52 protein-coding genes and 1 pseudogene (2 of these 53 only partly in view) are annotated in these 57,671 nt (G+C 55.9%); 41 read left to right on the forward strand and 12 right to left on the reverse strand.

Annotation, left to right across the window (positions count from 1 at the left end):
• The 4 genes from ABID47_RS21010 to ABID47_RS21025 all read left to right on the forward strand — a co-directional run.
• A protein-coding gene (locus ABID47_RS21010) for an MDR family MFS transporter (RefSeq protein ID WP_354499582.1) crosses the window boundary here: on the forward strand, nt 1-1,430 show its 3' portion. It extends 112 nt beyond the left edge of the window; the window shows 1,430 of its 1,542 coding nt (coding positions 113-1,542); its start codon lies off the left edge, out of view; it ends in the stop codon at nt 1,428-1,430.
• Between the two features lie 157 nt (nt 1,431-1,587).
• Complete coding sequence (locus tag ABID47_RS21015) at nt 1,588-2,601, forward strand: S66 family peptidase (RefSeq protein ID WP_354499584.1); 1,014 nt, start codon at nt 1,588-1,590, stop codon at nt 2,599-2,601.
• A gap of 178 nt (nt 2,602-2,779) precedes the next feature.
• Nucleotides 2,780-3,490 carry an ABC transporter ATP-binding protein gene (locus ABID47_RS21020; protein WP_145138155.1) on the forward strand — a complete coding sequence of 237 codons (711 nt, stop codon included), beginning with the start codon at nt 2,780-2,782 and terminating at the stop codon, nt 3,488-3,490.
• Between the two features lie 95 nt (nt 3,491-3,585).
• Nucleotides 3,586-4,851 carry an ABC transporter permease gene (locus ABID47_RS21025; protein WP_354499586.1) on the forward strand — a complete coding sequence of 422 codons (1,266 nt, stop codon included), beginning with the start codon at nt 3,586-3,588 and terminating at the stop codon, nt 4,849-4,851.
• A gap of 128 nt (nt 4,852-4,979) precedes the next feature.
• Here the strand turns inward: ABID47_RS21025 and ABID47_RS21030 are convergent, their stop codons facing one another.
• A complete protein-coding gene (locus tag ABID47_RS21030; RefSeq protein ID WP_354499588.1) occupies nt 4,980-6,059 on the reverse strand; it encodes an NAD(P)H-dependent flavin oxidoreductase in 1,080 nt (359 codons plus the stop codon).
• Nucleotides 6,060-6,083: 24 nt separating this feature from the next.
• On the reverse strand, nt 6,084-7,346 hold the full coding sequence (locus ABID47_RS21035; protein ID WP_145138147.1) for a BaiN/RdsA family NAD(P)/FAD-dependent oxidoreductase: 1,263 nt from the start codon (nt 7,344-7,346) through the stop codon (nt 6,084-6,086).
• Nucleotides 7,347-7,739: 393 nt separating this feature from the next.
• On the opposite strand from ABID47_RS21035, the gene ABID47_RS21040 reads away from it, so the two are divergent.
• The 12 genes from ABID47_RS21040 to ABID47_RS21095 all read left to right on the forward strand — a co-directional run bounded on the left by ABID47_RS21040 (nt 7,740) and on the right by ABID47_RS21095 (nt 20,721).
• Complete coding sequence (locus tag ABID47_RS21040; protein WP_354499591.1) at nt 7,740-9,335, forward strand: ATP-binding protein; 1,596 nt, start codon at nt 7,740-7,742, stop codon at nt 9,333-9,335.
• A 121-nt stretch (nt 9,336-9,456) separates the two neighbouring features.
• Nucleotides 9,457-9,891: a BrxA/BrxB family bacilliredoxin gene (locus ABID47_RS21045; RefSeq protein WP_076175886.1), complete on the forward strand. Its 435-nt coding sequence runs from the start codon at nt 9,457-9,459 to the stop codon at nt 9,889-9,891.
• Between the two features lie 116 nt (nt 9,892-10,007).
• Nucleotides 10,008-10,817 (forward strand): ammonia-dependent NAD(+) synthetase, encoded by an 810-nt coding sequence (nadE, locus tag ABID47_RS21050; RefSeq protein ID WP_145138144.1) that lies wholly within the window; start codon nt 10,008-10,010, stop codon nt 10,815-10,817.
• 373 nt (nt 10,818-11,190) lie between these two features.
• A complete protein-coding gene (locus tag ABID47_RS21055) occupies nt 11,191-12,942 on the forward strand; it encodes a sensor histidine kinase (protein WP_354499594.1) in 1,752 nt (583 codons plus the stop codon).
• Nucleotides 12,943-12,955: 13 nt separating this feature from the next.
• Nucleotides 12,956-14,596 carry a response regulator gene (locus ABID47_RS21060; protein ID WP_354499596.1) on the forward strand — a complete coding sequence of 547 codons (1,641 nt, stop codon included), beginning with the start codon at nt 12,956-12,958 and terminating at the stop codon, nt 14,594-14,596.
• Between the two features lie 106 nt (nt 14,597-14,702).
• Complete coding sequence (locus ABID47_RS21065) at nt 14,703-16,394, forward strand: extracellular solute-binding protein (RefSeq protein ID WP_354499598.1); 1,692 nt, start codon at nt 14,703-14,705, stop codon at nt 16,392-16,394.
• A 230-nt stretch (nt 16,395-16,624) separates the two neighbouring features.
• Nucleotides 16,625-16,696 (forward strand): pyrroloquinoline quinone precursor peptide PqqA, encoded by a 72-nt coding sequence (gene pqqA, locus ABID47_RS21070; RefSeq protein WP_354499730.1) that lies wholly within the window; start codon nt 16,625-16,627, stop codon nt 16,694-16,696.
• 50 nt (nt 16,697-16,746) lie between these two features.
• Nucleotides 16,747-17,670, forward strand: coding sequence for a pyrroloquinoline quinone biosynthesis protein PqqB (gene pqqB / locus ABID47_RS21075; protein ID WP_354499600.1), 924 nt, complete (start codon nt 16,747-16,749; stop codon nt 17,668-17,670).
• A gap of 1 nt (nt 17,671) precedes the next feature.
• Entirely contained in the window at nt 17,672-18,382 is a 711-nt protein-coding gene (pqqC, locus tag ABID47_RS21080) for a pyrroloquinoline-quinone synthase PqqC (protein ID WP_354499602.1), read from the forward strand.
• Nucleotides 18,379-18,657: a pyrroloquinoline quinone biosynthesis peptide chaperone PqqD gene (gene pqqD / locus ABID47_RS21085; RefSeq protein ID WP_354499604.1), complete on the forward strand. Its 279-nt coding sequence runs from the start codon at nt 18,379-18,381 to the stop codon at nt 18,655-18,657. The genes pqqC and pqqD overlap by 4 nt, the downstream gene beginning before the upstream one ends.
• Nucleotides 18,648-19,793, forward strand: a complete 1,146-nt coding sequence (gene pqqE, locus ABID47_RS21090; RefSeq protein ID WP_354499606.1) for a pyrroloquinoline quinone biosynthesis protein PqqE — start codon at nt 18,648-18,650, stop codon at nt 19,791-19,793. Before pqqD ends, pqqE begins: the two co-directional genes overlap by 10 nt.
• Nucleotides 19,780-20,721, forward strand: a complete 942-nt coding sequence (locus tag ABID47_RS21095; RefSeq protein WP_354499608.1) for a dipeptidase — start codon at nt 19,780-19,782, stop codon at nt 20,719-20,721. The genes pqqE and ABID47_RS21095 overlap by 14 nt, the downstream gene beginning before the upstream one ends.
• Before the next feature lie 82 nt (nt 20,722-20,803).
• Here the strand turns inward: ABID47_RS21095 and ABID47_RS21100 are convergent, their stop codons facing one another.
• On the reverse strand, nt 20,804-21,202 hold the full coding sequence (locus ABID47_RS21100) for a cupredoxin domain-containing protein (protein ID WP_251678167.1): 399 nt from the start codon (nt 21,200-21,202) through the stop codon (nt 20,804-20,806).
• Nucleotides 21,203-21,423: 221 nt separating this feature from the next.
• On the opposite strand from ABID47_RS21100, the gene ABID47_RS21105 reads away from it, so the two are divergent.
• A complete protein-coding gene (locus tag ABID47_RS21105) occupies nt 21,424-23,160 on the forward strand; it encodes a pyrroloquinoline quinone-dependent dehydrogenase (protein ID WP_212985102.1) in 1,737 nt (578 codons plus the stop codon).
• A gap of 76 nt (nt 23,161-23,236) precedes the next feature.
• Nucleotides 23,237-24,391 carry a carboxypeptidase-like regulatory domain-containing protein gene (locus ABID47_RS21110; RefSeq protein ID WP_354499611.1) on the forward strand — a complete coding sequence of 385 codons (1,155 nt, stop codon included), beginning with the start codon at nt 23,237-23,239 and terminating at the stop codon, nt 24,389-24,391.
• Between the two features lie 130 nt (nt 24,392-24,521).
• Here the strand turns inward: ABID47_RS21110 and ABID47_RS21115 are convergent, their stop codons facing one another.
• Complete coding sequence (locus ABID47_RS21115) at nt 24,522-24,980, reverse strand: WGxxGxxG family protein (protein ID WP_354499613.1); 459 nt, start codon at nt 24,978-24,980, stop codon at nt 24,522-24,524.
• A 227-nt stretch (nt 24,981-25,207) separates the two neighbouring features.
• Between ABID47_RS21115 and ABID47_RS21120 the strand changes: the two genes are divergently transcribed.
• The 7 genes from ABID47_RS21120 (at nt 25,208) to mutY (ending at nt 32,469) form a co-directional block, all read left to right on the forward strand.
• Nucleotides 25,208-25,465, forward strand: a complete 258-nt coding sequence (locus ABID47_RS21120; protein ID WP_354499615.1) for a hypothetical protein — start codon at nt 25,208-25,210, stop codon at nt 25,463-25,465.
• 257 nt (nt 25,466-25,722) lie between these two features.
• Nucleotides 25,723-26,619 (forward strand): ABC transporter permease, encoded by an 897-nt coding sequence (locus tag ABID47_RS21125; protein WP_354499617.1) that lies wholly within the window; start codon nt 25,723-25,725, stop codon nt 26,617-26,619.
• An 18-nt stretch (nt 26,620-26,637) separates the two neighbouring features.
• Entirely contained in the window at nt 26,638-27,516 is an 879-nt protein-coding gene (locus tag ABID47_RS21130; RefSeq protein ID WP_076175851.1) for a carbohydrate ABC transporter permease, read from the forward strand.
• Between the two features lie 10 nt (nt 27,517-27,526).
• Entirely contained in the window at nt 27,527-28,573 is a 1,047-nt protein-coding gene (locus tag ABID47_RS21135) for a glycoside hydrolase family 53 protein (protein ID WP_354499619.1), read from the forward strand.
• 22 nt (nt 28,574-28,595) lie between these two features.
• Nucleotides 28,596-30,662, forward strand: coding sequence for a beta-galactosidase (locus ABID47_RS21140; protein ID WP_354499621.1), 2,067 nt, complete (start codon nt 28,596-28,598; stop codon nt 30,660-30,662).
• A gap of 198 nt (nt 30,663-30,860) precedes the next feature.
• Entirely contained in the window at nt 30,861-31,256 is a 396-nt protein-coding gene (gene acpS, locus ABID47_RS21145; RefSeq protein WP_076175844.1) for a holo-ACP synthase, read from the forward strand.
• A gap of 43 nt (nt 31,257-31,299) precedes the next feature.
• Nucleotides 31,300-32,469 (forward strand): A/G-specific adenine glycosylase, encoded by a 1,170-nt coding sequence (gene mutY, locus ABID47_RS21150; protein WP_354499623.1) that lies wholly within the window; start codon nt 31,300-31,302, stop codon nt 32,467-32,469.
• A gap of 142 nt (nt 32,470-32,611) precedes the next feature.
• On the opposite strand, the gene ABID47_RS21155 is transcribed toward mutY, so the two are convergent.
• Nucleotides 32,612-33,229 carry a superoxide dismutase gene (locus ABID47_RS21155; protein WP_076175842.1) on the reverse strand — a complete coding sequence of 206 codons (618 nt, stop codon included), beginning with the start codon at nt 33,227-33,229 and terminating at the stop codon, nt 32,612-32,614.
• 611 nt (nt 33,230-33,840) lie between these two features.
• Here ABID47_RS21155 and ABID47_RS21160 point away from each other — a divergent pair.
• The 6 genes from ABID47_RS21160 (at nt 33,841) to folE (ending at nt 38,901) form a co-directional block, all read left to right on the forward strand.
• Nucleotides 33,841-34,266, forward strand: coding sequence for a GNAT family N-acetyltransferase (locus tag ABID47_RS21160; RefSeq protein WP_076175840.1), 426 nt, complete (start codon nt 33,841-33,843; stop codon nt 34,264-34,266).
• A 155-nt stretch (nt 34,267-34,421) separates the two neighbouring features.
• Entirely contained in the window at nt 34,422-35,027 is a 606-nt protein-coding gene (gene lepB / locus ABID47_RS21165) for a signal peptidase I (protein ID WP_116234318.1), read from the forward strand.
• A 45-nt stretch (nt 35,028-35,072) separates the two neighbouring features.
• Nucleotides 35,073-36,848: a tRNA epoxyqueuosine(34) reductase QueG gene (queG, locus tag ABID47_RS21170; RefSeq protein ID WP_354499626.1), complete on the forward strand. Its 1,776-nt coding sequence runs from the start codon at nt 35,073-35,075 to the stop codon at nt 36,846-36,848.
• Between the two features lie 22 nt (nt 36,849-36,870).
• A complete protein-coding gene (locus tag ABID47_RS21175) occupies nt 36,871-37,905 on the forward strand; it encodes an HD-GYP domain-containing protein (protein WP_354499628.1) in 1,035 nt (344 codons plus the stop codon).
• Nucleotides 37,906-38,001: 96 nt separating this feature from the next.
• Entirely contained in the window at nt 38,002-38,250 is a 249-nt protein-coding gene (locus ABID47_RS21180; protein WP_076175831.1) for a YneF family protein, read from the forward strand.
• 57 nt (nt 38,251-38,307) lie between these two features.
• Nucleotides 38,308-38,901 carry a GTP cyclohydrolase I FolE gene (gene folE / locus ABID47_RS21185; RefSeq protein WP_105444339.1) on the forward strand — a complete coding sequence of 198 codons (594 nt, stop codon included), beginning with the start codon at nt 38,308-38,310 and terminating at the stop codon, nt 38,899-38,901.
• Between the two features lie 137 nt (nt 38,902-39,038).
• Here folE and ABID47_RS21190 read toward each other — a convergent pair whose 3' ends face one another.
• The gene (locus tag ABID47_RS21190) at nt 39,039-40,103 is read right to left on the reverse strand and encodes an alpha/beta hydrolase (protein WP_354499631.1); all 1,065 of its coding nucleotides are present in this window, start codon (nt 40,101-40,103) and stop codon (nt 39,039-39,041) included.
• Nucleotides 40,104-40,514: 411 nt separating this feature from the next.
• Here ABID47_RS21190 and ABID47_RS21195 point away from each other — a divergent pair, with 411 nt between their 5' ends.
• A complete protein-coding gene (locus ABID47_RS21195) occupies nt 40,515-41,258 on the forward strand; it encodes an IclR family transcriptional regulator (protein ID WP_105444338.1) in 744 nt (247 codons plus the stop codon).
• 173 nt (nt 41,259-41,431) lie between these two features.
• Here ABID47_RS21195 and ABID47_RS21200 read toward each other — a convergent pair.
• From ABID47_RS21200 to ABID47_RS21215, 4 genes and pseudogenes are all read right to left on the reverse strand, one after another.
• Nucleotides 41,432-43,443 (reverse strand): annotated as a pseudogene (locus tag ABID47_RS21200) (prolyl oligopeptidase family serine peptidase).
• A gap of 311 nt (nt 43,444-43,754) precedes the next feature.
• On the reverse strand, nt 43,755-45,380 hold the full coding sequence (locus ABID47_RS21205) for an alpha/beta hydrolase family protein (protein WP_354499633.1): 1,626 nt from the start codon (nt 45,378-45,380) through the stop codon (nt 43,755-43,757).
• A 61-nt stretch (nt 45,381-45,441) separates the two neighbouring features.
• Nucleotides 45,442-46,545: a DUF1648 domain-containing protein gene (locus ABID47_RS21210; protein ID WP_354499635.1), complete on the reverse strand. Its 1,104-nt coding sequence runs from the start codon at nt 46,543-46,545 to the stop codon at nt 45,442-45,444.
• Nucleotides 46,545-46,943: a GntR family transcriptional regulator gene (locus tag ABID47_RS21215; RefSeq protein ID WP_116234324.1), complete on the reverse strand. Its 399-nt coding sequence runs from the start codon at nt 46,941-46,943 to the stop codon at nt 46,545-46,547. The genes ABID47_RS21210 and ABID47_RS21215 overlap by 1 nt, the downstream gene beginning before the upstream one ends.
• Before the next feature lie 360 nt (nt 46,944-47,303).
• Here ABID47_RS21215 and ABID47_RS21220 point away from each other — a divergent pair, with 360 nt between their 5' ends.
• Both ABID47_RS21220 and ABID47_RS21225 read left to right on the forward strand, forming a co-directional pair.
• Nucleotides 47,304-47,648, forward strand: a complete 345-nt coding sequence (locus ABID47_RS21220; RefSeq protein ID WP_163882830.1) for a PadR family transcriptional regulator — start codon at nt 47,304-47,306, stop codon at nt 47,646-47,648.
• Nucleotides 47,645-48,208 (forward strand): DUF1700 domain-containing protein, encoded by a 564-nt coding sequence (locus ABID47_RS21225; RefSeq protein ID WP_354499638.1) that lies wholly within the window; start codon nt 47,645-47,647, stop codon nt 48,206-48,208. Before ABID47_RS21220 ends, ABID47_RS21225 begins: the two co-directional genes overlap by 4 nt.
• Before the next feature lie 132 nt (nt 48,209-48,340).
• Here the strand turns inward: ABID47_RS21225 and ABID47_RS21230 are convergent, their stop codons facing one another.
• A complete protein-coding gene (locus ABID47_RS21230) occupies nt 48,341-48,481 on the reverse strand; it encodes a hypothetical protein (protein WP_167527130.1) in 141 nt (46 codons plus the stop codon).
• 227 nt (nt 48,482-48,708) lie between these two features.
• Here ABID47_RS21230 and ABID47_RS21235 point away from each other — a divergent pair, with 227 nt between their 5' ends.
• The gene (locus ABID47_RS21235; protein ID WP_354499640.1) at nt 48,709-49,263 is read left to right on the forward strand and encodes a hypothetical protein; all 555 of its coding nucleotides are present in this window, start codon (nt 48,709-48,711) and stop codon (nt 49,261-49,263) included.
• A 68-nt stretch (nt 49,264-49,331) separates the two neighbouring features.
• On the opposite strand, the gene acnA is transcribed toward ABID47_RS21235, so the two are convergent.
• Nucleotides 49,332-52,046, reverse strand: coding sequence for an aconitate hydratase AcnA (gene acnA / locus ABID47_RS21240; RefSeq protein ID WP_354499642.1), 2,715 nt, complete (start codon nt 52,044-52,046; stop codon nt 49,332-49,334).
• Nucleotides 52,047-52,498: 452 nt separating this feature from the next.
• Between acnA and ABID47_RS21245 the strand changes: the two genes are divergently transcribed.
• The 6 genes from ABID47_RS21245 to ABID47_RS21270 all read left to right on the forward strand — a co-directional run.
• Nucleotides 52,499-53,509 (forward strand): amidase domain-containing protein, encoded by a 1,011-nt coding sequence (locus ABID47_RS21245; RefSeq protein ID WP_435530649.1) that lies wholly within the window; start codon nt 52,499-52,501, stop codon nt 53,507-53,509.
• A 69-nt stretch (nt 53,510-53,578) separates the two neighbouring features.
• On the forward strand, nt 53,579-54,673 hold the full coding sequence (locus ABID47_RS21250; protein WP_354499646.1) for a D-alanine--D-alanine ligase: 1,095 nt from the start codon (nt 53,579-53,581) through the stop codon (nt 54,671-54,673).
• A gap of 142 nt (nt 54,674-54,815) precedes the next feature.
• Nucleotides 54,816-55,136: a hypothetical protein gene (locus tag ABID47_RS21255; protein ID WP_076175803.1), complete on the forward strand. Its 321-nt coding sequence runs from the start codon at nt 54,816-54,818 to the stop codon at nt 55,134-55,136.
• Nucleotides 55,137-55,172: 36 nt separating this feature from the next.
• The gene (gene uvsE, locus ABID47_RS21260; RefSeq protein WP_354499732.1) at nt 55,173-56,174 is read left to right on the forward strand and encodes a UV DNA damage repair endonuclease UvsE; all 1,002 of its coding nucleotides are present in this window, start codon (nt 55,173-55,175) and stop codon (nt 56,172-56,174) included.
• A gap of 240 nt (nt 56,175-56,414) precedes the next feature.
• On the forward strand, nt 56,415-57,275 hold the full coding sequence (locus ABID47_RS21265; protein WP_076175801.1) for an inositol monophosphatase family protein: 861 nt from the start codon (nt 56,415-56,417) through the stop codon (nt 57,273-57,275).
• Between the two features lie 135 nt (nt 57,276-57,410).
• Nucleotides 57,411-57,671 carry the 5' portion of a hypothetical protein gene (locus ABID47_RS21270; RefSeq protein ID WP_354499648.1) on the forward strand. It continues 12 nt past the right edge of the window, so 261 of the gene's 273 nt are visible here — the first part of the coding sequence; it begins with the start codon at nt 57,411-57,413; its stop codon lies beyond the right edge, outside the window.

Below are 57,671 nucleotides of genomic sequence, written 5' to 3' on the forward strand. Positions count from 1 at the left end.
GTCCGGCCATCATCAGCAGCTTTGGCGGCATGAAGCTCCTCAGCTGGATTTTTACCGCGTACCTGCTGACCATGGCTGTATCCACTCCGATTTTCGGAAAAATCAGCGACCTGTACGGCCGCAAACCGGTATTTCAAATCGGGTCGCTGCTGTTTGTCTTGGGATCGCTGCTGTGCGGCTTCTCGCAAAGTATGGGACAGCTGATCGCGTTCCGGGCCATTCAGGGCATCGGTGCGGGGGCGGTCATTCCGGTCACTTTTACGATTATCGGGGACGTCTACCGGATTGAAGAACGCGCCAAAATCCAGGGACTCATTAGTTCGGTCTGGGGCATTGCCTCCCTGATCGGACCGCTCATCGGCGGATACTTTGTCGACTATTTGAATTGGCGTTGGATTTTCGGCTTTAACGTGCCATTCGGGCTGCTGTCCATGTGGATGATCGCCCGCCATTTCCACGAGCAGCGACAGGTGCGTACCGAAACGCATGTCGATTTCGCGGGCGCCGGAACGTTTACGGTGGGGATGACGGCGCTGCTGTTCGCGCTGGCGACCGGCGGGCAGTTTTTTGCCTGGTCTTCGGTGTGGATCGTGCTCTGCATCGTGCTTGCCTTGGTTTTCCTGGCAGCCTTTATCGTGGTGGAGGCCCGGGCGAAGGAGCCGATGCTGCCGCTGAAGCTGTTCAGGATTCGCGACATTTCCGTGTCCACCGTCGCCGCCATGCTGACCAGCGCGCTGCTGATCGGCCTCACGACGTATACGCCGCTCTGGATTCAAGGGGTCATGGGCAAAAATGCCACGATGTCCGGGCTGACGATGGCACCGATGTCGATCGGCTGGCTGTTCGGCTCCGTAGCGGGGAGCCGGCTCATTCTTACCGCCGGTTCGCGGAAAACGACGCTGATCGGCCTGGCCGGCATCGTGATCGGGGCTCTCGGGTTAGCCTGGATCGGCGAGGGGACGCCGCATTACGTGATTTTGATTTTTACCTTTATCTACGGCCTCGGCTTCGGATATTCCAACACGGTGTTCACGATTATTGCACAGTCCTCGGTCGGTTACTCGCTTCGCGGCGCGTCGACGGCGCTGAATACCTTTATCCGCTCGCTGGGCCAGACGGTCGGCGTCGCTGTCTTTGGATCGTTGATCAACTTGACGCTGGCCGGGCGTCTCGCCGATACTCCCGGGCTGGAGCGGGTCGGCCAAGAAGAGGTCAACCAACTGTTGACTCCGGAAGGAAGCGCATCGCTTCCCAAGGAGTTGTGGAGCGAGCTGAGGCATATTCTTGAGGGGAGCCTCCATTCCCTGTATGTCGTGATGGCTGTCATCGCCGTCATAAGCCTTCTGATCGTGCTCGGACTGCGGAATACGGTTCCTTCAGCCGGTCCGGAGGAAGAGGAGGAAAGAGCGCGGGAAGGCGCGAATGGATAAAACCTCATAGCGTTGCTATCGCAGCAAGGATTCTTCGATGTCCGGAGAATCCTTGTTTTTTTGGAATCCCTCGGCTCGCCAATACCGTAACATCGTCATTGTTCGAGCCGTCCTTTTCTAGTAAGATAGGGGGAAATCTTGCGGGAGGGATGCGGCAGTGATTCAATATCCGCGAATGGAAAAAGGGGCTGTCGTCGGTGTGACGGCTCCCTCTTCGGGCATAGAGCCCGGTCTGCACGACATGTTCCGCACGGCCGTCAGCCGTATGGAGGAGAGGGGCTATCACATACGCGTCGGCGAGACGGTCTGGACGCAGCACAAGGCCAAGTCCGCTCCGGCCAAAATCCGTGCCGAGGAGCTGAACGAGATGCTCGGGGATCCCCAAATCGGTGCGATCATTCCTCCGTGGGGCGGGGAACTGCTCATCGAAATGCTGGATCGGGTGGACTTTGACCGCATGCCGCCGAAATGGATTCTCGGCTATTCGGACCTCAGCGTCCTTCTTCTGGCTATCACCTTGAAGACGGGAATCGCCACTGCTCACGGGCTCAATTTCGTCGACCTGCGGGGGACGTATTCGGATCATACCTCGGCCATGTGGGAGGCCGTGCTGACGGCCAAGCCGGGCGATCGGATTGCTCAGCAGTCATCGGCCAAATACCAGAAGGAGTGGCGTCATGACGATCCGAGCCCGTGCGTCTTCCATCTGACGGAGCCGACGGTGTGGAAGACGGTTTCTGGCGGGCCGGAGTCGCTGCAGGGCCGGCTGTTCGGGGGATGCGTTGACGTTATCCGCCATTTGATCGGCACGCCTTACGGGGATGTGGCAGCATTCCGGGAGCGCCATATTCCGGGCGAACCTCTCCTCTGGTATTTGGAGAACTGCGAGCTGAACACGGCCGATCTGCGCAGGTCCCTTGTTCAGATGAAGTATGCCGGCTGGTTCGAAGGCTGCGCCGGGCTGATGTTCGGCCGGAGCGCGGCCAACCGTCCAATGGAAGGATACACGGTGGAGGATGTATACCAGGAGCTGTCGGAAGAACTGGGCGTACCGGTCATTTACGATATCGACTGCGGTCACGTGCCGCCGCAAATGACGCTGGTGAACGGCGCTTATGCCGAAGTGAAGGCGGATGGCGGCAGCGGAACGCTGGTCCAGTATTTTAAATAAGCCCGCCGGCTGTAGATCGATTTCAGTCCCGGGACGTATGGATTATCGGGTGAACTTTTCATATAGTTAAATTATGCAGGGTCGGGACGAAGCCGTTCCGATCCATATGGTTTTGGTGACCTTTATTGATTTACATAAGCTCTATGGCTGAAACGGATTATTTTGCTGGAGGTGGATCATGGAGCCTTTGCTGCCTGTGCTCGATGTGCATATCGAGGAAGCGGGATATGAAGAAGGACAGCCGCGCATTTGGGACGTTTCTTTTCAAGTGGCGCCTGGCGAGCTGCTGGGCGTCATCGGTCCGAATGGTGCCGGAAAAAGCACGACGCTGAAGACGCTGCTCGGTCTGCTCAAGTACTCCAAGGCATCCGTAACGATCGGAGGGGAGAGTGGGCGGTACGCCTACATCCCCGAGCAGCCGGTGTTTTATGACGATTTGACGCTCTGGGAGCATCTCGATTTGGCTGCGGCCGCTTACGAATTGGAATACGAGGCTTTTGTCCGCCATGCGGAGGAGCTGCTGGCCCAGTTCGGCATGAGCGGGGTGAAGCATCAGCTCCCGGCCGGTTTTTCCAAAGGTATGAAGCAAAAAATGATGCTCATGCTCGGATTTCTGGCGGAACCGGATATTTATATCGTGGACGAGCCCTTCATCGGCCTGGATCCGCGGGCGACCAAGGATTTTCTGCGCCTCCTGGAAGAGGAGCGGGGGAGGGGGGCCGGCGTGCTGATGTCTACCCATGTGCTGGATACGGCCGAGCGGATCTGCGATGCGTTCGTGATGATTTCCGGCGGGCGAATGGTGGCCAAAGGGGATTTGACGGATATTCGCAGGACGGCCGGGCTGCCGGACGCCTCGCTGTTCGACTGCTTTGATGCCCTAACCTGAGACCGGATGCTTCGACGAGCCCAGTCTTCGGTAGGAACGAAGGGTACCGGATGTTTCATCGCAGACTGGCTGACATCCATGGAAAGGAGATGAACATGGCGGACTCAAGTAATACCGGTTATGCCTACCCAACCCCCGGGCGATTGTTCTGGCATCGGCTCCGGACCCACTGGAAGGAAACGATCGCCGTCATCCGGTCGGTGGCGGACTGGACGGTGCTCCTGTATATGCTGATTCCGGGCGCGCTGCTGGGGGGAAGGCTGTATTACGGTTTATGGAAGGAGCCGCTCCCGCAGTGGAGCAGCCATATGATATTCGGCGTTATTCCTGTATTTCTGTTACTGTGGCTGTCAGCGGGCAAAATGTTCCTCATGATCCGCGAGGCCGACGTCCTTTTCATTCATCAGCGCGTGCGGTGGCTGCGCGGGCTGATGCTGAGGGGAGGCATCTACAGCATGATCGCCACAGCCCTGAAGGCGGGAGCGGGCTTTCTGCTGGTGCTTCCCTTTATGGTCCGCAGATATGGGATCAGCCTTGATGCTGCCTGGTGCTGGCTGCTCTTCACGGTGATGGCCGGCGGCCTGATGGTCTGGCTGAAGCATTTCGCCCGGATCCGGGCTCACGGCTGGCGGAGATGGCTGCTGTATCTGCCCATGGTCGTGCTTCCGGCCGCAGGATACGTCGTGCTGTCGGTTTGGTGGATAGACAGCCCGTCCTGGCTGGCTGCCGCTTCCGCCCTGTTGGCGGTGATCAACGTGCTGCTGCTTCTGGTGCGGATGAGAACTCGCGGCACATTTATGAACGATATCCAGGAAGAGCTGGTTCAGCGGACCAAACTGACCGGACTCGTGCTGAGCAGCGCCATGGACAAACCGCGGAAAATTCGCAGCAGACCATGGATTTTCCGGCGGTCCCAGCGTCTGTTCCGATCGACAACGTCAGTCCATCGACTGGCCGGGGCATGCGTGAAGGCATATGTACGCCAGACGAAGCAGCTTACAGGATATGCGCAGGTCATGTCGCTCAGCGCGGCCATCCTGTTGACGCTGCCCCCCGGGGTGAAGATTCTGGTCTACGCAGCGCTTCATTTGCTGCTGGCTTACTGGCTGTATTTGAATGCAGCGGCCTTTATGAAGGAAGGCTTTGTTACGATGCTGCCCTGGGAGGACGAGGTGAAGCTGGGCGCCATGAAGAAGGCTGTGCGGATGCTGCTTGCGCCGTATGCGCTTGTGACGTCAGGGCTGCTGCTGTTCTCGATGCTGCCGGTCTGGGCAGCTGCGGTTGTGCTGATTCCGTTGGCGCTCGCAGCTGTTTGGATCACGGTAACCCTTCTTCAGTTGATGATGCTGCGAAAGATATGATCAACAGCTCTGCTCAAAATATATACGTTCTTAATCTAAAAAAACGCCGGATCTTAGATCCAGGCGTTTTTTGGTAAGAAAGCATAACGTCACATCATTGCATCACAATCGTACGAATCGCGCAGGAGCTAAGATTCCAATATTTCGAGCGCCTGCCGGACGGTTTCCTCCACGATGTCTGCGGCGCTCTGGCCCGCTTTCAGCATTCTTGTCGCCTGACCGGCCCATAGCGACATGTAACCGGCTTGATTCTGCCGGGCGGCCGCGTTACGAATATCCCGGGTCGCCGTGTTCTGCGTCGGGAACGGAAGCGGCTCTACGCCGCTCTGGTTCCACTCCTGGACGAAGGCGTTGGCAATGCCCCGGGCGGGCCGGCCCGAGAAGGCCTTGGTCAACACCGTGCTCTCTTCGGTGCTGGCAAGCAGCGCCGCCTGATAGGCGGGATGCGCTCCGGATTCGGCCGCCGTCAGGAAGCGGGTGCCCATTTGGACCGCCTGCGCTCCCAGAACCATGGCGGCGACCATGCCGCGCCCGTCCATGATGCCGCCGGCGGCGATGACCGGGATGGACACCCGGTCGGCGATCTGCGGCACGAGGGCGAACGTGCCGATGTTCGCTCCCATCGGGTGAGCATCGACATTGAACGTGCCGCGGTGGCCGCCGGCCTCGCTTCCCTGGGCGACGACCGCATCGTAGCCGGCGCGCTCGGCTTCCAGCGCCTCCTCCACGGTGGTCGCCATGGCGACCACCTTCATGCCGGCCGTCTTGGCCAGCTCCATATGCCGCGGGGACAGCACGCCAAAAGCGGTGCTGATCACGGGAACGCCGGCTTCGAGCACTTCGGCGAACTGCCGCTCCAAGTGATCCGGCGTTTGGACCGCCTGGGGCGGGGCGGGCGGCAATCCCAGATCGTCCCGGATGGAGTCAAGAACACGCTGGACCTCGGCGGTCCGGCGATTGTCGTCTTCCATCGGGACGGTGAACAGATTGACCGCAAACGGGGCGCTTGTCCGCCCGCGGATGTCTGCGATCGCTGCGCGGATCGCCGCAGGCTCCATGTAGGCCGCCCCCAGAGTGCCGAGACCGCCGGCATTCGATACGGCGGCCACGAGCTCAGGCGTCGTGGGACCGCCGGCCATGCCCGCCTGAAAAATAGGGTAACGAATGCCGAATTGCCGGCAAAAATCATTATTCAGCTCCATCCTCATACCGATCACCTCGAAATTGGATTTTTAATGGTAGCCCGCCGCGTGCATGCCAGCGGTATAGCCGGTCGAGAAGGCGGCCGTAATGTTGTAGCCGCCGGTGTATCCGTGAATGTCGAGTACTTCGCCGCAGAAAAACAGCCCCGGCATCAGCTTCGATTCCATCGTCTTTGGGTTGATCTCCTTCAGGTTGACACCTCCGCCGGTGACAAACGCCTCCTCGATCGATTTGGTGCCGACCGCGCGGAAACGGAACTGCTTCAGGCAGGCGACAAAATCCCCCCACTGCTGTTTGGGCAGATGGGCGTAGGTCGCGTCCCCGTCCAGCTGGGATTTATCGAACAGCAGCGGAAGCAGCCGATCGGGGACCTGGCCCTTGAGCACGTTACGGATTGCCTTTTTCGGCTCGGACGCGAGTTTGTCCCTAAGCAGCTGGTCGAGCGAAGAAACGTCCAGATCCGGGAACAAGTCGATGGCCATTTCGACGTCGGGCGTATGAAACTTATTTTTGACCTGCCGCAGAAATTGGCTGCATCGCAGGGCGATCGGACCGGATACGCCGAAATGGGTAAAGATCATATCCCCGCGGTGCCCGATCACTTTTTTACCTTTGGGATTCCACACGGAGAGCTCCACGTCCCGCAGGGAGAGTCCCTGAAGCTCCTTGGACTGGATCCACTTTTCATGGGAAACGATAGGGACTTCGGTAGGGTACAGCTCGGTGATTGTGTGGCCGGCGGCCTCTGCCCAAGGGTAACCGTCACCGGTGGACCCGGTATGGGGCACGGATTTGCCGCCGGTGGCGACAATGACGCTGGGGGCTCTGTAAATATGCCCGGACTTCAGACGAACGCCTGCCGTTCTTCCATCCTCATAGAGCACCTCCGCAATCGGGCTATCCGTTTTGATCTCCACGCCGAGCCTCTTTACCTCTTGAATGAGAGCGCCCACGACGCTGGCGGCCTTGTCGGATACCGGAAACATCCGCCCGTTGTCCTCTTCCTTCAGGGCAATGCCGAGCCCTTCAAAAAAGTTCATAATATCCCGGTTGTTAAAATGCTGGAACGCGCTGTACAAGAAGCGGCCGTTGCCTGGGATATGAGCGATCAGGTCATCGGTTTCTTTGGCATTGGTTACGTTGCAGCGGCCGCCTCCGGAAATGCCGAGCTTGCGGCCAAGTTTATTTCCTTTGTCCAAAAGCAGGACAGATGCCCCATGCCGGGCGGCCGAGACACATGCCATTAGACCTGCGGATCCGCCTCCGGCAACAATAACGTCATATCGGTTCACTGGTTAATCTCCTTTATTTTTACGACAGTCTATTTTCCTGTTTCGTGTGTCCTTTTTTAGGATATATCAGGATATATTGTAATATCGTGTTGGCTGTGATTTAATCAAAAGGAAATCGTCTTTTATCATAAAACAGCGGTACATCTTCCTATTCCTTGTAGTCCGTTAAACCTGTAATGAATCGCTTTCACTCGAACGGCAAGAAGAACCAGCTGCAATCACTAAAGATTCGTATTGGGAACTACACATACCTGCCCTGGCGGGGAGGAGGGATTGGCGATTATTTACGCACTGAAAAACATTATAACACAGGTACTTATGGCCGGTTCCTTCGCTTTTCTCTTCCCAATGGGACTGGACAAATATGTCCGGGTTTTTAGGCGTAGAAAGCGAATGGAAGCCATGGATTTTGATCTTGTCATTATTTTGTCCAGCGCTCTGACGATTTTGCTCTGCTCGATGTTTTCCACCTCCATTTTTAACTACATTCCATTAAACCTGGGCATTCTGCCGCTGTTTATCGGGATGCTATATGGAGGATATAAGACGGGCCTGCCTCTGGCGGGGCTGTGCCTTCTGTGCGACTTCATCTTTAATCCCAATTGGACGGTTCTCGGTTTGTTTCTGCATACCGGATTACCGCTATACCCTCTTCTGATCTGGATGTCCCCAAAGTTCCGGAAAGGGCCGCTCACCGAGAAGATCAACAAGCTGTGGCTGTGCCTTATGCCTGCGATGCTATTGATCACGGCCGCCCCGATTATCGAATCTCCCAACCTGAATTTAACCGATGCAGGGCTGGTGCTGATCGTTCTCTTCTATATATTAACCAGTATGTTCACCGGGGGTACTCTGGTGTATATGATTGAATTTGCTCTGGAGAAGCTGCGGCTGAAGGAGCAGGTTATGGGCATCTCCGAGAAATATCTCAGGGAAGAGGAGAAGCTGCAGCAGGTCATCGATGCCACGCCCATTTCGATGGTTTCGGTCGATCATGCCGGCAATATCACAAGCATCAACGACACGATGATGAACCTGGTCAAGACGAAGGACCCCGACCTTACTAAGCAGGACGTGCTCGGCTACCCTGTCACGATGTTCGTGGATATTATGGGTCAAGACTACATCAACTACCGGATCGTTCAGGCGCTTCAGGGCAAGAAGCTGGGCAATGAGCTGATCCGCATCGGAACGCATAACTACTACATAAGCACATCACCATTAACGAATACACATACAGGTGCCATTATCGGAGCGGTCCTCGCTTTTCAGGACGTGACCGAGCTGGCGAGGCTGCGAAGCGAGCTGGAGAATGTGGAAAGACTCAGCCTTGTCGGTCAGATGGCGGCCAGCATCACCCATGAAATACGCAATCCCATGGCCGTCGTCCGGGGCTTCCTGCAGCTGATGAAGGAGAAGAGCCCGGAAGCGCTCGACCATTACTACCGGATCGTCATGGAGGAACTGGACCGGGCGAACGGTATTATCAACGACTTTTTATCCCTTGCCCAGAACCGTATCGCTGAGAAAGAACAATGGCATCTGCATACGATCATCAGCGATTTAAGCCCACTGCTGTGGGCGGATGCAAATCTGCGCGGACAGACGATCGAGCTGATCCTGGACGAGAGGGTCCCGGAGCTGAGCCTGAACGCCAAGGAAATCAAGCAGCTGGTGCTGAACCTGTCGCGCAACGGCATGGAAGCCATGGAGGAAAAAGGGCAGCTGACGATCGAGACGAGACTGAACGACTCCTTTGTGGAGCTGATCATCAAGGATACGGGGATGGGGATCGCCAAGAGCAGGCAGGAGCGGCTGTTCGAGCCGTTCTTTACGACCAAAGCCAAAGGAACCGGGCTCGGTCTTGCCCTTTGTCTCAGCATCGTGGAGCGCCATCACGGCAAAATCTCGGTAGAATCGGAGGAGGGAAAGGGGACGGCTTTCACCATTCAGTTCCCGGTTTCGGATTCGTGGGCGGGAATGATCTGACAGCCCGCAAGGCCGCTGCTTCTCTTGATTTCGACCCTTATGGATGTATAATAGGAGTATTAACAGCGGATGTTGTTATGAGCTTGTCCATTGATATTTTGTATCCAAGGAGTGATAGGGAATGGCCATGTCTTTTGACAGATATATGAAGGATATGATTCAACCGATGCGTGACGAACTGACGCGCCTCGGCATTAAGGAACTTAGAACCGCGGAAGAAGTGGAGACTCACCTTCCGGACGCGCCAGGCACCACGCTGGTTGTCGTTAACTCGGTGTGCGGCTGTGCCGCCGGCCAATGCCGTCCCGGCGTAGCTCAGGCTTTGCAGCATGACATCGTGCCTGACAATCTGTTTACGGTATTTGCCGGACAGGATAAAGAAGCGACCGCGAAAGCACGCGAGTATTTCGCTCCGTATCCGCCGTCTTCTCCATCCATCGCCCTGATGAAGGACGGGGAGCTTGTTCATTTTATTGAGCGTCACCAAATCGAAGACCGTTCGGCCCAAGAAATTGCCGACGATCTGATCGAAGCGTTTGACCGGGTGTGCCGTTAATCGGCGCACCTCGTACATAATGCCCCGGGTATTCGGACATCCGATACGTACGGGGCTTTTGTGTTTGAAATCACACCGTATTTAATCGACTATTCTGTTCAAGAGAGGTGCTTATCGTGAGTTTGCAGGAAGAAATTATTGCGGCCCTTGGCGTGAAGCCGGCGATCGATGTGGAGAGCGAAGTCCGGAAAAGGGTGGATTTCCTGAAATCCTATGTGAAGAGCGCAGGGGCGAAAGGACTGCTCATCGCCATCAGCGGGGGGATCGACAGCGCCGTGGCGACCGGCCTGTGCAAACGGGCGACCGACGAGCTCAGCGAGGAGGAAGGCAAGGAATATATGACGCTGGGCGTGTTCCAGCCCTATGCGGTTCAGGAGGATATCGAGCACAGCTACGCGGTGGCGGAAGCTTTTAACCTGAAATATAAGGCTGAGACCAATATCGAGGATGCCGTCGGCGAAATTGCCTTGGAAGCGGAGCATGGGCTCAAGCAAATTGGCATCCACCGCCACCTGACCCCGCAGGGCAAAGGGAACATCAAGGCGAGAACACGCATGGTGATGCAGTATGCGCTGGCATTTGACCTGAACCTGCTCGTCGTGGGAACGGACCATGCTTCCGAAGCCATTACCGGCTTCTACACGAAGTGGGGCGACGGTGCGGTGGACATTACGCCGCTCAGCACGCTCAACAAGCGTCAGGTCCGCCAGCTGGCCGGCTACCTTGGCGTGCCGCAGGCGATTCTGGACAAGGCGCCTACCGCCGGTTTGTGGGAAGGCCAGACGGACGAAGGCGAGCTCGGCATTACTTATGACGAGAACAGCGACTATCTGGAAGGCAAGGAAGTGAGCCCGAAGGCGAAGGAGCGCCTGGAGAGCTACTATAAGCGTACCGCACATAAGCGCAATTCGATTCCGGGCATCTAAGCTGACTCCGGAGTATCAAGGGCAGGCCGCAAACAGCGGCCTGCTTTTTTTTGACCTCATATCGGGCGTAGCTATGCCGTTCTACATCCGTTTGGTTGCGAAAAGTGCTGAATTGTTGAAGAATGAACCATTTTCGGGGCGGAGCAGGCTCCCTACAATAATAAGAGAACGGCTCTCCGATTCATCCGGTCATTTGATCACGCGTTTCATGGCGGGTTCACTTAAGGCAGGTGGGGCTTCTTCTTTGGTGAAAAGAACGCTACTCGCATGCATCCGTTTCCAGTATAATGATGATGCTTTTAGACATGTTCTGACAAAGACATACGTCTTGCTGATCCATGACTTTAAAAATATGCGTAAGGTGTGAACTGCCGTGCCCAGAAATACATTATTCCGTAAAATGGTGCTTTTGCTCGTCATGATGCTTGTTCCGATCGTGGGCCTTTACTTCTATTCCAACCGTACGAGCACGGAAGTGCTGGGGACGGAGCTCAGCCAATCGAGCGCCAACCAGCTGAACTTTTTCCAGACGCAGGTCAACACGAACATCGAGCGCTTTTCCTTGTGGCCGACCCTGCTGATCCAGGATCCCGATATTTTCGGATTTAAGGACGTTTTTCTGAACAGTGAGTATTTCAATCTCGACATGATTAACCTGGTGAAACGGATCCAGACGAAGCTGAACATTCAGGAAAGCTCGTCGGACTGGAAAACGAAGCTCTACATTTTTTCCCCGTCGCTGGGGCGGATGGTGTCGGACAACGACGTGGAAGCGTACGATAACGACGATTTGAAAAAGCGGATGAGGCCCGGCTGGCAGGTGAAAAAGATGGGGAAAGGGGACGAGGCGTATTATTCGTTCTCCTTGTTCACGGCGTATCCGTATTCTTCCTTCAGCCATCCCGAAGACGCCAATCTGATCATCGAGCTGCAGTTTGACAGCAGCAATATCCAGAACATGCTGGACAAGTTCAAAAGCGACGGTCGGCGCGACCCGATCTATTACAGGCCGGACATGGGCGTGATCTATAACCGGTCGGCGGATCGGCCGCTGACAGACTCCATCCTGCGGCAGCTTCGGCAGGAGCCGCTGAAGAAGGCGGAGAACCGGAGGCTCGAGCTGGACGGCGAGACCTATCTGGTCAACATCGCCGCTTCGGACACCACCGGCTGGTACCTGATCGACTACGTGCCGCTGAAGGAAATCGTTGCGCCGATCGAGCAGTCGAACCGGCTGTTTTATGTTTCCGTCGGCTTGACGCTGCTGCTTAGCTGTCTGGCGGCTTATATGCTGTATGCCCAGGTCCAGGTTCCGGTGAAGCGGCTCGTTTTGGCGTTCAAGAAGCTGCAGCACGAGGATTATTCCGTCCGGCTGGAGGCCAAGGGCAACAATGAATTCGGCTTCGTGTTCCAGCGCTTCAACTCGATGGTCGGGCAGATTCAGGAGCTGTTCGAGAACGTGTATATGGAGCGGATCCACGTCAGGGAGGCGCGGCTGAAGCAGCTGCAATCGCAGATCAATCCGCATTTTTTCTACAACTGCTTTTCCTTCATTTCCAGCATGGCGAAGCTCGGGGACATGAAGGCCGTGGTGGCGATGGCTCACAACCTGTCGAACTATTACCGTTACACGACACGGCAGGAGAGGGATGTCGTCCCGCTGCAGGAAGAGCTGGATTTTGTCCGCAGCTATTTGGAGATTCAGAAGATGCGCAAGCCTCAGCTCGAATTTGCTGTTGATATCCCTGAGGTGATGCGCAAATGGGAAGTACCGCTGCTGGTCGTCCAGCCGCTGGTGGAGAATGCGGTGCTGCATGGAATCGAGCCAAAGTCCGGCGCAGGCAGCGTGCGGATCGCCGGTGAAGTCGGACCCGGTGAAATGCGTATCATCGTCGAAGACGGCGGCCGCGGCATGACGGAAGAGCAGATGGAGGGGCTGCGCCGTTCCCTGACCCTGCCGATGAGCCAGGATATGGGCTGCGGGCTGTGGAACGTGCGGCAGCGCATGCTGATCCATTATGGCGACACCGCCGGGCTCCGCTTCGCAAAGTCCGGTCTGGGCGGCGTCCGGGTAGAGCTCCACTGGCCCATTGAGCATACCAATATACGAACGGGCAGCAGGTAAGGGGGAACATGGAATGATTGAAATTTTACTGGTGGATGACGAATCCTATGTCACCGAAAGCATTAAAGCCACGATCCCGTGGGACGACTTGGGGATTGCCAAGGTTTATCAAGCCGACTCTGCCGAGGCGGCTCTGGCCGTTCTGTCCGAGCAGTCCATCGATATCGTCGTATCGGATATTCGGATGCCGGAAACCGACGGCCTGCAGCTGATTGAGCGGATTCAGCAGGACTGGCCGCATATCCGCTGCATGGTGCTGACCGGATATTCGGACTTTCAATATGCCAAGAAGGCACTGCAGCTGCAGGCGTTTGATTATATTTTAAAGCCCGTGAACGACGAGGAGTTCATTCTCAGCTTGTCGAATGCGATCGAATCTTTGAAGGACGAGTGGGAGGCGGCGGAAAAGGTGCATCAGTTAATGTACGCCATCAAATCGGATTCCGGCGTGCTGAAAGCAAGCCTGATGCACGATTTGGTGCTGGGCCGGACCTGGTCGCACCGGACTGTGGCGGACAAGCTGGCCCAGTACGAAATTCCGCTGCAGGTCGGCGAACCCGCCGTGCTGCTGCTCGTCCAGCTCGGACGGCAGTTTGCCCATTACGACCACCATTCGATGGCGCTGATGGAGTACGCGGTGGGCAACATCGCAGAGGAGACGCTTGCGGAGGCATTTCATGTGTGGGGCTGCAAGGCGCCCCATGACTGTCTGGTGCTGGCGGCCGCGCTGAAAACCTCTTACCGGGAGGGCATTGAGCTGCTGCCGGATTTTGAGAAGCGCCGCAAAGCGAAGCTTCACGGGCTTGCGGAAAACTTCCGCACGCAGGTGAGCAGTTACTTGAAGGGCGATATCACGCTGGTCATCACCGACTGGTTTCCGTTCCCGGACGGCATCGCCCAGGCTTACCGGGCCGGTCTCGGTTCCTTTATGATGTCCGGCGGCGGCGAGTCCGGGGGCATCCTGTACCTCGATGATGTACGGTCACAGCCTGTCAGCCCGGTCCAATCGATGGAATCGCTGTACAAGCCGCCGACGCTGATTCACCTGCTGGAGTCCAAGCAGTGGGATGCCGCGCGGAACAAGCTTGACGAGGTTTTTGCCGATTTGGAAGGGGCGAGCTACTCCCGTGAGCATCTGTACGAGGTGTATCTGCTGATGACGAATGCGTTCATGTATATGGTGCACAAGCAGGGTCAGTTTGCCTATCAAGTCGACCAGTCGGGCTTTGACCTGGTCCATGACCAGGGAATGATTCTGTCGCTGGACAAGCTGCGAAGCTGGGCTTTGCGGATGCTGGATAAGCTCCGGACGGAGCTGTCAGCCAGCGATCAATATACACGCAGCTACATTATCCACCAAGTGCAGGAGCTCGTCTCCCGCGATTTGGGGCAGGACACGTCGGTGAAGACGATTGCTGACAAAGTCTTTTTGCATCCGGTCTATTTGTCCAAAATCTATAAGGCCGAAACCGGCGAGAGCCTGGGCGATTATATTATCCGGATGCGGATGGAACGGGCGCTCTATCTGCTGAAGAAAACGAACAAAAAAATATACGAGATTACCGCCGAGCTCGGATACCAAAACCCGCAGTACTTCAGCAAAATGTTCAAGAAGCATTACGGGCTGAATCCAAACGAATTCCGGGACCAGTAACAGGTTGCAAAAGGTGCAGAAATGTTCGGAGAATGACATAGGACGCCGATTGGGGCACCTCTATAATGAAACATGTAGAAGAAATATAGATTTAAGGGGGAGCGACATGAAGGCTTATACGAAAAAGGCATTGACGCTTGCATGCAGCCTGGTGCTGGTCAGCGCGCTGTTCACCGGATGCGCGGGGTCCAAAGGAGGAACTTCTGCGGATTCGGCCCAGAACCCGCCGGCTGCAGTCGAAAATGAAAACGCTTATAAAGACAAATACGACCCGCCGGTGACGATCAGCACGGTATGGGGCGTCGATCCGGAGCTGAAGTTCAAGAACGGAGAGTCGATCGAAAATAACGTGGCTACCAAGTGGGCAAAGGACACGCTGGGCATCGAGATCAAATCGCTGTGGTCAGTGACCAATACGAACGGCGCATTTGCAACCAAGCTCCGGCTGGCGATGTCTTCCGGCCAGGAAATGCCGGATGTGGTCACCGTCGGCGATGCGCAGCTGGCGCAGGACCTGATCGATTCGGGCATGTTCCAGGATACGGGCGCGTTGTTCGACAAGTATGCCAACGACACGTGGAAGCAGGCGATGGATCAGGACAAGAACGTATGGAACCCTTATATCCGCGATGGCAAAAGAATGGGGATCCCGGTGCTCGATTATGCCTACAACCACGATTATTTGCTGTGGATCCGCCAGGATTGGCTCGACAAGCTGGGACTTGCCGCGCCGAAAACGGTCGATGAGCTGGAGAAGGTCATGGACGCCTTCAAAAACAACAATCCGGACGGCCTGAAGCCGGACGAGGTCATCCCGCTGAGCATCGGATTCAAGACCACGATGAATACCTGGATGGGTGATCCGTCCTGGATCTTCGGCGCCTATGGCACCATCCCGCAGCAGTGGAACAAAGGCGCGGACGGGAAGCTGGAGTACGGCTCGATCAACCCGGGCATGAAGCCGGGTCTGCAAAAGCTGAACGAATGGTTCACCAAAGGCTATATTCCGAAGGAAGCGGCGCTCTGGGATGAGAACAAGACGTCCGAACCGGCCGTCGCCGGCAAAGCCGGAATCATCCCTGGACCTTACTGGATGAGCGGATGGCCGCTGAGCGACACGGTGAAGAACGTCAAGACGGCGGTCTGGAAGCCGATTGCCCTGCCGGCCGGGCCGGACGGGAAAGCCGGGCGCCACGGCACCCTGTTCACGAACGGCGTGACGCTGATCAACAAGGACATGAAGCATCCGGAAGCGTTCTTTACCTACCAGAACTACATGTTCGACAATTTGGCCAATTCCCAGCCGGGAGGCGTGTTCGACAACGGCCTCTTCAAGGGATACGATTACGATCTGGACGCCAGCGGCAAACCGCTCCGGTATGAGGACATCCCTGGCGGATTCGTGAACAGCCTGCGCTACCTGCTGGTGCGCGACGGGGCACGGATTCCAGACGCGCAGATGAAGGCGCTGCTGAACCTGGCGGACGGCAAGGAAGCGACAACCCGCCTGGAAAAAGAAGTGAAGCTCAACTACGGTCTGGATACGCCGGAAGCGGCCAAGGTATTGATGTCCCAGAAGGACATCGCTTATCCGAACCTGTACACCGGCCCGACCACGGCAACTATGAAATCCAAGCTGGACTATTTGAATAAAATCGAAAACCAGACCTTTAACGAAATTATCTACGGCAAGCAAGGCGTGGATGCGTTTGATAAATTCGTCGAAACCTGGAAGTCTTCGGGCGGCGACCAAATGACAAACGAAGTGAACGATTGGTATTCCAAGCTGGGGCAATAACTGGCGTCACAGAAGGGAAGCGGCATGCTGAGGCATGCCGTTTTTTTTGCTGCCGTCTGCGAAGCGCATTTGCGAACCTCGCGAATTTTGACTTCGGGAGAGAACGCTTAAGAGAACACCCCTTCGCATGGTTACGTGTTATAGAATGCCAAAATACAACATATGATTAAACAGACTTATGCTCTCTACTGGCAGGCATGGTGGGATATTTCATCAAAGGGGGTGGCGGCATGTGGGTTAAACCCGATTTTGAAGTCATTGAGGTTTGTGCAGAGGTGACCGCATACGCGTATCAGAAGTGACGAACCATGCCGGAGCAATCCGGCATCTATTTTTTTGAGGGGGTAGGAATATGCTGTTGAAGGTGCTGGGATCGGCGGCGGGAGGAGGTTTCCCGCAGTGGAACTGCGGCTGTCCGAACTGCCGCCGCGTGCGGATGAAGGATCCCTCATTACATGCCCGGCTGCATAATTCGCTGGCCGTCAGCGATGATGGCAGGGATTGGGTTCTCATCAATGCCACGCCGGATATCGGTGCACAGATCGAGGTCCATGCCGAGCTTGCTCCGGGTTCCACGATCCGGCATTCGCCTATTTCAACCGTGCTGCTGACGGACGGGGAGCTGGATCATACGATGGGCCTCCTCCACTTAAGGGAGTCCTCGGCAATCGACGTTTACGCCACGGCCCCCATATTGGACGCCCTGATGGAAGCCTTCCCGGTCAGGCAAATCCTGGAGCCCTATGCTTCATACCGGTGGCTCGAAGTCCGGCCGCAGGAATCTTTTCCACTATTTGGGGGCAGAGTAATGGTATATCCGTTCTTCCTGGGCTCCAAGCCGCCGAGGTATGCGTCCGTCCTTCGGAATCCCCATACGGATGGGGTGTCCACATCCCCTTGGGTCGTAGGCTACCGCATGGTAGACCAGCGGACCGGAGGGACTGCTGTATACGCACCCGGTGTCGAATCCTGGTCGAACGAGCTTCATACCCAATTGGAAGAAGCCGACTGCGTCCTTGTGGACGGCACCTTTTGGCATTCGGATGAGCTTCGGCGGCTGGATATTTCCGGATTGGTGGCATCCGATATGGGGCATGTCCCCATTGCCGGACCGGGTGGAAGCCTGGAGCACCTTTCCCGTCTATCGGCCGGGCGAAAAATTTACATCCATATCAACAATACCAATCCGATCCTTGACGAGGCTTCTGCGGAGAATCGCAGGCTCCGGGAGCTGGGGATCGAGGTCGGTTATGACGGATTGGAATTGGAGGTCTGACATGAACAAGCATTTGCTCTCGAACGAAGAATTAACGATGAGGCTGCGCCAGGTCGGGGAACAGCGCTATCACGACAAGCATCCTTATCACGTACGCATGCATGAAGGAAAGCTGAGTCCCGAGCAGCTTCGGGCTTGGGTAGCGAACCGGTTTTATTATCAGAAAAATATTCCCGTCAAGGATGCCATCATCCTTTCGAAGCTGCCCTCCAGGGAAGAGCGCCGTCACTGGATACAGCGCATTGTGGACCATGACGGAACAGATGGGAGCGAAGGAGGGATCGAAGCCTGGATCCGTCTTGGCGAAGCCGTCGGCATTCCGAGAGAGGAGATGCTGGATGAGCGCCATGTCCTTCCCGCCGTCCGGTTTGCGGTCGATGCCTACGTGAACTTCTGCCGGATGCAGCCGTGGCTCATTGCCGTAGCTTCCTCCTTGACGGAATTGTTCGCTCCCGTCCTCATCACCCAGCGAATCGCCGTGTTTGAACAGCTGTATCCATGGATCCGTCCGGAAGGACTGGAGTATTTCCAGGCGAGGCTGCATCAGGCACCGCGTGACGCGGATCACGGTCTGGAACTCGTTCTGCGCGAATGCAAAGACCGCGGCGAGCAGGAGCAGGTCATATCCGCCCTGCACTTTAAATGCGATGTCCTCTGGGCCATTCTGGATGCGTTAAGTCTGGCGTATCCCGATGCGGAGGCACAGCGATGATCGCTTGGGGGCCGTCAGAGCAGCTCAGGCTGCGAAGTCCCGCACGGCTGAAGTTCGATAAAGCCAGGCAAACCGATATGCTCCTGCTCCCCGAACGCGTCGTCAACCTGAATCCGACGGCCGGGGCCATTCTTTGGCTGTGTGACGGGACGCGGTCGGCTCACCAAATCATTGGGGAGCTAGAGGAGAAATACAATCAATCCAATCTGCAGGAGGATGTTCTCGAGTTTCTCACGCAAGCCATTGAGCGGGGGTGGATCGAAAAGTGTCCGTAAGCATACCGTATGCCCTGTCGGCGGAAATTACCCACCGGTGCCCCCTTCATTGCGCCTACTGTTCGAATCCGGTAGAGCTCGCCAAAAGGGAGCAAGAGCTGAGCACGCAGGAATGGATCAGGGTATTCACGGAAGCCAGTGAGCTCGGGGTCGTGCAGCTTCACCTGACAGGCGGTGAGCCGCTCATGAGACCGGACGTGGACCAGTTGATCCGGCAGGCCCGCGAACTGGGCTTTTTTGTGAATGTCATTACCAGCGGGGTCGGCGTGACAGAGAAACGCATGCAGCAGCTGGCGGACGCAGGGGTCGACAGCATGCAGCTCAGCGTACAGGCGTCCGAGCCAGGCCTGGCGGATGCGATTGCCGGCTCCCGGGCCCACGAATTCAAAAAGAAAACGGCTGCCTTGATCCGGGAGGCGGGGATCCCCTTACATATGAACGCTGTCCTGCACAGGCAAAATATCCACCTCGTGGAGGAAATCATTGAGATGTGTGTGTCATGGGGAGCCGGACGGCTGGAGCTGGCGAATACCCAGTACTACGGCTGGGCGCTGCTTAACCGCCAGCATCTGCTGCCGACCAGAGCGCAGCTCGCGGCGGCTGAGGAAGCTTTTTTTCGGGCCAAAGCGCGCTTTGACCGCCAGATTGAACTGATCTGGGTTCTCCCGGATTACTATGAGGATTTCCCAAAACCCTGCATGGGCGGGTGGGGCGAAATTTCGATGACGGTGACGCCCGACGGAACCGTGCTGCCCTGCACCGCGGCATCCAGCATTCAGACCTTGACCTTCGAATCCGTTAAAGAGCGGAGCCTCGAATGGATATGGCGGGAATCCGCAGCATTCAACAGCTTCCGCGGCTTCGACTGGATGGCGGAGCCCTGCCGGAGCTGTGAACACCGTTTCCGCGATTTCGGCGGATGCCGCTGCCAAGCTTACCTGTTGGCCGGTGACGCCCGGCAGGCGGATCCTGTCTGCCAGTGGTCGCCTCATCACGAACTGATATCCGATATTTTATCTTCCCTCAATCAAGACCACGATGAACCATCCGTTACTGCGCCTCATCGCCCTGTGCCTTCTTATTCCTATCGCGGCAGGTTCAAGAAGAACGGAGGAATGACCGGTGACCATATTTGACGCCCACTGCGATGTGCTGAGCAAACTGCTCGAGCATCCGCAGCTGGATTTTGGGCACGAACAGGATTTGCTGGATGTCACATTGGAACGCATGCAAAAGTCTGGCATCGGGTTCCAGAATTTTGCTGTCTATTTGCCTGAGAAGTATGCCGGGGAGTTTCGTTATGTGCTGGAGAGCATTGATCTGTTTCATGAGAAGGTGCTTGCAAGCGGCCCCATCCATTTTATCCGGTCCAAGGAAGACCTCGAATACGCAGAGAAGAACGGCTTGACCGGGGCGCTGCTATCGCTTGAAGGAGTCGATGCGCTGCAGGGAAACCTGGCCTATGTGCGGATCCTGCATCATCTGGGCGTCCGGAGTATCGGCATCACCTGGAATTACGCCAATTGGGCGGCGGACGGCGTCATGGAGTCCAGGAGAGCGGGGTTGACCGAGAAAGGTCGGCAGCTGATTCAGGAATGCAACCGTCTGGGCATGATCCTGGACGTGTCCCATCTCTCGGAAAAAGCGTTCTGGGAGCTGTTGTCGCTGTCCGCGAAGCCGCTCATCGCCTCCCATTCCAATGCCGGCAAAATATGCCCGCGCCGCAGAAACTTGAGCGATGAGCAGATTGGCTCCATCATCCGGGCGGACGGAGTCATCGGGGTCACCTTTGTGCCGCCTTTTGTCCATGCGGAGGAACCGGTAACGATGGACCGGCTGCTCGCGCACATCGACCATATCTGCTCCCTTGGGGGCCGCCGGCATATCGGGCTGGGCTCGGATTTTGACGGTATCCGTGAAAAGATCGTCGGTCTGGAGCATGCGGGGAAATATCATGATCTGGTCAATTTACTGCAGAAGCATTACAGCGAGGAGGACGTGGAGGGCTTTATCTGCGGCAACTGGTATCGTTTTTATTTGAAGCACCTGCCCGCGGCGACCTAATGTCTGCTTACTGCAGCTTTCCACAAGCCATAATCGAAAAAAAGGAGTTCCATCTTGGGATGGGCTCCTTTTCTGTTTGGTCTTAGGATACCGTAATCGTACCCGTCATATTGTCGTGGCCTGAGCCGCATTGGATCGAGCAGTTGAAGTCGTAAGTCCCGGCCTTGTCTACGGTAAAGGTGGCCGTTTGTCCGTCCTGCAGATTGACGTTCAGGTCAGGAATTTCGAAGCCGTGTACGCCATCCTTGTTTTTAAAGGTCAGCTTGACCGTGTCGCCGGCTTTCAGATCGATATTGGGCGGGTCAAAGGCGAAGTTTTTCGCCGTCACGGTAATTTCTTTGGTTTGTCCGCCACCGGTGGACGGAGCTGTATTGTTGGCAGGCGGAGCCGCCGTACCGTTATTGCTTTTGCCGCATGCGCTTAATACCAATACGATCGAGAGCAGCGCTATCGTAAAGATCCAACGGAATTTCGGTTTCATCGTCGTCCTCCTTGAATGCAAATCTGGGTGTGTGATTCTTCTCCTTCAAGATGACCGATTCGAGCCGCTTTTATACCTGCATGACATCAGCCGGAAATGCGGCTTGGGTGCAAATCAGGTGTATGTACGAAGGGCTGTTATTTTTTCTGCATGATTTTTGGTCTAGCTGGAAATATTACGTTACAACGCTTCTAATGAAAAAATGAGGAGATCGTTCCAACATGAGAAAAACTCACGTGATGATTGGCGCAGCCCTTCTAAGTACAAGCCTAGCTCTAAGCGGCTGTAATACGAATAAGAACAATAACGCAGCGACTCCGGCTCCGGCGCAAAATACAAACGAGAACAAACCATCCACGACACCGGGAAAAGTGACGGGCACCTCTTTTAAAAACTTCGGCACCTATGGATTCGATCTAAAAAATACCCGCCATGTCCCTTATAAAGAGGTGACCGCGGCCAACGTCAAGGATCTGGGCGTGATCTGGAGCGCGGACCTGAAGGAGCTTGACAAAGACGTCAAGAACGGGAATCAGTGCTATCCGGTGTTCGTCGACGGCATCGTGTACATTACGACCGCCGGAAATCAGGTATTCGCCTTCGACGGCGCAACCGGCAGTCAAATCTGGCACTGGAAGCCGTCCGCAGAACAAGCTGCGACATTCAGCAAGTCAGGGATCATTGCCAACCGCGGCGTCGCTGTTGGGGAAGGTAAAGTGTTCATGCTTACGGTCGACAATCAGATCGTGTCCTTGGACCAGAAGACCGGCAAGCTGATCAAAATGGTGCCGATCTCCGAGTCCATCAAAGGCGTGACGCTGGAGAACGGTTATTACGAAACGACCGCGCCCGTGTATTACAAAGGCAACATTTATATCGGCAGCAGCGGCGGGGACAACGGCATCCGCGGGTTTGTCAACGCCTATAAAGCAAGCGATCTGTCGCCAGCCTGGGCTTCTCCTTTCTACACGGTTCCGCCTAAAGGCCAGGACTGGCTCGCCAACAGCAAATTCCAGGGCGGTGGCGCGGTATGGAATCCGCCGGCCATCGATGAGGAGACAGGAATCATGTACTTTGCCGTGGGCAACCCGGCGCCTGACTTTTACGGTGAATCCCGGCCGGGAGACAATCCGCACACGGACTCGGTGGTCGCCGTCGACGCCGCTACGGGCAAGCTGATCTGGGCGAAGCAGGAAATCAGCCATGACCTCTGGGATTATGACGCTGCAGCTTCGCCAATGATCCTGAATGCCACCGTCAAAGGCAAGCAGCAAAAAATCGTCGTGCAGGGCGGGAAGTCGGGACAATGGTATGCATGGGACGCCAAGACCGGCGCCGTCGTTTGGGATGGGGTTCCTTTTGCCAAGATCGATCATCCGAAGCCGACGCCGGAGGGTGTTACCGTGTACCCGGGCGTGCTCGGCGGCGAGAACTATGCTCCCGAAACGTATGATCCCGCAACAAATTACGTGCTGATTCCGGGCGTGGAACAGGGGGCCGTCATCAAGTCAGCGAAAAGCCAGACGGAAGCCTCGACACCGGACATGCCCGGAGCGGCCGCATTCGGTACGACGACCTCGGCGCCAGCGAAGGATGTGCCGTACGGCACCATCACGGCGATGGACGTGAATACCGGCAAAAAAGCCTACCAGATCAAGACGAAGGATCCGATGCGCGGAGGCTTTACGAGCACGACGACGGGACTGGCTTTCTACGGCGAGCTCGACGGGAAGATCAACGCCCTGGATATTAAAAGCGGCAAGGTCATCTGGACCTTCCAGACGACGGGCAGCAGCATTCAAGCAGCACCGGCGATTTTCGTCGTCGACGACAAACAATATATGGCCTTTACATCCGGCGGTCCCAAACCGAAAGTGTTCGTGTTCGGGCTTGGCGGCGACAAAACCCAAGGCAAAGCGGGTACGGCGGAAGACACGAACGCTCACCAGAAAAAATAAGGTTCATGAAGCGGGGCAGAGCCTATGGCTTTGCCCCTGTTTATTTGCGCACAAGTAAAGGGGAGGAATCGAATCCATGTGGTATTTGCAGCGACTGTCCATTTTGATCATGACGGTATGTCTTGCCGGATGTGCCGGGATGCCCTCGAAGCCGGTATCCTCGGAGGCTCCGGCATCGGCGCAAGCGGCTGACCATGGCGTACAGCTGACAGTTGATTCGCCGTCCTTGCGGCTTAAGCAGTGGAAGTCGGACGGGTCCCATATGGCCTCCGTTCACGGCAGGCTGCTCCTCGACAATCAGCCTGTGGCCGGCGCCACGGTGCATACGAGCCAGAGCCAAATTGACGTTCCTACAGGGAAGGACGGATCGTTCACCCTGACCGTTGACCAGAGCCTCCTGGCTGAGACCAAGATCAGTATCGCTTCCCTTAAGGACGCCACAGTATCCGGGAAACATCTAACGCCGGAGATGTCGAAGCGGCTTCTTACTGCTTCGGCCATGCTCAGCGTAAATTATCCAATTGAGGTGCTGAAGGTGGAAGACGATCCCGAGGATGCGTCCAAGGTCCAGGTTCACGGACGGGTTATCGCTGGCAGCGGTGACGTCGTATCTTATTTTCAAGTGGATAAATACCGGATGGGCGGGGTTGTCAAAGACGCGAACGGCAGACCGGTCGAGAACGCGGTGGTCTGGTTCGACCGGGATCAAGGCGAAGGCTTCGGGAAATCGACGCCGACCGATCAGGACGGCAGATATTCCATTTTCTATTGGCCCGAGGATGAAGAAACAAATCTGTCGGTCACGATCGGCACCAAGAGGTACACGCTTCCTGAAGGCAGGGTATTCAAGATGCCCGAGAACACGAGCGTGGAGATCGACATCACACTGCCGGAAGAGGGCACGGTCATCACGGATCATCCTCCGTATCTGGTGAGCCGGACATCGTCTGGCGCGATGTACACCGGAGTGCTGGTCGGACTGAGTTTGCCTAAGGATGTCCCCTATTCCGTCACCATTCCGAACAAGCGAGGGGAATTTACCGTGACCGTTGCCAAAAAGGTGTGGAAGCAGCGGCCGGCCTTTTTCGAGACCCGGATGTCCAAATTCGTCGAGGGGCGCTTAACTTGGGGCGATACCCTTCCGGCCGGTTTTGTTCAGCCTGCCGCTGAAGACCCGAAGCATATTCCGTTTAAATATGATGAACGTCCGGCTCACTCTACAGCCATTTAGATAGCATAGCGATACACAACAGAATGTGCTGTTGATTGATCGACCGGGAGTCGAAGCACCAAAAATCCCTGACCTACATTTTAAGTAAGTCAGGGATTTTTATGATAGCTGACCATGCATTTAGGGCAAACTAACCGCGGTCTCGTTCCGGGTTTCTTTTGCGCATGCCGGCTAATCCGATCAGACCCAGCAGTCCGAGCCAGCCCCAGCCTCCGCCGCGGTTCCTGTCCGTCGCCGCGTTCGTCCGGATTCGGTTATTGTCAGTCAGCATATTCGTATTGGATCCGGTGTAGCTGTTTGTTCCCATCCGGCCGGTGTTGTTCGTTCCGTAATTCGTATTCAGGTATTGGCTGCCTGTTCCAGTGCCATATACGCTGACATGGTAATGGGATGTCGTTCCGGCATTGTTCACCCGGTAATGTGAACCGCCAGTGGATTCGGTTCCGAGGGTCCCCGTGCCCATACCGGTGCCCATGCCGCCATTTCCGCCGTCTTGCGCCGTTCCAGCCGCCCCATAAGCAAAGGCCGGAGCAGCCAGCATCAAAGACATGCCTGCAATCAATACACCGATTCTTAACTGTTGTCTCATTGAGGCTACCTTCCTTCGGAGTATGTTTTTAAGCTTACGTTATTGTGTCACGGAAGAAGTGAGCTTATACAGATGGGGAGCCAGGGGCTTTTTAACGGTTATACGGGAATATTCGATTTTGTCCACGACATATATATCAAAAAAGGCAGGAAACAAAGAACTTTGGCGTGCAGGCCTATTGCTTGTCGATTCAGGTTATAAGGAATCAGGCGGGGGGAGTGTGTCGAATGGGAAAAATGAATTTAAGGTCGTCCGTAAAGGGCGCAGTGATGGGGGCTGCCATGACCGGAGGGTGGCTGCTTGCCGATCTGCTGCTGCCGGAGCCCTGGGGTGATGTGGTTTTATTTGGAGCGATGGCTGTTTTGAATATAGGCATCGGCTGGAAAATCGGCAGAATGTTCGATCAGCGCGAAGCGCAGGAAGCCGGCACCCATGGCGAGGCGGCGCATGCCAACAGCCCGGCCAGCCTGGAGTCCCGATCATAGAATGAGTGAGCAGGAAACCGGTGAAAATCAATTTGATTTTCATCGGTTTTTTGTATTCGGCATGCCTGGCTTCATGAACTCTCCATTGGCGGAGGCAAGGCTCGGCAGGGGGACAAGCCCTTCGCGGATCCATGCCTGCAATTGGTTGCAATAGTGCCATTTATGTTGGTTTTATGAGCTACGACGACATTTGGGCGGTTGCTATAATGACGGTACCAAAAGAGAAATTGGCATTCCAAGAGGGGGAACGACCTTTTATGAACCGTCTAAAAAGAACCTGGCCGCTGCACATCATGCTGCTGCCGGCGCTGGTGTTTCTGGTCATTTTCAGCTATGTGCCGATGGCGGGGATCGTCATGGCCTTTCAAAATTTTAAGCCCTGGCTCGGCTTTGCCCACTCCGAGTGGGTTGGACTGGACAACTTCCGCATGCTGTTTGAACGGCAGGACAGCGTGGAGGTGATCTGGAATACGCTGATCATTTCCGCGCTCAAGATCGTGCTGAACCTGCTGGCGCCGTTCACGTTTGCGCTGCTGCTCAACGAGGTACGCAGGGCGTTCTTCAAGCGTTTCGTGCAGACGCTGGTCTATTTGCCCCACTTTTTGTCATGGGTCATTCTGGGCGGCATTCTGCTGGATTTTCTGTCCACGGACGGCGGGTTTCTGAACCGCATCCTGAGCTCCTGGTTCGGCATCCAGCCGATCTTTTTCCTTGGCGATAACAACTGGTTCCGGTTTACTGTCATTGCCTCGGACGTATGGAAGGAGTTCGGCTTCGGCACGATCGTATTCCTGGCTGCGCTCGCAAACGTGAATCCGTCCCTTTACGAAGCGGCGGAGGTAGACGGGGCAACCCGCTGGAAGCAGACACTACATATTACGATTCCGTCCATGCTGCCGATTGCAGTGGTCGTCGGAACGCTGGCGCTGGGCAACATTTTGAACGCGGGCTTTGACCAAATTTTTAACTTGTACAATCCGCTTGTGTACCAGAAAGGGGATATCATCGACACGTTCGTGTACCGTACCGCGATTCTGAACGGAGAGATGGGGCTTGGCACGGCGATCGGTCTGTTCAAGTCGGTCATATCGATGATCCTGATCCTCATTTCGTACCGGCTGGCCTATAAGCTGGCGAACTACCGGATTTTTTAAGAGGGGGATATCAGAAGGATGTATCATAAAACCGCTTCATACCGCATATTTTCGGTCGCCAATACCCTGGTGCTGCTGTGCCTGTCGCTGATGTGCATCATTCCGCTGCTGCATGTGCTGGCGGTGTCGTTCAGCGCCAAGTCGGCGGCGGACGCCAATCTGGTCGGCCTCTGGCCGGTGCAGTTCTCGACGGAGGCCTACAAAAAAACGATCGACAACCCCGTGTTCCTGCACTCCATTTGGGTTTCGGTAAAGCGTACGGTGCTGGGCACCGCGCTCACGCTGCTGCTGGCCTTTCTGGCGGCCTATCCGCTGTCAAAGGAAGCTTCGGTCTTCCGGGCGAGAAACGTGTACTCCTGGGTGTTCGTGTTCACGATGATCTTCAGCGGCGGGCTGGTGCCGTTCTATATCGTCATCCAGAAGCTGCATCTCATCAACTCCTTCTGGGTGCTCGTTCTGCCAGGAGCGGTCAACGTGTATCTCACGATATTGCTGCTGAACTTTTTCCGGGGGATCCCGAAAGAGCTGGAGGAAGCGGCGTTCATTGACGGAGCCGGGCATTTCCGCACCCTCTTCTCGATTTTTCTGCCGGTATCGCTTCCTTCAATCGCAACGCTGGCGCTGTTCAGCATGGTGTTCCACTGGAACTCGTGGTTCGACGGGCTGCTGTACCTGAACAATGCCAAGCAGTTTCCGCTGGCGACCTTCCTGCAGACGGTCATTGTGCAGAAGGATATGAGCACCATGAGCATTGATCCGAAAGAGGTGGCACTGCTCTCACAGAAAACGGTCAACGCCGCCCAGATCTTCATCGGCGCAGTGCCGGTGCTGCTGGTTTATCCGTTTTTGCAAAAATATTTCGTCAAGGGCCTTGTAATGGGCTCGGTTAAGGAATAGGAGGCAGGGCATGGAAATGGAAAAGATGTGGATCAAGGGCATGGACGTGTCCTTCCTGGATGAGATCGAACAGGGGGGAGGCACGTTTCATGAGGGTCCGAACAAGGTGGACGTTCTCGAGCTTTTACAGCGCAGCGGCACCACCTCCATCCGGCTGCGGATCTGGAACGACCCGCCGGGAGGCTACTGCAATCTGGAGCGGACTTTGATAATGGCCAAAAGGGTCAAAGAGCTCGGCATGCATCTGCTGCTGGATTTTCATTACTCGGACAAGTGGGCCGACCCGGCGAACCAGTGGAAGCCGGCCGCTTGGGAAGGACTGCACGGGGCGGCGCTGGAACAGGCTGTTTACGACTATACGTACGAAGTGATGGCGGTGCTGCGCGCCGGTGGTGCCCTGCCGGATATGGTTCAGATCGGAAATGAAATTACGAACGGCATGCTCTGGCCGGATGCGAAGGTGGATCCGAATGCGGTGGCCGGTGCGGATGAGGAGCCATGGGCCCGCTTGTGCGGGCTTCTCAAATCCGGTGCAAGCGCTGTGCGGGCGGTGGACCGATCAGTTCGGGTGATGCTCCATATCGACCGCGGCGGGGATCCGGAAGGAAGCCGGACCTTCTTTGAACGGATGGAAGCCGAAGGGGTTCCATTTGACGTGATCGGATTGTCGTATTATCCGTGGTGGCATGGCCCCCTGGAGCAGATCGAACGGAATTTGCAGGATTTGTCTCTGCGGTTTGGGCGGGACATCGTCGTCGTGGAAACGGCTTACCCCTGGACTTTTCGGACTAGGGAAGGATTTCCCCTCATCATGGAGAATGATGAAGCACTGCCGTCCGCGTTCCCCGTTTCGCCGGAAGGCCAGCAGGCTTATTTGAAAGCGCTAACCGACATCATCCGCCGCACGCCGGACGGCCGGGGCTTGGGCTTCTATTATTGGGAGCCGTGCTGGATCCCGTCGCAGCAGGTGTGGTCTGTCGGCCATGCCAACAATTGGAGCAATCTGACGCTGTTTGATCATGACGGTTATCCGCTCCCAGCGCTTTATACCCCATAACAGAAAAGAGGCTTGTATTCATATGAAAACATCCTATCCACCGATCAGCCCGCAAATTTCAGGATTCATGCATGGGGCTGACTATAACCCGGACCAATGGCAGCATGATCCGGAAGTGCTTGAAGAGGACATCCGGCTGATGAAGCTGGCCAAATGCAACGTGATGGCCATCGGCATTTTTGCCTGGGCTGCGCTGGAGCCGGAGGAAGGCGTATTTACGTTCGATTGGCTCGACCAGGTGCTTGACCGGTTTGCCGCAAACGGAATTTATGCATGGCTGGCAACCCCCAGCGGCGCAAGGCCTGCATGGATGTCGCAGAAGTATCCCGAAGTGCTGCGAGTAGGGGAGAACCGGGTGCGCAATCTGCATGGCGGGCGCCATAACCACTGCTATTCTTCGCCCGTATACCGGGAGAAGACCCGGATCATCAATACGAAGCTGGCGGAGCGGTATGCGAACCATCCGGCCGTGATCGGCTGGCATATTTCCAATGAATACGGCGGGGAGTGCCACTGCAATTACTGCCAGGAAGCGTTCCGCGAGTGGCTGAAGGCGCGTTACGGATCGCTTGAGGCTTTGAATCAGGCTTGGTGGACGTCGTTCTGGAGCCATACGTATACGGACTGGTCCCAGATCGAATCTCCCGCCCGGCATGGAGAAAAGATGGTCCACGGCCACAATCTGGACTGGAGAAGGTTCGTCACGGACCAAACCGTGGACTTCTGCAAACAGGAAATCGCTCCGCTCAAAGCGATCCGGCCGGACCTTCCTGCGACCACGAATATGATGGATTGGTTCGAAGGGCTGGATTACCGCAAATTCGCGGATATCCTGGACGTCATCTCCTGGGACGCCTATCCGACGTGGCATGACAAGCAGGACCCGGGCAAGCTCGCATCCTGGTTCTCCTTTAACCACGACCTATTTCGTTCGCTGAAAGGCGGGCAGCCGTTTATGCTGATGGAGAGCACGCCGAGCCTGACGAACTGGCAGCCGGTCAGCAAGCTGAAGCGCCCGGGCATGCATCTGCTCTCCTCGCTGCAGGCCGTAGCTCATGGCTCGGACACCGTGCAGTATTTCCAGTGGCGCAAGAGCCGCGGCTCCAGCGAGAAGTTTCACGGTGCCGTCGTCGACCATGCGGGGCACGAGCACACGCGGGTGTTTCAGGATGTAGCCCGGCTGGGCGGCCTGCTGGAGCAGATCGCCGCGGTGACCGGTTCCGGCGTGCCGGCAGAGACGGCCATTATCGCGGATTGGGACAACCGCTGGGCCGTGAAAGATTCCCAGGGGCCGCTGAACCGGGGAATTGACTACGAGGGCACGGTGATGCAGCATTACCGCGCCTTCTGGAACATGGGCGTGCCCGTGGATGTCATCGGTTCGGGCGACGACTTCTCCCGGTATAAGCTGATCGTCGCCCCGATGATGTATTTGTGCACGGCGGAAGCCGGTGCCGCGCTGGAGGCGTTTGTGGCCGGCGGAGGCACCTTGGTGGCGACCTACTGGTCCGGCATCGTCAATGAGAGCGACCTGTGCCATCTGGGCGGATTCCCCGGACCGCTTCGCAAGACGCTCGGCATCTGGTCCGAAGAGATCGACGGCCTGCATGAGGGCGAGCTCAACCGGATGATCCCCGTCCAGGACAACGGTCTGGGCCTCGAAGGCGATTATGAGCTGTACGACCTGTGCGACCTGATTCATCCCGAAGGTGCCCAGGTGCTGGCGGAGTACGGCGACGATTTTTACGCCGGGCGTCCGGTGCTGACGGTACATTCGTTCGGACAAGGCAAGGCCTATTTCCTCGCCTCACGCGCGAAGGAGCCGTTCTACGGCGATTTCTATGCCCGCCTTATTCGGGAAGCGGGGGTCAGCCCGGTGATGGATACCGAGCTTCCGCAAGGAGTTACGGTCCAGCTTCGGTCGGACGGCAGCACAGACTATGTGTTTGTCCTGAACTTCACGGGTGAGGACAAGCAAGTGGATCTGGATGAGCGGGAATACCGCGATCTGCTTGGCGGCGATCCCGTCGCCGGAAGCATCAAGCTGGAGGGATACGGTGCGAGGCTGCTGGCGCGGAGCACCATATAAATCGTAGACGGTAACAGGAATGCGGAGCCCGGCGAGGGGCTCCGCATTTTTCGTATCCGCTCCGGGTTTGCCTGCGGTGCCAGGGATCGTTCCATGAAGAATGGCTGGTGAAAGATGCCTGCTCACAAGCTGCTCGTTTTTGGGACGTGCACCTGTTACAATAGGATTTGTATGTCATGGAAGGGAAGGTGCGGGGCATTGATTTACGGAATCGGGCACGATGTGCTGGAAATCAAGCGGGTTGGGCTGCTTCTCGGCAGCCGTCAGGGCTTCCGTTTTATGGAGCGGGTGCTGACCGCCCGTGAAAGGGAGGAAGCCAAGAAACGGGGCGGAAACCTGACCGAGTTTGTCGCCGGGCGCTTCGCCGCAAAGGAGGCTATCTCCAAAGCCTTTGGCTGCGGCATCGGCGGGGTAATCGGCTTTGTGGACATGGAAGTGCTTCCCGATGAGAGCGGCAAACCCGTCGTGGTGCTGAACGAGCAGGCTTGGGAGCGCCTCGAGCTGCCGGGTGAGCCGGAATATGTAATCCATCTATCGATCTCCCACCAGACCGAGCTGGCTTCCGCCTTCGCTGTTGTAGAGAAGCGGGAATAGGCCGGCTCATGATCAAGCCAGCCAGAAAGGTATGAAGGACCTCATGAGCAGTTCGATAAGTTCAATGGAGCAGAAACGGCATTTCAGCATCAACCTGCTGGAATGGTACGACAAGCATAAACGGGATTTGCCGTGGCGGCGCCACCGCAATCCCTACTATATTTGGGTGTCGGAAATCATGCTGCAGCAAACGCGGGTGGACACGGTCATTCCGTTCTTCAACCGGTTCATCGAGCGGTTTCCGACCGTGGAGGACCTGGCCGACGCCCCTGAGCAGGATGTGCTCAAATGCTGGGAAGGCCTGGGGTATTACTCCCGGGCGCGCAATTTGCAGGCTGCGGCCAAGCAGGTGAAGGAGCTGCACGGCGGTATGGTGCCGGACGACAAGGCGTCCGTGTTCGCCTTGAAGGGGGTCGGCCCGTATACGGCCGGCGCGATTCTGAGCATTGCCTTCAACAAGCCGGAGCCGGCCGTTGACGGCAATGTGATGCGGGTGCTGTCGCGATACTTCCTAATTGAGGAAGATATCATGAAAGGAAGTACCCGCGCCTTTATGGAAAGCCTGGTCGTGGAGCTGATCCCGGACGGCCGGGCATCGGACTTCAACCAGGCGCTCATGGAGCTGGGCGCCTTGGTGTGCACACCCAAGTCGCCGCACTGCCTGACCTGCCCGGTGATGGAGCACTGCTCCGCCAGGCAGGAAGGCAAGGAGGAGCAGCTGCCGATCAAGACCAAGGCGAAGCCGCCGCGGCCCGAGTATCGGGTGGTGGCCCTCGTGGAGGGCCGCGGTGATCATAGCGGCCGCGTCCTGATCCGCCAGCGTCCGCAGGAAGGGCTGCTCGCCCGCATGTGGGAGCTGCCGCATTTGCAGACGCCGGCGGCGCGCAGCGGGCGGCTGCCTGACGAGCCGGCGATGGATATCCTCGCCGGGGCGCTGCTCGAGGAAGGCATCGCTGCGCGGCCGATCGCGCATTTAACGGACGCGGAGCATACCTTCAGCCATATTCACTGGAACCTGCAGGTCTACCGCTGCCGCGAAGAGGACCTGCCGCAGGCAGCCGAGCTGAAGGCGATGTACGCGGCCGGGGACAGCGGCGAGCAGTCCGTCCAGACGGAGTACCGATGGATCGATGAGCAGGATATGCAGCATTACGCCTTTCCCAATGTGTTTTTAAAAATTTTACAGAACTATTTCAAACATTCATCCTATTAATCGTTTAAAATGTTAACCAAAGCGTGCCTGTTCTCGGCAGCCGGGAATCATCTCGCTGAGAGACAAGCAAAAGGGGCTGCCCCTCAAGAAACTGCAATGCAGTTCTTTGGGGGCAGCCCCTTTATTTCCGGGAAGGTACAGCTTACGGCTGTACGATTTCCTGGTAACGTTTGCTGACAACATCCCAGTTCAGAACGTTCCAGAACGCTGCGATGTAGTCAGGGCGTTTGTTTTGGTATTTCAGGTAGTAAGCATGCTCCCAAACGTCCAGACCGAGGACCGGTGTTTGACCTTCCATCAGCGGGTTGTCTTGGTTAGGCGTGCTTGTTACAGCCAGTTTGCCGTTCTTGTCCACGACGAGCCATGCCCAGCCGCTGCCGAAACGGGTTGTAGCCGCTTTGGTGAATTCTTCCTTAAATTTGTCCAAGCCGCCAAGCTCGCTGTCGATCGCTTGAGCCAGAAGGCCGTTTGGCTTGTCTCCGCCTTTAGGGGCAATGATTTCCCAGAAGAGGGAGTGGTTAGCGTGTCCGCCGCCGTTGTTGCGAACGGCTGTACGGATGTTCTCAGGTACGCTGTCCAGGTTGGAGATCAGCTCTTCAAGGCTTTTGTTTTGCAGTTCAGGAGCATTTTCCAGAGCCGCGTTCAGGTTCGTTACATAAGTGTTATGGTGACGGTCGTGATGGATTTCCATCGTTTGAGCGTCGATGTGCGGCTCGAGCGCATCATTCGGGTATGGAAGTGGTGGTAATTGAAATGCCATAATAAATACCTCCTGTTAATGTTTTTTTGGGTAGAATCAACGCAAGTGGCTGATTCATATGAATAAAGGAACGCTTTTGTTGTCCAAAAGAGCCCTTTATCGGCATAAGTATGTAGCATGGAACGTGATTCCATTTCTATTAAACCGTATTTTTTCGATTAAATCAACATTTATGTTTACAAAGTCGAATTAATCCTGAGGCGGGCTTGCCAGCTGTGTTGGAACGGACTTAACCGCAGCCTTTTCCAGTGAGAACCTCAAAAGATCCAGGCGGGTAGAGCCATTCTTTCATCGCGAGAAAAAAACTTTTTTGGATTCCGTGAAGGCACGCCGAAAGACGCATTTGTTATCCTTTACCCAAATCCCGAAGGATTATGCCGCAAAACTAGTCCATTATATGGGAAATTTACAGATGATAGAATGAAAACGCTTGCCATAAAGCGCTTTCAAAAGAAAACGCGTGTTTTTTAAAGTAAACTATGGTTTAATGGATGATAAAGAAGGATTTTCACGGTTTTTGTCGTAATACTATACCTTGGATTAGAGGGTTTTTTTGTTTTCCCTGAAAATCCCCTTAATCCTATAAAGCTAACGAAAAGGGAGATTTAAACATGCATGTTCGTTCCTTTCAGTTAAGTGATGCGACTCGTGTCAACGAGCTGCTGCAAATCGCGTTATCCGAAGAATGCTACGAGAATACGATCGAACCTTTCTCCAGGCAGCTCTACTGGGATTCCGACCTGATTATGGTTGCAGAAGAGGATGAACAGATCGTCGGTGCCCTGATCGGCACGATCGAGCATAACCACGGCTTCTACTATCGTATCGCCATCCATCCGGATTACCGCCGCAAGGGAATTGGCAAGGCACTGGTCACCATGATGGAAGGCCGGTTCCAGCAGCGTAAGGTCAGCGGAATTATGATTGCAGGAGACGAGCATAACAAGGCCGCGATGCCTCTGTATGAGGCGATGGGCTACGGGGCCAACAAGGTGCTGCAGGCATTCCAGAAACTCAGCATTGTCGCGCCGCAATAGAGATAACGACCCTTTGGTATTATGGAGAAAACCTACATCCATATCGTGAATAAGCAATATTTACTATACTTGAGCATATCTACGCGCCGTTGCAAAAGGCCCGAAGATATGCTTTTCTGTATATATGGGAATTTGTCATAAAAATGAGGTGTAGCATGAATCAAGTCGATCAGCGGGAGCAAGGCCGCCCCGAGCCGGTGCCGGTTACAACGCCGGGAGAGCAGGCAGGCAAGCGCGGCTGGCTGTCCGAATTTTGGGACTGGGCCAAAACACTGGTTATCGCATTTGTCATTATGATGCTGCTGAATTTATTTGTTTTTAATCTGTCCATGGTCCGCGGGCAGTCGATGCAGCCGACGCTGGTAGAGCAGGAACGGCTGTTTGTCGATAAGATCGTATATGATTTTACCGCACCGAAGCATGGCGAGGTCGTCGTGCTTCGCGACCCGAGCAACGGTCCGGAGAAAAAGGAATTTCTGGTGAAGCGGATCATCGGCGTGCCGGGCGACACCGTGGAAGTGAAGAACCACAAGCTGTACGTAAACGGTAAGGAGCAGAGCGAGCCTTACACCGAGGTGGAAATTCAGGATGCGGATTTCGGCCCGGTCAAGCTGGACAAGGATCACTATTTTGTGATGGGGGACAACCGGCATGCCGGCGCAAGCCGGGACAGCCGTTCCTTCGGCAGCGTGGAAGCGAGCGCCATCGTGGGGCGGGCCGAATTTATTTTCTGGCCGTTGTCCAAAGCGAGATCGCTGTAAGACATTATGGAATGACTCTTAACGGAAAGGAGGCCGCAAGGAGAAATGACATCAAGTAAACCACAGGCTGCGTACGCTCCTTCGGCTTCGCCGTGGGAGCAGCTGAAACAGGACATTAAAGAGGCGGCAGCCGGGTTCGGTATTGACGATATCGGTTTTGCTTCGGCTGACCCGTTTGTCTCTCTGAAATCGATTCTCGAGAACCACCGCAAGCTTGGTTACGAATCCGGCTTTGAAGAGCCGGATCTGGACAAACGCGTCACCCCGGCACTCCCCGATGCACAGCCCGCCTCCCTCATTGCTATCGCCGTAGCCTATCCATCCAAAATGGAACACAAGCCCAAGCAGGTGCCTGGACAATACCGGGGGATTCTTGCCCGTTCCGCATGGGGGCGGGATTACCATCAGGTGCTGCGGGACGCTATGGGCAAGCTAGAAGCGTTTATCCGGGAGCGGGTGCCGGATGCGGTGATGGAGAGCATGGTGGATACCGGGGCATTGGTGGACCGGGCGGTTTCGGAGCGGGCCGGCATCGGCTTCAGCGCGAAGAACTGCTGCATCATTTCGCCCAAATGGGGTTCATGGATCTATCTCGGGGAGATGGTGACCAACATTCCGTTTCCGCCGGATACGCCCGTCACGGAGGACTGCGGCGACTGCACGATGTGCATCGACGCATGCCCGACGGGAGCGCTGGTCGGCCCCGGCCAGCTCAATGCGCAGCGGTGCATCTCCTTTTTGACCCAGACCAAGGGCTTTCTGGAGGACGAGGTGATGCGCAAGATCGGCAACCGGCTGTATGGATGCGATACCTGCCAGGTCATCTGTCCAAAGAACAAGGGGAAGAACTGGACGCATCATGAGTATCTGCTGCCGGATCCCGAGAAGGACAAGCCGCTGCTGCTGCCTATTCTGGATTTGAGCAATAAGGAGTTCAAGGAGAAGTTTGGGGAAAGCGCAGCCGCCTGGCGCGGCCGCAAGCCGATTCAGCGCAACGCCGTGATTGCGCTCGGCAACTTCAAGGATACATCGGCGGTGCCCCGCCTCGGCCGGGTGCTGCTGGAAGACCCAAGACCGGAACTGCGGGGTGCCGCAGCGTGGTCTTTGGGCCGGATAGGAGGGGAAGAAGCTTTGAATTGGCTGAATAAAGGTCTGGCTTCAGAACAAGACGAGAAGGTGATAGACATGATGAGAGAAGCGCAGGAAAAGCTTCAGCCCGCTGGAAGCGGACAACCCGCAGATGCCGAAATGGCTGCGGATGATTTTTCTCCCGGTCTGGGAGGCGAGAAGGAAACGGTCTATTATTCGGAGATGATTTCTCCGATCGGCCCGCTGACGCTGTGCGCAACGGAGAAAGGGCTGTGCCTGATCGAGTTCGGACCGTTTAACGTCAAGGAGGCGGTTCTCCAGAAATGGTCCCGCACCTGGTGCGGCGGCGGTGATTTCGTTCAGGATGATGAGCGTTTGGCTGAGGCGAAGCGCCAGCTGGGTGAGTACTTTGCCGGGGAGCGCAAGACGTTCGACGTGCAGCTGGATATGCGGGGAACGCCGTTCCAGCTTCAGGTTTGGAGCTCGCTTGCCGATATTCCTTATGGAGAGATCCGATCCTATGCAGATATCGCAAATGCGATTGGCAGACCGAAGGCCGTCCGTGCCGTCGGCGGAGCCAACAACAAAAATCCCGTACCGCTGATCGTCCCGTGTCACCGGGTGATCGGCGCCGACGGCAGTCTCGTAGGATATGGCGGAGGGATGGAGATCAAGCGCCATCTCTTGACCTTGGAGAACTCCCTGCCCGAAAGAAAGGGATGGGCCGATTAAGTAACCAATCGGGGGAACGTTCATGAGGTATGTAGGCATTGAAAGTGTGGAGCCCGGTCAATTTTTGGGGAAAACCATCTATTCCGGGAATGGGACGGTACTGCTGTCGGCGGGTGTCCAGCTTACCGTGTATATGATCAGTACGCTGAACCGAATCGGGGTCACGATGCTCTACATTCAGGATCCGCTGTACGCGGACGTGGATACGGAGGACATTCTCAGCGAAGCGACCAAACAGGGCTTGATTCAGGAGATGAGCGACGCTTTTGAAGCGGTGCGGTCAGGGAAGGAATGGAACACCCAGCTGATCGGCGCGAGTGTGGACCATCTCCTCGAGGACGTGATGGATAACAAGGAGCTGCTCGTGCAGCTTACGGATGTACGGACCGCAGACAACGCCCAGTATGTTCACGCGATGAATGTATGCTTGCTGTCCACGGTAATGGGCGTCAATATGGGCCTGAATTATCAGCAGGTCAAAGAGCTCGCTACGGGCGCCCTGCTGCATGATATCGGTAAGAACGGCATGCGGGAGGGAGACGAGTTGTTCCCGGATTCCAAGAGCCATCACACCTGGCGCGGTTTCGAGAAGCTCAAGAACAAAAGGGAGTTCGGCCTGCTGATCGCCCACGTCGCCCTTCAGCATCATGAGCGGGTAGACGGCTTGGGCATTCCCCGGGGACTGACCGGAGAAGAGATTCATTTATATGCCAAAATCGTCGCCGCTGCGGACGCTTACGACCGGATGATTCATCCGCTGAAGCCTTCGGGCCGGAGGCTGATGCCGCATGAAGCCTGCGAGCAAATGATGGCCATGTCGGAAAAGCAGCTCGACCACGGCGTGCTGGTCCAGTTTACGAGGATGGTGTCGATCTATCCCAACGGGACGGCCGTCAGGCTGTCGAACAAGGAGACGGGGCTTGTCGTCCGTCAGCACCGGGGGCTGCCGGGACGTCCGGTCGTCCGGATCGTGCGCGGCGAAGCGGGTCATTTGGATATTAAAGAGCTGGATTTGGCGCAGGAAACGACCGTATTTATCGAGGCTGTATTGGCCTAGAATTCATTTGCGAGCCGCATTTGGACATGCTATGATAGGTTCGTGCTGCTCAGGCACGCGCAAGGAATCGATTTATACTTATAGGGGTGGCGGAATATGCAATATGTAATTCCAATTATTACGCTGATCGTCGGCTTGGTCGGCGGGTTTTTTATCGGCGTGTATTATCTGCGCAAGCAAATGGAAAAAATGCAAAATGACCCGCAAATGCTTCAAAAGATGGCCAAGCAAATGGGTTACAACCTGAACGGGCGCCAGATGCAGAAAGCGCAGCAGATGATGAAAAATCAGCAGTTTTCCGGCAAGAAAGGCCCGGCACAAGGTCAAGGCCGCAAGAAGAAATAATCCCCTCGGCATAGAACGTCTACAGAGAAGCAGGGGGTAGCGATAGGAGGAAGTGCTGTGGCTGGCGTTAAAGATTACGTGAACGCGCGGGTTGGTGAAAACCGCGAGAAGATCGAGTACCATATCGAGCAAATTTTGAAGCTGATCGGTGAAAATCCCGAGCGGGAAGGGCTTCTTGAGACACCCGCCCGCGTTACCCGGATGTATGAGGAAATTTTTGCCGGATATGAGGTAGACCCGCGTGATGTGCTGGGCGTGACTTTTGACGAAAATCATGAGGAATTGGTGATCGTCAAGGATATCGTGTATTACAGCCAATGCGAGCATCATATGGCGCCGTTTTTCGGCAAGGTCCATATCGGCTACATTCCGAGCGGGAAAATTGCCGGACTCAGCAAGTTGGCCCGGTTGGTCGAGGCGGTCACCCGCCGTCTGCAGGTACAGGAGCGGATTACGTCCCAAATCGCCGACATTATGGTCGATGTGCTGCAGCCGCATGGTGTGATGGTCGTCGTGGAAGGCGAGCATCTGTGCATGTGTTCGCGGGGCGTGAAGAAGCCGGGCAGCAAGACGGTGACTTCCGGCGTACGCGGCATTTTCCGTGAAGACCCGGCGTCGAGAGCGGAGTTTCTGTCTTTGATCAAAGAATAATGACGGCAATATAGAAAGAGGGCACGCCCGGAAGGGGGCGTGCCCTCTTTTGTTTGTACCAGCTATTTTTTTAAGATTATAGAATTTATAAATTTCAGCGAAGCTGAACCATTCTATAATCGCAAGAAAAACTTCAGCTAATCGCGGTCTGTCTTCTTTGAAGGTACGTCGATAGACGTTTTTCTTATCATAGGGTCATTGTCGATATCCTTCTGCTCAGCCAGCTTGATATTGCCAAGGAAGGTGGACACCCGGCGCAGGTATTCACGCGAGTGTTCGCGGAAGACCAGCTCGTGGTGGCTGCCTTTCACGATCCAGACGTCCGAATACGGATTGGTCTGGTTGGAAGCAAGCTTCTCCGCGATTGGATAAGGCGCCTTCTCGTCCTCCGTCCCGTGGATAAAGAAGATCGGGAACGGATAATCCTCTTTTTTGACCTGCTGGTATGGAATCTGGTTCAGGCTCGTGCCGTTCAGTACAGGGAACAGCAGCTGCAGAATTTCCAGCGACGGATGCCGCGGCAGGTCGATCTGATTTTTGATGTTATGGTACAGCGTATCCGGCTCGAGCAGGAAGGTGCTGTCGAGAATCATGGCGTCGACATCCTTGGTCTGCAGTCCGGCCTGAAGGGCGGTGCCGGCGCCCATCGAGAAGCCCCATACCACGATCTGCTTGGCCCCGCGCTGCTTGGCCAGATCGATGGCCCCCAGCAGCTGCTGGGCTTCCACCTTGCCGCCCGTCGCCACGGCTTTGCTGTTCTGAGAAGCGAAACCGTAATCAAACATAATGACGTTAAAATTTAAGCGGTGGGCGAAATGCGCCAAATCGTACATCGGGATCCAGGTTTCCTCCCGGTTGGCGCCGTACCCGTGACTGAACACGATCGTCTTGGTTGATCCTGCGGCTGGAATGTACCAGCCCTGCATCATCCGGCTGCCGTCATGGGCCGGGAAAGTGACGTCCTCGTATTTCATGGACTTGGCCTGCATCGGATTGGAGTACAAGGGGGCGACTGTCGGATTGGACAACACCCAGGCGATGTAGGCATGCAGCGCAATGAAACAGAAGAGCAGGAAAAATACAACAGACAAGAGCAGTGCCACCAAAATATGCTTAAAGCGAATCATTCGCGTAGATAACGGTAATGGTGTATCGGGCAGGGGGCGGGGAAGATGTACGTCGTTACGGGATGTCATGTTCATGCGTGCCCCTCCTTATAAATACTTTACTATATTAAGTTTAACTTCCGGGCTTCGTTTACGAAACATATAAAATTTTACTCTATATCCTATGCAAGCCTGAGGTCAAAGTCAATCCGGGGCGGACAATTGTTAGACAATTGTAATAGTGAACCGCTCCATAGTTCACCTGCCGGCTACCCTTGTCCTCCTGATGCGGACATGAGCATAGAGTGCCCGGCGGCATGAACTTGCACATGCAGATGGGCACCCGGTGGTGTGCGAGTGCAGCGATGCCGGACATTGGCCCTAGCTACGTATTGGCGTCTTCTTGCAAAAGGGTCAAAGAAGAAAATATAGACTTTATCCGGCGAATTTCTTATAATTTATGTAACCATGTTTCATGTGGTGAAACATTTGAGGGGCGGGATCGGAATGGAAGACCGCAAATTAACGGTTCGTGCCGTTGAACGGGCACTGGATATATTGATGTGTTTTACGCAGAACAGCGAGCTGGGACTGACCGAAATTGCCGGAATGATCGGACTGCACAAGAGCACCGTCCATCGGCTGATGACGACTCTTGAGGAGAAGGCTTTCGTCGTCCGCGATGCGGCGACGGAGAAATATCGGCTTGGCATTAAAGTGTGGGAGCTGTCCACGCATTTATCGCAAAGCGACGATCCGGCGGTGCTGCTGCTGCCGGCGATGGAGCGGCTGCGCGACCGGCTGGGTGAGACGGTCAGCCTGTACCTGCGGGACGGGAAGGACCGTCTGCGGATCCAGGCGGTGCAGAGCAACCAGGCCATCCGGAGGGTGGCGCAGGTCGGGGCGCGCCTGCCGCTTACGGTGGGAGCGTCGAGCAAGGTGCTGGTGGCGTTTGCCGCGCCTGCCGATCAGGAGGAGCTCCTGAGCGATCCGGATTGGGCGGAGCTGGTGAAGGGCGGCAGCTATGTGCGGCAGCTGCAGGACATCCGCGAGCGGGGCTATGCGACGAGCATCGAGGAGCGCGAGCCTGGCGCCGCCGCGGTGGCGGTGCCGATCGTGAATCGGAACGGCCACGTCGCCGCTGCCCTGTCCGTATCTGGCCCGGTGAGCCGGCTGTCCAGCGAAACGCTGAATGAGTTTGCTCCCGTGCTGATCGAAGCGGCGCGGGAAATGGGGCTGATGATTCCGTAAACAGACGTAAGCCCACTGAGGTTGTGAACGGATGAATAGAATAAGAAAACAAACGGTCTGCGTCATCGTTATAGAGAAAGCCCGTCATACCGGGGAAATCCGGTATGGCGGGCTTTTTTTAGATTATAGCATTTATGAATTAGAAATCAATGGCATCAGTGAAGTCAGTGAAATCAGTGCTCGATATGCTCTTCAAACCAGCGTACGATATGGGTCAGCCGGCGGGTGCGCAGATGCGGATTGCCGCTGCGGGACAGGTTGTGGTCGGCTCCCGGAAAACGGATAAACTGTGCTTCCTTGCCAAGGCGCTTGAGCGCCACGAACAGCTGCTCTCCCTGCTCGATCGGGCAGCGGAGATCCTGCTCCCCGTGCAGGATCAGGAGCGGCGTGTTCACCTGCTTCACGTAAGCGATCGGGGAATGCTTCCACAGCTTCTCCAGATCGTCCCACGGATTGCCCCAAATCTGGTCCTCGGTAAAATAGTACCCGATATCGCTGACGCCGTAGAACGACACCCAGTTGCAGATCGAACGCTGGGTGACGGCGGCCTGGAACCGGTCGGTATGCCCGACGATCCAGTTCGTCATGAAGCCGCCGTAGCTGCCGCCGGTGACGCCGAGCCGGGCATCGTCGATGTAGTCATAGGCGGACAGGACATAGTCCACCGCATCCATCAGGTCCTGGTAGTCGCGTCCGCCGTAATCGCCGCGGACCGTATTGACATGGACCTGGCCATACCCGTGGCCGCCGCGCGGGTTCGTGTAGAACACGGCAAATCCGGCCGCGGCGAGCAGCTGGAACTCGTGCATGAACGTGCAGCCGTACATCGCTTGCGGTCCGCCGTGGATTTCCAGGATGGCCGGCACCTTGGAGCCTTCCTTGAAGCCGACCGGCTTCATGATCCATCCCTGGATCGGCCAGCCGTCCGAGGCTTCGAAGCGGAAGGCTTCCGGCTCGCTCAGCACAAGCTCGCTGAACAGCTCCTTGTTGCAGTCGGTCAGCCGGGTCTCTTCACCGTTTGCCATGTCAAAGGCAAACAGATCTCCCGGATGAAGCGTATCTGCGGAAGCGAGAATCAGCCTGCCTTCCGGTGCCAGGGCGAACTGGTAAATTTCCCGGTCGCCGCCGGCGATGATCTCGTAATCGGAGCCGTCCAGCGCAAAGCGGGCGACCTTGACGCCGCCGTCCTCGCTCAGCTGCAGGAAGACGTGCTTGCCGTCTTCACTGAAGACGGGCGGACTGCCGGCTCCCGCGCGCATATCGCCAACGCAGGCGTGTCCGAGCTGTACGTCGAGGTCCTCATAGCAGGCGCGTGCCTCGCCGCCTTCACGGGAATCAGGTAGATGCGCGTCAGCGTGGCAAAGCCGCAGTTCAGGTCGTCGGCCAGCATCAGGATATGGCTGCCGTCCGGCGTGTAGGCGATGGCCCCGATGCTCAGCCGCCCGTCCGTCAATTGGCGGACGTTTCCGCCGTCCCGCTCCGCCACGAATAAATCGTTGGTCAGGCGGAGGTCCGGATCCGGGAAGGAAGCGGAGGCATGTGTGGCGGTATAGATGATGCGGCTGCCGTCCGGCGACCAATTGAACGAAGACACATCGAAGTCGCCCGAAGTGACTGGCGTACAAGCGGAAGTGGCAAGATCGTGAACGAACAGATGCGTTCTGCGGTCATTCCACAGTCCGGCGCCGTCGGCCTTGTATTTTATACGATGAATAATTTTTTCGTCCGGCTGTTTGTCCTTGCCGGCCTTCTCCGCTTGGGCTCCGGAGTCCGCACCGACGGCTTCATCGGCCGAAGGAGCCTCGGCGCGGAGCAGAAGGGCGCTGCCGTCGGGCGCCCATTTGAAGGCGCTGACGCCGTGCTTCAGCTCCGTTACGGCCTGGGCTTCGCCGCCGTGCGCGGGCATGACCCAGACTTGGCGGGCATCGCCCTTCTTGCGCAGAAAGGCCAGCCTGGAGCCGTCGGGAGACCATGCTGGCGAGGCGTCCTGCTCGCCGGCGGTAAAGGTGGTATCCTCCCGGCCGTCCGGCGAGATCAGGCGAATATGGGAGGTGTAGCCCCCATGCTGGTCGTTAACGGCTTTCATTATGTACGCGACGGCGCCGTTCTTGGGGGATACAGCAGGGTCGCTGACCCAATGCATCCGGTACAAGTCATCGGCGGTAATGGGACGTTTTTCACTCATGGACAGGGCCTCCTAAGCATGAAATTGGAATAGGTATGAAGCAATCAGATTCTAAACCACATTATCCCAGAGTTCCGGCGGGAAATCCATCCGGGGATCCGCGCAGGGGGAGAGGGCGTGACGACAAATCCACACATCCCCAACATCCCAAACATCGATGGGTTTACCAACCTCAATAGGAAGACACAAAAAACAAGCCCCTTGATCCGGTTCAAGGGGCTTGCCATGTATCTTAGTGGCGTTATTAGCTGGCGGCGTCTGGGCCATCTAGTGTCGGGGTTCCCGCTGCCGGCCGACGCCTTATGTCCGGTCTATTTCTGCTTGCCGATCCAGCTTGCGATCGTATCGATGATTGCCGGTGTCACGTTGGAAGGCTGCGCGTATTCCGAACCGGTGGAGAGGCCGTCATATTCGGCAAGCAGATGGTTTACTTTCGGGAATGACTTATACTCCACATCGGCACGGCCTTTTAATGCTTCCTTCCACTGCTCAAATTCATGCATCGGCACCTGCCAGTCGTTTTCGCCCTGCAGGACGAGCATGGGGCCGCTCTGCGTTTTGGCTAATTCGGCTGGCTTGTAATCCTTCTTATCGTACCACCAGTAAGCCGGTGGAATAGGAAAGCTCTCCGGCAGGTGCGAGACTGAATACTGCGGGTCGTCCAGCAGCTTGGCGGCCTGGGTCCACACAGCTGCCTGCTGCTCGTAAGGCGCAGGATCCTGACCCAGCTGTTTCACGCGAGAAACCAATTCCGCCTGCTGCTCCACGACAACGTCGATAAATGAAGAGCTCGGGCCGGAGAGCAGGATGGTGCCGGCGATGTTCCGGCCGGCATTGGCATCGGCATCAACGATGAGCGGCATCGCATAACCGCCTTGACTGTGCCCCGCCACGTAAATCCGGGCGGGATCGACGCCCGGGGTTTGGGTCAGCAGCTTCACCGCCGACAGTGCATCGTCAACCGTCTCTTCTTTGACGGTTAATTTCGGGTTGGCGGCGATTTTAAAGGTATGCTCAAACGTGATCTTGTCGTAGCGCAGGACGGCGATGCCTTTGGCGGCTAATCCCGCTGCCAGGTCGCGGAACGGCTTGGCTCCGCCGATGGAGGTGTCCCGGTCGTTCGGACCGGAGCCGTGAACGAGCACGACGGCAGGGAACGGTCCTTGGCCAGCCGGCAAGGTCAGCGTTCCGGGAAGAGCCCATTCCCCTTCGCCGATTTGGACCTCCCGTTCGGTATAAGCCTCCGGGCGATCATAAGCCGGGGGCCGGTATCCTCCCGCCGAGACCGGGCCGATATTCAGATCGTCCACCAGGCGGTCTGCATTCAGGCGAAGGGTGATCTGAAGCGGTACGGCCGCCGTCTGCAGTGTATACGCCACATTATGGTGGACGGCATTGTCGCTTTCCTGCTTGCCGCCTACTGACGATACTTGGCCGTAGACGCTCTCGTAGTTCTTCCACAGGCCGCTCAGCGTTTGAGCGGGCAGGGCCTGCTGCAGGGCGGGGCTCATAACCTTGGCCGCCTCAGCCCCGTTCCCGGCCCGCAAGGCCTGAAGGAACAGATCGGCATTGTCGGCGGCTTCAGAAGGGCCTTTGGCATTCTCTGTGCCACCTAATGCTGCCGACAGGAAGGCATCCGGAGCCATCGCTTGTTGGCCGGTAATCCGGACCGTTCCTCCGGCTGGCACGGTTTTGCCATTCAGTACGGCGGTGGAGCGCCCGATGGTCAGTACCAGCTTCGTACCTTCTTTTGTGACGGTCACCGAGTGCTGATTCGGGTCCCAGCTGACTTGGGCGCCCAATCGAACTGCGGTTTCGCGAATGGAGACGTAGGATGCGGCGTCCGGAGTTTCGGCAGCAGCCGCCGCAGGGACAGAAAGACTGATGGCGGTCAGGGAAGCAGCAGCTACCGCGCTTAGGGTTCGTTTCTTTTTCATAAACATTCCTCCTAAAGGGGATATCCCCGAATGTAAATATGACATATCGCGTTCCGGCGGGTTAACTTGCAACTCGGGCAGCGATGATGATCACAGCTAAGATACCGATCAGGAAAATCCAGGCGCCGGGTCTGCCGAAGTTGACCGTCCAGCCGATGCCCATACGTTTTTCCACGAACAGGGCGGGGTCCTGCGGATTGAAATAAATATTGCCGAGCTTCCAGTATTTATCATCATTAACGACATGCGTCGCCCCGGAACCGGAAGATGGACCGCCGATCCGCCGTCCGCCCTGGCCGGTGGAAAAGGCCAGCACGATGGCCAGCACGACGATCAGAAGGGGCATCATCAGGCTGACAAGCATCATAACCTCCCGGCTCAGCGGATAGATCATGTTGTACTGAACGAACGAGAACAGCAGCACCATCATGAGGCCGGCCGCGACGTTGAACATGGACCATCTGCGGCGGAAGGCAGCGTTACGGCGTACCGACTGCTGCGGATTGGCCGGGTCAAGCTGCTGCTTGCTGCGGAGGATCGACCAGTTCGTGGTCATAAAGATTCCGATCATGACAAGCTGCATCAAGTTCAGGCCGAGAACCGTCCGGTACGATTTGGCCGCCGTTCGGGTCACTTCGCCCTGCCAGTTGAACTTCATGTTCAGCGTGTCGGGGATTTTATCGTAGTAAGCCAGGGCCAGGGCGGCGCTGATCAATGCAACGGCTCCATGGATCAGAAACCATTTATTCGACCAGACCAGCTTGTTCCCGCTGCGGAATGACGTATCCACGGCCACGACGGAAGGGTTCAACGTCTCCTGGGGAAGCGTGGCTTTGTAACGTTTCATTTTCGTATAAAAAATCAGATTGATGACTGCCGAAGCGGCGATCAGCAGCACTACGAATCCTGAGATGATGGAAGGCTGCTGCTTTTCCGGCACAGTCAGCATGGCGAGGAGGCAGGCGATCAGCAGCACGCCATATGCGACTGAGCTGGTCCATACATACTGTCTGCGCATGCGGCGCAGCGGAGCGCTGTGATACACGGCTTCGCTGACCGATACGCCGAAGCTGACGGTTTCCCGCGTCAAATAAGGCATGCAGATCAGAGACAGCGACAGGGGAACGAACATGGCAATCAGAAACAAAACGGATATCCAGTACATTAGGCATTCTCCTTTGGTTCTTGGGTGATTTCGTCGTAAAAGCTTTCCACGACCCGCAGCAGCTCCGCTTTATCCATGCCCCGGCAAATGGCTTCGGCGATGACGGGTCTAAGCTGAGCTTCCTGTTTGTGCGTATAGTCCGGGGTGATTCCCGGCATGCCGTCGGGGTTCACGACGACCCCTTTTTGCCGGTGAATTTGGATAAACCCTTCCTGCTTGAGCAGCGTGTAAGCCTTATTAACGGTGTGCAGGTTCACACCGATATCCGAGGCAAGGCTGCGGACGGAGGGAAGATACTCGCCCGGGGCCAGCTGTTTGCTGGCGATCCCTTCGATGATCTGATTCATGAGCTGTGTGTAAATGGGCACGTCGGACTGCATATCCAACCGGATAATCAATGATGAGCCCTCCTTTCATCAACATGCTGCGTAGGTCGTATTTATTGTTAGAGTATGAACATCTGTTATACAACAAATATAACAGTTACGCATGTGATTGTAAATAGTTCGCCAACCCAGTGCACGTAAGATTGTAAATAGTTCACCAAATTAAGGTACGTATGACAGAAATCAGTTCGCCCGAATTAATGGACGCATGACTGAAATCAGTTCGCCAAACTAATGAACATATCGTTGTAAATAGTTCGCAGAACCATCGCGCGTATGACTGTAATCAGTTTTCAAAACTATTTTGACATAGTACCTTGCAATGCAAAGTACCTGGTGTTATTATTGTGACGAAGGGAGCGGACAAACGAAATGGAAATGTCGGAATGGACTTCACAGGTCCGCAGAGGCATCCTGGAATACTGCATTTTGCAGCTTATCGCCAAGCAGCCGAGATACGGATACGAGCTTGTGACGCTGCTGGATCAGTGGGAGCCGCTTGCCGTGACGGAGGGAACGCTCTATCCGCTGCTTCGGCGGCTGCTAAAGGATCAATACATCGAATCGTTCTGGAAGGAATCGGAGGCAGGTCCGCCGCGCAAATATTACAGCCTGACCCCTTCGGGGCACCAGCTGGTGGAGATGATGTCTGCGGAGTGGAACAAGATCAGCCGGAGCGTCGATCAAATTCAAATCTATGGAGGAGAGATCTTATGATCAGCCCATATGGAAGGTCTTATTTAGAGAAATTGAACAAGTACTTGGAGAAGCTTCCCGATGAAGAGCGGATGGATGCTGTTATGGAAATCGAGAGCCATATTGCAGAAGGCATCGCGAACGGGCAGCCGGAGGCGGCGATCCTGTCGCGTTTGGGCGATCCCCGCAAGCTCGCCAAGGCGTATCGGAGCCAGCACTTCATCGAGGGGCATCGGAGCGGATCTTTCAGCGATATTTTGGCTATGGCGTTGTTCTACTGCACGACAGGGCTGCTGAGCATCATGGTCATCCCGGTCCTTGCCGTGATTGCCTACGGCTTTGGCTTTTGCACCTTGTTGATTCTGGTCGCAGGCGTGATTCGTACTTTCGGCGCGACCTGGATCAGTATGGGCGTGCCCGGCATGGAGGTCCCGACGGAATACAGCATGGTGGTCGCGGCGATCGTTGGCGCCATCATTGGAGGGATCGCATACTTCAGCTGGATAGGTCTTAAAAAGTATATGGCTTTTTTGTCCACCCATTATCGAAGATCACTGCCGGGCGGCCGGGTGTCGGCATAAGTATTTGCAATTTTAATGTTAACCGGAACAGAGAAAGACCGTACGCATCATGCGCACGGTCTTTCTAATTTATACAGCTGATCGGCGTGATTGTGATTCCGCCTGGCGCCCGACTAGCGCGACCTTGGTGCATCAGCGGTTCTGGCTGATTTTCTCCTGCAAAATCTCTTGAAAGCTCCTATTCTTGTCCGTATCTTCCTTCACCGGCCGGTTAACGGGCTGCGGCTTAGGGTAAGACGGGTGATAGGGCATGATGCCGTGCATATGTATCATTCTCCAGGCCTCCTTATGCCAGGGATTTGGAAACAGATTTTCGTGAAGCAAGTTTAATGAAGTCTGATCCGAAGACGCAAAGTCCGTCACGGGGATTGTGTATCTTTTTTACCCCGTTGCTAGGTAAATGAAACATCAGATGACGTAGTGCCATGATTCCGGAATCGTGATTGGCGAACCGCCCCAGCTGTTGTAAAATTTAGTAAATCCAAACGAGGGGGGAAATCATGAGAACCGCTTGCATTCTAATGATCTTGTTTGTCCTGGCATTGGGAGGCTGCAGCAGCAGCGAAAAGGAGGATGAAAAGAAGTTGACCGTGGAGGATTTGGGCATCGTCAGCAAGGCGGATGGACGAAAGGTGTATTATGGAATGAAGCAGGCGGACGCTGAGGCCGTATTGGGACAGGGCAAAGAAAGGAGAAAGGGAGAGTTTGAATATGCCTTCGGTGTCTACGCATTTTATCGGGACGGCAAGGTTGCCGCTATCCGGCTCGAGGAAGAAGCGAAGGATCATTATAAAACTGCCTTAGATGCCGAGATCGGCATGCACAAAGACCAGTTCGAAAGTATTTACGGGGATGTTCATATGCCGACCATACCGGATTCCCAATTAACGTATGTTTTTGATATGAAAAAGCAGGTGCTTCTGAAGGAGAACAAGCCCAAGAACGATAAGGAAGCCAAAAATCTGCTGATCTTCAGTGCGCTGGAGTACGACGGAATCGTGGATACGATCGTCATCATCGACAGTTATTCAACGTCCCATGGTATCAAAGAATAAGCAGTATGATAAATAAAGCCCCGCAGGCCATGTCCATGGCACTGCGGGGCTTTACTATTTAACGATAATTATTGGTTGGCGATCATTTGACGCAGCACGGTTTGCAGAATGCCGCCGTTGTGGTAGTAATCCACGTCGACCATGCTGTCCAGACGGGCCGTTACCGGGAATTCGAACTTGGTGCCGTCTTCGCGTGTAGCGGTGACGGTCAGGCTCTCGCCCGGCTTGATGTCGTTGCTGAGTCCGACAATGTCGAACGTTTCGCGGCCGGTAAGGCCCAGGCTGCTCCAGCCATGGCCTTCCTGGAACTGCAGCGGAAGCACGCCCATGCCGACGAGATTGCTGCGGTGAATCCGCTCAAAGCTTTCGGCGATAACGGCTTTGACGCCGAGCAGGAACGTACCTTTGGCTGCCCAGTCGCGGGAGCTTCCCGTACCGTATTCTTTACCGGCAATAACGACCAGGTTCTGTCCGTTGTCCTGATACTTCATGGAAGCATCATAGATGGACACGACTTCGTCCGTAGGCAGGTAAGTCGTAACGCCGCCTTCGGTGCCCGGCGCCACTTGGTTGCGGATGCGGATGTTCGCGAACGTACCGCGCATCATGACCTCGTGGTTACCGCGGCGGGAACCGTAAGAGTTGAAGTCCTTGCGTTCAACGCCATGCTCCTTCAGGTACAGACCTGCAGGGCTGGTCGGCGAAATGTTGCCGGCAGGGGAGATGTGGTCCGTCGTGACGGAGTCACCCAGCAGGGCAAGCACACGTGCGGACTTGATATCCTCGATGTCGGCCAAGCCGTTTCCGAGATTCTCGAAGAACGGAGGGTTCTGAATGTACGTGGACTTGTCGTCCCACTCGTACAGCTCGCCTTCCGGAACCGGAATCGCATTCCAGCGCTCGTTGGCGGTAAACACGTTCGCGTATTTGCGGCGGAACGCTTCAGGGCTGACGGACAAGCCGATCGCTTCTCTGATTTCCGCGGAAGTCGGCCAGATATCTTTCAGATAAACCGGCTGGTTGTTCGGATCGTAACCGATCGGATCGTTCTGCAGGTCAATGTTGACCGTACCTGCCAGTGCGTAAGCGACAACGAGCGGCGGCGAAGCCAGGTAGTTGGCTTTAACCTGCGCGTGGACGCGTCCTTCAAAGTTACGGTTACCGGACAGCACGGCAGCGACGGTCATGTCGTTGTCGGTGATGGCCTGGCTCACTTCGTCCGGAAGCGGACCGGAGTTACCGATACATGTTGCGCAGCCGTAGCCCGCTACGTAGAAGCCCAGGGCTTCCAGCGGCTCAAGCAGTCCGGCTTTTTCCAGGTAATCCGTAACGACGAGGGAGCCCGGTGTCAAGCTGCTCTTCACGTATCCCGGTTTCTTCAAGCCGCGTTCCACGGCTTTCTTCGCCAGGAGACCTGCGCCCAGCATAACGCTTGGGTTCGACGTATTCGTACAGCTGGTGATCGCCGCGATAACGACTGCGCCGGTTCCCATTTCGCTGACGGATCCGTCTTTATGCTTCACGGACACTTTTTCTTCAATCTTGGCATCGCTGAGGCCGTATCCGCCTTTTTCGATCGGCGTACGGACGATGTCGTTGAAGGCGTCCTTCATATGAGTCAGCTCGATGCGGTCCTGCGGGCGTTTCGGTCCGGCAAGGCTCGGTACGACCGAGGCCAGGTCGAGTTCGATGATGTCCGTAAATTCAGGATCTTCGGTTTCCGCGGTGCGGAACATGTTCTGTGCTTTGTAGTAGGCTTCTACCAGAGCAACCTGCTCATCGGTACGGCCGGTGTTGCGCAGATAAGCCAGCGTCTCGTCATCGACAGGGAAGAAGCCGATGGTTGCGCCGTATTCCGGTGCCATGTTGGCTACCGTTGCGCGGTCCGCGAGGCTGATGTTGGCCAGACCCGGTCCGAAGAACTCGACGAATTTGCCGACAACGCCTTTTTTGCGGAGCATTTGGGTAACGGTCAGCGCAAGGTCGGTCGCCGTAGCGCCTTCCGTCAGGCTGCCTGTAAGTTTAAAGCCGATAACGTCAGGCGTTACGAAGTAAAGCGGCTGTCCGAGCATGCCCGCTTCGGCTTCGATCCCGCCGACACCCCAGCCGACAACGCCGAGGCCGTTGATCATCGTAGTATGGGAGTCCGTACCAACGAGGGAGTCCGGATATACGACCGTTTCTCCGTCGGTTGTTTTGGTCGCCGCCACGGATGCGAGATATTCCAGGTTGACCTGGTGAACGATCCCGGTTCCCGGAGGAACGGCGCGGAAATTGTTAAATGCCGTTTGGGCCCAGCGCAGGAAGCGGTAGCGTTCCTCGTTGCGCTCAAACTCCACTTGCATGTTGTAGTTGAGGGCGTCGCTGGTACCGAACGCATCAACCATAACGGAGTGGTCGATAACGAGGTCGACCGGAACGAGCGGGTTGATCTTCTTCGGATCCCCGCCGGCTTTCTTCACGGTGTCGCGCATAGCCGCAAGGTCGACGACGACCGGTACGCCGGTGAAGTCCTGCAATACGATACGGGCTGGAATGAACGGGATTTCCTTGTTATCGTCACGTCCTTCATTCCATTTGGCCAGCTGCGATACATGCTCCTGGGTAATGGCACGTCCGTCGAATTGGCGGACAGCGGCTTCCAGAAGCACCTTGATGGAGAACGGAAGCTTGGAAATGCTGCCGAGTCCCTGCTCCTCAAGAGCCTGCAGGCTGTAGTAACGGTAGGTTTTGCCTCCGACTTCCAGACTGCGGGCCGTGGAGAATTGATCCTTTGCTGTCATTACATGTACCTCCTTGATCGTAATTCGGTTCCTCTGCTTACTGTGGATCATCAAAACAGTCATCATTCAGGTGGCTTGGGTGAGAGCGATAAGGGCGATCACTTTGCCGTTTCTTGTTTCACTAGATGAAACATAATTTCAAAATAGTGAGGTTCGCTTTTAGTATACCGTTTACAAGCCGGGGAGTAAAGTACTTTTTGCGTCTATTTATATGAAGAGACCGAGGCGGCAAAAGTACGGGAAAACGTTCCCCCGATCTGCGCCGGGACTGGTTCAGCGCACTGGCGGGACGGCATGCGCAGCTTGTCCGCTTCCGGCCTTCCGGCGGACCTCCGCCGCGCGAAAATGGACCAGGGTTCATAGGTGCACCCTTTTTTTCATATAGTGGAATATACGCAGCCGAAACAACATATTTCGGGTTAACGAAACGGGTGAAAGGGGAATGCATGGGAATGGAGAAGGAATGGAAGCAGACGCTGTACGCCTATGTAAATCAATACAACCAGCATCAGATCGATTACCGGTCACAACATACAGATCAGGTCGTGACGGATCCGGCTTATTTATTGGCAAGGAGTGAGCGGGCTTCCCGGCTGTCACAATGGTATGCCGCAAGGGGGGCAAGGCCGCTTCGCAGCGAGACGAGGGCCAAGCTGCTGCGGACGATCCGCGATACCCCGAAGGAGGCGGTCATCGACGTGCAGCTGTATGTGCAGCTGTTCTACGAAAAGGGCGGCGTCAATCATGTGGAGGAAATGATCCAGCGGGAGAGGCTGACCCTGATCCGGGATGGGGACGCCTGGGTGATCGTGTCGGTGGAGCAGCTGACGCCGGAGAAGCATCCGGCCGCCGGCATCCCTGCCGTGCACACCGGGCAGCCGGCCTACGCCTATTCCAGCGGCGGGTCAAAGCCTTACCTGAACGCTGAGGTGCTGCAGGGCGGCCCCGGCCGCAAAACATCGCGCTACAACCGCGCGGCAGCGGCGGCTTATGCCGACGAGTGGTGGGAAACCAGCAATCCGGAGTTTGCCGTATTCGAGGTGGACTGCACCAATTACATCTCGCAATGCCTCTTTGCAGGGGGCGCTCCAATCCACTATACTGGTAAAAGAGAATCGGGCTGGTGGTACAAAGGATATGTCGGGAGCAAAGAGTGGTGGAGCTACAGCTGGGCGGTTTCGAACGCGCTGCAGTCCTTTTTGTCGTCAAGCAGCTGGGGGCTTCGCGGTGAGCTGGTGGAGCGGCCCGAGCAGCTGATGCTGGGCGATGTCATTTTTTATGACTGGGACGGCGACGGCTCCTTCCAGCACAGCACGATTGTCACGGCGTTTGATGCCGGCGGCAGCCCGCTGGTTAACGCCCATACGGTCAGCAGCAAGCACCGTTTCTGGGACTACAAGGACTCCTACGCCTGGTCGGAGAACACCGTATACCGTTTTTTACATATCCCGGACTACTTCTAAGCCATTATAATGGTATATGAACAGCGGCAGGAGGACACCTGCAATCATGAGGAAAAAGAGAGGTTTGGCATGGGGAACAACAAAACAACCGTAGGCCTTGTGTACGGCGGTAAATCAGGAGAACACGAGGTATCGCTGCAGACGGCCTTTGCGGTGATGAACGCCTTTGATTATGATAAATACGAACTTATTCCATTTTATATTACGAAGCAAGGCGAGTGGAGAAAAGGAACGACGCTGCAGGCTCCCCTCGGCAAGCTGGACCAGTTGAAGCTGGAACAGAGCCAGGAGGGCACGGAAGCGGCGCTGGGAGCGATTTTCAGCAGGCTGTACGGCGGTGAGGCCGGCATCGACCTGATGTTCCCGCTTCTTCACGGAACCTTTGGGGAAGACGGAACCATCCAGGGTCTGTTCGAAATGGCGAACATTCCTTACGTAGGCGCCGGAGTCCTGGCTTCCGCAGCCGGAATGGATAAGGCCGTAATGAAAAAGCTGTTTGCGCAGGCGGGCCTGCCTCAATGCGGCTACCGCTTTTTCACGAAATCGCAGTGGGAGCGCAGCAGCTTCAATCTGATCATGGGCGTCGAAGACGACCTTGGATACCCATGCTTTGTAAAACCGGCGAATTTGGGATCGAGCGTTGGCATCTCCAAGGCGAGAAACCGCGAGGAGTTGGAGCAGGCGGTTGAGCTCGCTTTCCGCTATGACCTCAAAGTCATCGTCGAAGAGTTTGTGGACGCGCGCGAAGTGGAGGTGGCTGTGCTCGGCAATGACGAGCCGATGGCATCTGTGCCGGGAGAAATTATTTCCTCCAGCGATTATTACGACTACGCGGCGAAGTATACGGATGGGCAATCTGAAATGGTCATTCCGGCTTCGCTGGATGCGGAGACGGCGGACCGGCTGCGGGAGCTCGCCCTGATTGCTTTTCAGGCGATCGAAGGCAGCGGCATTACCCGGGCCGATTTCTTCATCCGTAAATCGGACGGCGCCATCTTTATCAATGAGGTCAACACGATGCCGGGCTTCACTCCATACAGCATGTATCCGCTGCTCTGGCGTGAAACGGGCCTCGGCTATCAGGCGCTGCTGGACCGGATGATCGAGCTGGCGCTGGAGCGCTACAACAGCAAGCAGTCGCTGGTTTTTGCCAACGACATTTAACTTGGCGCTGCGAGATTGCTTGAGTGAAGGTCCGCCTGAATGAACGGTTAGACGTACAGCAACACCATATAAGGTATCCGGCCGGCTCTGCAGTATAGGCCGGGTACCTTTTCCATTTTAATCAGGAGAAGGAGATGAAATGATGGGTTTCCAGACCGAATTCAATTCCGTGTGCAAGTTCAAAAGCGACCAGGAGCTGTACGAGCTGCTCGAATACGGACGTGGCAAAATGGTCAAGCAGGGCTTCCGCGTCTTCCCGACAGGCCAGAAAGTGATTGCCTATACCCCAAACAACGTGGCGGTGGCAATCGTTAAGATCGTCGGCTGCATCGCTGAGATCAATTTTCAGGGGCAGGAGGTTACGGAGGTCGAAATGGAGCTCATCCGCAAGCTGACCGACGAGGAGTCGCGGATTCAGACCGATTTGGCTTACGAAATGTTTTTTGGGGAACATACTTCTTAAGGATGATTTTATAACCAAGAGGAGTAGAAGCCAATGATGAGGGTCCGTTTCGGATACGTGGCGATGTCAACTGTAATAAAAGATGCATCTCCCTCCAAAACGATGACGATGGCCAGTTTCACCAAACTGAACGACCGGGAGGCGGCCATTCGCAAATTGGAGCGGATCGCGGCCGAAAATTTGCATAACACGCTGCGGCTGCTGAAGCATAACAACGGCAGCGGCATTCATGTGTACCGGTTTTCTTCCAAACTGATTCCGCTGGCGACCCATTCGGACCTAAGCGATTGGAGCCCCTATGATGCCCTTCGCGAGCCGTTTGCCGAGGTGGGCCATTACGTCAAGCAGCATGACATGCGGGTGTCTTTTCACCCCGATCATTTCACGGTGCTCAGCACGCCGCGGGCCGAGGTGCTGGAGAGCTCCATTCGCGACCTCCGCCACCATGTCACGATGCTGAAAGCGATGGGACTGAACGCGACAGCGAAGAACAACATACATATCGGTGGAGCTTATGGTGACAAAACCGCTGCGGCGCAGCGGTTTGAGGAGCATTTTGCCGCGCTGGACGAAGACATCAAGCAGCGGCTGACGCTGGAAAACGACGACAAGACGTTTACGGCCGTCGAGACGCTTGAGGTCTGTCAGCATGTCGGACTGCCGATGGTGCTGGATATTCACCACCAATGGGTCAATAATGATGGGGAGAAGCCCTGGGAGCTGTGGCCGGACATCCTGCAGACCTGGTCGACGCCGCTGGCGCAGGCCGATGCGGCGAAGGACAAGCCGCTTCCGCCGAAAATTCACGTGTCCAGCCCCAAGAGCGAGTCGGACCCGCGCGGCCATGCCGATCACGTCGAGATGGAGCCGCTCTTGACCTTTTTACGGAAGATTGCGGGAGACACACCTGCCGTGGATGTCATGATTGAAGCCAAAGCCAAGGACGGGGCGCTGTTCAAGCTGATGGAGGATTTGCAGGCATATCAGGGTGACGGAGTGCGTATTCTGGATGGTGCGAGTATTGAGATTACACCCTAGATAAGGTTGATTTCTTTACGGGCATCACCTTTGGGGCCAATGTGGAAATCGGTTTCCCGGTCCGAATCGGGCGAAACTTTGCCGGAGTCTATACGTATAGTTTTAGGAGATAGAATCAGCGGTGTAACGTTATAAGCTGATCCACACGGGGACGGGAGCTGTGTTCATGAGTGTCTTGGCTCCGCCCGCGGACGGGGCCGTCCCAAAGTACAGATCTAATCAGAAAGTAGAGTGAATGCTTTGAACCAAGAGGGTAAGGTACCATATGTCGTAACCAGCAAGAGCTTTACGGCTGTAGCGATTAACGCCGCCTCGAAAGCAGGCGAATGGATTAAGAGTAAACTGGGCACGGTAAAACAGTTGGATACCAAGTCCGGAGCGCCGGATTTGGTCACTGAAGTGGACAAGGGCGCCGAGCAAATGATCCGCAAGCTGATTTTCACTCATTTTCCGGATCATGCGCTTCTTGGCGAGGAAGGGGTCGAGCCCGGGCCGGAGGCTTCCAAGAAAGCGCTTGAGCAGGCGCTGGACGAAGAATACTTGTGGATCGTGGACCCGGTGGACGGAACGACGAACTATGTTCACGGGTATCCGTTCTTTTCCGTATCCATTGCCTTGGCGCATAAAGGTGAAGTGATCGTCGGCGTCATTTATGATCCTTCACGCGATGAAATGTTTGTGGCTGAGAAGGGCAAGGGCGCTTATGTGCATGGCAAGCGCATGTCCGTTTCCCAGCAGGAAACGCTGAATGAGAGCCTTCTCGCAACAGGCTTTCCGGTGGGAAGAGATACGACGCTTCCGCAAAATATGGCCGGACTCAATTACCTTGCGCCGCGGGTGCGCAACATCCGCTCCGGGGGCTCTGCAGCCCTGCATCTGGCTTATGTTGCCAGCGGGCGGCTTACCGGTTACTGGGAAGTCGGCTTGAACGCCTGGGACCTGGCGGCCGGATCGCTGATGATCACCGAGTCCGGCGGCAGCATCACGGATACGCTCGGCAATCCTTATCATCTGGGCGTACGCCATGTGGTCGCCACGAACGGGCTGATCCAGCAGGAGCTGGTCGGCGCATTGAAGGAAGCGAAGGGGACCGGCGAATAGTTCGGAGACTCAGAGGCTGAGCTTGACTGTCAGGCTGTTTCATTAGGCTTGAATCGGGTTAACCAAACAAAGGACGTAATCGATCTTATTCACGCGGTGGCAGGCCACCGGTACAGCGCAAAGGAGTGTCAACCCATGAGTGAGAAGGACAATTTGGAGCGGCAGCTCAGTGACATGCTGACCGAAGGCGAGCTGCAGCAGCAGCAAGACCGTGAAGAGAAGGAGCGCGAGCTCATTTCTCCGAGATATGAAATCCGGATCCAGACGAAGATGGACCCGATCGTGGAAGAAACGAAGATTTACCGGGGCATGGCGAAGGAGCTTGATGACCGGTATGATAAATATATGAAGAGAGCCGAAGGGGACGGAGCTTCCGAAAGCAAATCCCTGGAGGAC

The organism is Paenibacillus favisporus (assembly GCF_040545415.1).
In the GTDB taxonomy this organism is placed as follows: Bacteria; Bacillota; Bacilli; order Paenibacillales; family Paenibacillaceae; genus Paenibacillus_AQ; species Paenibacillus_AQ favisporus.

What these genes read in the sequence shown, in the direction of transcription:
- ABID47_RS21020 (WP_145138155.1), top strand. Translation starts at nt 2,780, where the DNA reads ATGGAGCCTTTGCTGCCTGTGCTCGATGTGCATATCGAGGAAGCGGGA.
- ABID47_RS21025 (WP_354499586.1), top strand. Translation starts at nt 3,586, where the DNA reads ATGGCGGACTCAAGTAATACCGGTTATGCCTACCCAACCCCCGGGCGA.
- ABID47_RS21030 (WP_354499588.1), bottom strand. Translation starts at nt 6,059, where the DNA reads ATGAGGATGGAGCTGAATAATGATTTTTGCCGGCAATTCGGCATTCGT.
- ABID47_RS21040 (WP_354499591.1), top strand. Translation starts at nt 7,740, where the DNA reads ATGGAAGCCATGGATTTTGATCTTGTCATTATTTTGTCCAGCGCTCTG.
- ABID47_RS21045 (WP_076175886.1), top strand. Translation starts at nt 9,457, where the DNA reads ATGGCCATGTCTTTTGACAGATATATGAAGGATATGATTCAACCGATG.
- ABID47_RS21060 (WP_354499596.1), top strand. Translation starts at nt 12,956, where the DNA reads ATGATTGAAATTTTACTGGTGGATGACGAATCCTATGTCACCGAAAGC.
- ABID47_RS21065 (WP_354499598.1), top strand. Translation starts at nt 14,703, where the DNA reads ATGAAGGCTTATACGAAAAAGGCATTGACGCTTGCATGCAGCCTGGTG.
- pqqB (WP_354499600.1), top strand. Translation starts at nt 16,747, where the DNA reads ATGCTGTTGAAGGTGCTGGGATCGGCGGCGGGAGGAGGTTTCCCGCAG.
- pqqC (WP_354499602.1), top strand. Translation starts at nt 17,672, where the DNA reads ATGAACAAGCATTTGCTCTCGAACGAAGAATTAACGATGAGGCTGCGC.
- pqqD (WP_354499604.1), top strand. Translation starts at nt 18,379, where the DNA reads ATGATCGCTTGGGGGCCGTCAGAGCAGCTCAGGCTGCGAAGTCCCGCA.
- ABID47_RS21100 (WP_251678167.1), bottom strand. Translation starts at nt 21,202, where the DNA reads ATGAAACCGAAATTCCGTTGGATCTTTACGATAGCGCTGCTCTCGATC.
- ABID47_RS21105 (WP_212985102.1), top strand. Translation starts at nt 21,424, where the DNA reads ATGAGAAAAACTCACGTGATGATTGGCGCAGCCCTTCTAAGTACAAGC.
- ABID47_RS21110 (WP_354499611.1), top strand. Translation starts at nt 23,237, where the DNA reads ATGTGGTATTTGCAGCGACTGTCCATTTTGATCATGACGGTATGTCTT.
- ABID47_RS21115 (WP_354499613.1), bottom strand. Translation starts at nt 24,980, where the DNA reads ATGAGACAACAGTTAAGAATCGGTGTATTGATTGCAGGCATGTCTTTG.
- ABID47_RS21120 (WP_354499615.1), top strand. Translation starts at nt 25,208, where the DNA reads ATGGGAAAAATGAATTTAAGGTCGTCCGTAAAGGGCGCAGTGATGGGG.
- ABID47_RS21125 (WP_354499617.1), top strand. Translation starts at nt 25,723, where the DNA reads ATGAACCGTCTAAAAAGAACCTGGCCGCTGCACATCATGCTGCTGCCG.
- ABID47_RS21130 (WP_076175851.1), top strand. Translation starts at nt 26,638, where the DNA reads ATGTATCATAAAACCGCTTCATACCGCATATTTTCGGTCGCCAATACC.
- ABID47_RS21135 (WP_354499619.1), top strand. Translation starts at nt 27,527, where the DNA reads ATGGAAATGGAAAAGATGTGGATCAAGGGCATGGACGTGTCCTTCCTG.
- ABID47_RS21140 (WP_354499621.1), top strand. Translation starts at nt 28,596, where the DNA reads ATGAAAACATCCTATCCACCGATCAGCCCGCAAATTTCAGGATTCATG.
- mutY (WP_354499623.1), top strand. Translation starts at nt 31,300, where the DNA reads ATGAGCAGTTCGATAAGTTCAATGGAGCAGAAACGGCATTTCAGCATC.
- ABID47_RS21155 (WP_076175842.1), bottom strand. Translation starts at nt 33,229, where the DNA reads ATGGCATTTCAATTACCACCACTTCCATACCCGAATGATGCGCTCGAG.
- ABID47_RS21160 (WP_076175840.1), top strand. Translation starts at nt 33,841, where the DNA reads ATGCATGTTCGTTCCTTTCAGTTAAGTGATGCGACTCGTGTCAACGAG.
- lepB (WP_116234318.1), top strand. Translation starts at nt 34,422, where the DNA reads ATGAATCAAGTCGATCAGCGGGAGCAAGGCCGCCCCGAGCCGGTGCCG.
- queG (WP_354499626.1), top strand. Translation starts at nt 35,073, where the DNA reads ATGACATCAAGTAAACCACAGGCTGCGTACGCTCCTTCGGCTTCGCCG.
- ABID47_RS21175 (WP_354499628.1), top strand. Translation starts at nt 36,871, where the DNA reads ATGAGGTATGTAGGCATTGAAAGTGTGGAGCCCGGTCAATTTTTGGGG.
- ABID47_RS21180 (WP_076175831.1), top strand. Translation starts at nt 38,002, where the DNA reads ATGCAATATGTAATTCCAATTATTACGCTGATCGTCGGCTTGGTCGGC.
- ABID47_RS21190 (WP_354499631.1), bottom strand. Translation starts at nt 40,103, where the DNA reads ATGAACATGACATCCCGTAACGACGTACATCTTCCCCGCCCCCTGCCC.
- ABID47_RS21195 (WP_105444338.1), top strand. Translation starts at nt 40,515, where the DNA reads ATGGAAGACCGCAAATTAACGGTTCGTGCCGTTGAACGGGCACTGGAT.
- ABID47_RS21205 (WP_354499633.1), bottom strand. Translation starts at nt 45,380, where the DNA reads ATGAAAAAGAAACGAACCCTAAGCGCGGTAGCTGCTGCTTCCCTGACC.
- ABID47_RS21210 (WP_354499635.1), bottom strand. Translation starts at nt 46,545, where the DNA reads ATGTACTGGATATCCGTTTTGTTTCTGATTGCCATGTTCGTTCCCCTG.
- ABID47_RS21220 (WP_163882830.1), top strand. Translation starts at nt 47,304, where the DNA reads ATGGAAATGTCGGAATGGACTTCACAGGTCCGCAGAGGCATCCTGGAA.
- ABID47_RS21225 (WP_354499638.1), top strand. Translation starts at nt 47,645, where the DNA reads ATGATCAGCCCATATGGAAGGTCTTATTTAGAGAAATTGAACAAGTAC.
- ABID47_RS21230 (WP_167527130.1), bottom strand. Translation starts at nt 48,481, where the DNA reads ATGATACATATGCACGGCATCATGCCCTATCACCCGTCTTACCCTAAG.
- ABID47_RS21235 (WP_354499640.1), top strand. Translation starts at nt 48,709, where the DNA reads ATGAGAACCGCTTGCATTCTAATGATCTTGTTTGTCCTGGCATTGGGA.
- acnA (WP_354499642.1), bottom strand. Translation starts at nt 52,046, where the DNA reads ATGACAGCAAAGGATCAATTCTCCACGGCCCGCAGTCTGGAAGTCGGA.
- ABID47_RS21245 (WP_435530649.1), top strand. Translation starts at nt 52,499, where the DNA reads ATGGAGAAGGAATGGAAGCAGACGCTGTACGCCTATGTAAATCAATAC.
- ABID47_RS21250 (WP_354499646.1), top strand. Translation starts at nt 53,579, where the DNA reads ATGGGGAACAACAAAACAACCGTAGGCCTTGTGTACGGCGGTAAATCA.
- ABID47_RS21255 (WP_076175803.1), top strand. Translation starts at nt 54,816, where the DNA reads ATGGGTTTCCAGACCGAATTCAATTCCGTGTGCAAGTTCAAAAGCGAC.
- uvsE (WP_354499732.1), top strand. Translation starts at nt 55,173, where the DNA reads ATGAGGGTCCGTTTCGGATACGTGGCGATGTCAACTGTAATAAAAGAT.